55 protein-coding genes and 1 pseudogene (1 of these 56 running past the window's edge) are annotated in these 56,436 nt (G+C 71.7%); 14 read left to right on the top strand and 42 right to left on the bottom strand.

Features of this window, described 5'->3' with window-relative positions:
* Positions 1 to 440 precede the first annotated feature (440 nt).
* Positions 441 to 698 carry a Txe/YoeB family addiction module toxin gene (locus D6B71_RS02425; RefSeq protein WP_121251591.1) on the bottom strand — a complete coding sequence of 86 codons (258 nt, stop codon included), beginning with the start codon at positions 696 to 698 and terminating at the stop codon, positions 441 to 443.
* Entirely contained in the window at positions 695 to 940 is a 246-nt protein-coding gene (locus D6B71_RS02420; RefSeq protein ID WP_121251589.1) for a type II toxin-antitoxin system Phd/YefM family antitoxin, read from the bottom strand. Before D6B71_RS02420 ends, D6B71_RS02425 begins: the two co-directional genes overlap by 4 nt.
* A 366-nt stretch (positions 941 to 1,306) precedes the next feature.
* Between D6B71_RS02420 and D6B71_RS23880 the strand changes: the two are divergent.
* The 3 genes and pseudogenes from D6B71_RS23880 to D6B71_RS02410 form a co-directional block, all read left to right on the top strand.
* Positions 1,307 to 1,498 (top strand): annotated as a pseudogene (locus tag D6B71_RS23880) (histidine phosphatase family protein); the annotation flags it as partial.
* Positions 1,499 to 1,574: 76 nt separating this feature from the next.
* On the top strand, positions 1,575 to 1,931 hold the full coding sequence (locus D6B71_RS23290; protein WP_420846283.1) for a histidine phosphatase family protein: 357 nt from the start codon (positions 1,575 to 1,577) through the stop codon (positions 1,929 to 1,931).
* Positions 1,932 to 2,254: 323 nt separating this feature from the next.
* Entirely contained in the window at positions 2,255 to 2,725 is a 471-nt protein-coding gene (locus D6B71_RS02410; RefSeq protein ID WP_121251587.1) for a GNAT family N-acetyltransferase, read from the top strand.
* Positions 2,726 to 2,733: 8 nt separating this feature from the next.
* Here D6B71_RS02410 and D6B71_RS02405 read toward each other — a convergent pair whose 3' ends face one another.
* The 4 genes from D6B71_RS02405 to D6B71_RS02390 all read right to left on the bottom strand — a co-directional run bounded on the left by D6B71_RS02405 (position 2,734) and on the right by D6B71_RS02390 (position 6,193).
* The gene (locus tag D6B71_RS02405; protein ID WP_121251585.1) at positions 2,734 to 3,210 is read right to left on the bottom strand and encodes a TspO/MBR family protein; all 477 of its coding nucleotides are present in this window, start codon (positions 3,208 to 3,210) and stop codon (positions 2,734 to 2,736) included.
* Positions 3,211 to 3,244: 34 nt separating this feature from the next.
* Positions 3,245 to 3,913, bottom strand: coding sequence for a maleylpyruvate isomerase N-terminal domain-containing protein (locus tag D6B71_RS02400; protein ID WP_164519502.1), 669 nt, complete (start codon positions 3,911 to 3,913; stop codon positions 3,245 to 3,247).
* Between the two features lie 32 nt (positions 3,914 to 3,945).
* Positions 3,946 to 4,761, bottom strand: a complete 816-nt coding sequence (locus D6B71_RS02395; RefSeq protein ID WP_121251582.1) for an arginase family protein — start codon at positions 4,759 to 4,761, stop codon at positions 3,946 to 3,948.
* Between the two features lie 178 nt (positions 4,762 to 4,939).
* Positions 4,940 to 6,193, bottom strand: coding sequence for an IS256 family transposase (locus tag D6B71_RS02390; protein ID WP_121251580.1), 1,254 nt, complete (start codon positions 6,191 to 6,193; stop codon positions 4,940 to 4,942).
* Here D6B71_RS02390 and D6B71_RS02385 point away from each other — a divergent pair.
* Positions 6,179 to 7,156, top strand: coding sequence for an ArgP/LysG family DNA-binding transcriptional regulator (locus D6B71_RS02385; RefSeq protein ID WP_121251578.1), 978 nt, complete (start codon positions 6,179 to 6,181; stop codon positions 7,154 to 7,156). The two genes, D6B71_RS02390 and D6B71_RS02385, sit on opposite strands and share 15 nt — an antisense overlap.
* A 58-nt stretch (positions 7,157 to 7,214) precedes the next feature.
* Here the strand turns inward: D6B71_RS02385 and D6B71_RS02380 are convergent, their stop codons facing one another.
* From D6B71_RS02380 to D6B71_RS02370, 3 genes are read right to left on the bottom strand one after another with little or no spacing between them, the layout of a single operon-like run.
* The gene (locus D6B71_RS02380) at positions 7,215 to 9,572 is read right to left on the bottom strand and encodes an ATP-binding cassette domain-containing protein (protein ID WP_121251576.1); all 2,358 of its coding nucleotides are present in this window, start codon (positions 9,570 to 9,572) and stop codon (positions 7,215 to 7,217) included.
* Positions 9,573 to 9,617: 45 nt separating this feature from the next.
* Positions 9,618 to 10,031, bottom strand: coding sequence for a VOC family protein (locus tag D6B71_RS02375; RefSeq protein WP_121251574.1), 414 nt, complete (start codon positions 10,029 to 10,031; stop codon positions 9,618 to 9,620).
* 20 nt (positions 10,032 to 10,051) lie between these two features.
* On the bottom strand, positions 10,052 to 10,486 hold the full coding sequence (locus D6B71_RS02370) for a helix-turn-helix transcriptional regulator (protein ID WP_121251572.1): 435 nt from the start codon (positions 10,484 to 10,486) through the stop codon (positions 10,052 to 10,054).
* 810 nt (positions 10,487 to 11,296) lie between these two features.
* Here D6B71_RS02370 and D6B71_RS22565 point away from each other — a divergent pair.
* Entirely contained in the window at positions 11,297 to 11,449 is a 153-nt protein-coding gene (locus D6B71_RS22565; protein WP_164519500.1) for a hypothetical protein, read from the top strand.
* 7 nt (positions 11,450 to 11,456) lie between these two features.
* On the opposite strand, the gene D6B71_RS02365 is transcribed toward D6B71_RS22565, so the two are convergent.
* A complete protein-coding gene (locus tag D6B71_RS02365; RefSeq protein ID WP_121251570.1) occupies positions 11,457 to 13,175 on the bottom strand; it encodes an alkaline phosphatase D family protein in 1,719 nt (572 codons plus the stop codon).
* A gap of 10 nt (positions 13,176 to 13,185) precedes the next feature.
* The gene (locus tag D6B71_RS02360; RefSeq protein WP_121251568.1) at positions 13,186 to 14,211 is read right to left on the bottom strand and encodes a zinc-dependent alcohol dehydrogenase family protein; all 1,026 of its coding nucleotides are present in this window, start codon (positions 14,209 to 14,211) and stop codon (positions 13,186 to 13,188) included.
* Between the two features lie 143 nt (positions 14,212 to 14,354).
* On the opposite strand from D6B71_RS02360, the gene D6B71_RS02355 reads away from it, so the two are divergent.
* The 4 genes from D6B71_RS02355 to D6B71_RS02340 all read left to right on the top strand — a co-directional run bounded on the left by D6B71_RS02355 (position 14,355) and on the right by D6B71_RS02340 (position 18,718).
* Positions 14,355 to 15,881 carry a helix-turn-helix domain-containing protein gene (locus D6B71_RS02355; protein ID WP_121251907.1) on the top strand — a complete coding sequence of 509 codons (1,527 nt, stop codon included), beginning with the start codon at positions 14,355 to 14,357 and terminating at the stop codon, positions 15,879 to 15,881.
* Between the two features lie 49 nt (positions 15,882 to 15,930).
* Positions 15,931 to 16,767 carry a glycerophosphodiester phosphodiesterase family protein gene (locus D6B71_RS02350; protein ID WP_121251566.1) on the top strand — a complete coding sequence of 279 codons (837 nt, stop codon included), beginning with the start codon at positions 15,931 to 15,933 and terminating at the stop codon, positions 16,765 to 16,767.
* Positions 16,764 to 18,137, top strand: a complete 1,374-nt coding sequence (locus D6B71_RS02345; protein ID WP_206051506.1) for an MFS transporter — start codon at positions 16,764 to 16,766, stop codon at positions 18,135 to 18,137. The genes D6B71_RS02350 and D6B71_RS02345 overlap by 4 nt, the downstream gene beginning before the upstream one ends.
* A 194-nt stretch (positions 18,138 to 18,331) precedes the next feature.
* Complete coding sequence (locus tag D6B71_RS02340; RefSeq protein ID WP_121251562.1) at positions 18,332 to 18,718, top strand: RNA polymerase-binding protein RbpA; 387 nt, start codon at positions 18,332 to 18,334, stop codon at positions 18,716 to 18,718.
* Positions 18,719 to 18,725: 7 nt separating this feature from the next.
* Here D6B71_RS02340 and D6B71_RS02335 read toward each other — a convergent pair whose 3' ends face one another.
* From D6B71_RS02335 to kdd, 7 genes are all read right to left on the bottom strand, one after another.
* Complete coding sequence (locus tag D6B71_RS02335) at positions 18,726 to 19,190, bottom strand: FxsA family protein (protein WP_121251560.1); 465 nt, start codon at positions 19,188 to 19,190, stop codon at positions 18,726 to 18,728.
* Positions 19,190 to 19,915, bottom strand: coding sequence for a polyprenol monophosphomannose synthase (locus D6B71_RS02330; protein WP_121251905.1), 726 nt, complete (start codon positions 19,913 to 19,915; stop codon positions 19,190 to 19,192). Before D6B71_RS02330 ends, D6B71_RS02335 begins: the two co-directional genes overlap by 1 nt.
* Before the next feature lie 88 nt (positions 19,916 to 20,003).
* Positions 20,004 to 21,596, bottom strand: a complete 1,593-nt coding sequence (gene lnt, locus D6B71_RS02325) for an apolipoprotein N-acyltransferase (RefSeq protein WP_121251558.1) — start codon at positions 21,594 to 21,596, stop codon at positions 20,004 to 20,006.
* A gap of 441 nt (positions 21,597 to 22,037) precedes the next feature.
* Positions 22,038 to 22,454 (bottom strand): 3-aminobutyryl-CoA ammonia lyase, encoded by a 417-nt coding sequence (gene kal, locus D6B71_RS02320; protein ID WP_240641001.1) that lies wholly within the window; start codon positions 22,452 to 22,454, stop codon positions 22,038 to 22,040.
* Positions 22,451 to 23,227 carry a lysine 5,6-aminomutase subunit beta gene (kamE, locus tag D6B71_RS02315; protein WP_121251556.1) on the bottom strand — a complete coding sequence of 259 codons (777 nt, stop codon included), beginning with the start codon at positions 23,225 to 23,227 and terminating at the stop codon, positions 22,451 to 22,453. The genes kal and kamE overlap by 4 nt, the downstream gene beginning before the upstream one ends.
* A complete protein-coding gene (gene kamD / locus D6B71_RS02310) occupies positions 23,224 to 24,801 on the bottom strand; it encodes a lysine 5,6-aminomutase subunit alpha (protein ID WP_121251554.1) in 1,578 nt (525 codons plus the stop codon). Before kamD ends, kamE begins: the two co-directional genes overlap by 4 nt.
* Positions 24,798 to 25,871, bottom strand: a complete 1,074-nt coding sequence (kdd, locus tag D6B71_RS02305) for an L-erythro-3,5-diaminohexanoate dehydrogenase (RefSeq protein WP_121251901.1) — start codon at positions 25,869 to 25,871, stop codon at positions 24,798 to 24,800. The genes kamD and kdd overlap by 4 nt, the downstream gene beginning before the upstream one ends.
* Before the next feature lie 182 nt (positions 25,872 to 26,053).
* Between kdd and D6B71_RS02300 the strand changes: the two genes are divergently transcribed.
* Positions 26,054 to 27,439 (top strand): KamA family radical SAM protein, encoded by a 1,386-nt coding sequence (locus tag D6B71_RS02300; RefSeq protein WP_206051505.1) that lies wholly within the window; start codon positions 26,054 to 26,056, stop codon positions 27,437 to 27,439.
* 42 nt (positions 27,440 to 27,481) lie between these two features.
* Here D6B71_RS02300 and D6B71_RS02295 read toward each other — a convergent pair whose 3' ends face one another.
* A complete protein-coding gene (locus D6B71_RS02295) occupies positions 27,482 to 27,934 on the bottom strand; it encodes an Lrp/AsnC family transcriptional regulator (protein WP_240641000.1) in 453 nt (150 codons plus the stop codon).
* Positions 27,935 to 28,001: 67 nt separating this feature from the next.
* Here D6B71_RS02295 and D6B71_RS02290 point away from each other — a divergent pair, with 67 nt between their 5' ends.
* Both D6B71_RS02290 and D6B71_RS02285 read left to right on the top strand, forming a co-directional pair.
* Positions 28,002 to 28,904, top strand: coding sequence for a 5'-3' exonuclease (locus D6B71_RS02290; RefSeq protein ID WP_121251895.1), 903 nt, complete (start codon positions 28,002 to 28,004; stop codon positions 28,902 to 28,904).
* A gap of 36 nt (positions 28,905 to 28,940) precedes the next feature.
* Positions 28,941 to 29,603, top strand: a complete 663-nt coding sequence (locus D6B71_RS02285; protein WP_121251552.1) for an SDR family oxidoreductase — start codon at positions 28,941 to 28,943, stop codon at positions 29,601 to 29,603.
* A 29-nt stretch (positions 29,604 to 29,632) separates the two neighbouring features.
* Here D6B71_RS02285 and D6B71_RS02280 read toward each other — a convergent pair whose 3' ends face one another.
* The 13 genes from D6B71_RS02280 to dop form a co-directional block, all read right to left on the bottom strand.
* Positions 29,633 to 32,467, bottom strand: coding sequence for a DEAD/DEAH box helicase (locus D6B71_RS02280; protein WP_121251550.1), 2,835 nt, complete (start codon positions 32,465 to 32,467; stop codon positions 29,633 to 29,635).
* On the bottom strand, positions 32,464 to 33,345 hold the full coding sequence (locus D6B71_RS02275) for a YegS/Rv2252/BmrU family lipid kinase (RefSeq protein ID WP_121251548.1): 882 nt from the start codon (positions 33,343 to 33,345) through the stop codon (positions 32,464 to 32,466). The genes D6B71_RS02280 and D6B71_RS02275 overlap by 4 nt, the downstream gene beginning before the upstream one ends.
* Positions 33,346 to 33,370: 25 nt before the next feature.
* Positions 33,371 to 33,793: a hypothetical protein gene (locus D6B71_RS02270; protein ID WP_121251546.1), complete on the bottom strand. Its 423-nt coding sequence runs from the start codon at positions 33,791 to 33,793 to the stop codon at positions 33,371 to 33,373.
* Positions 33,790 to 34,620: a twin-arginine translocase subunit TatC gene (gene tatC, locus D6B71_RS02265; protein ID WP_121251544.1), complete on the bottom strand. Its 831-nt coding sequence runs from the start codon at positions 34,618 to 34,620 to the stop codon at positions 33,790 to 33,792. The genes D6B71_RS02270 and tatC overlap by 4 nt, the downstream gene beginning before the upstream one ends.
* 13 nt (positions 34,621 to 34,633) lie before the next feature.
* Positions 34,634 to 34,927: a twin-arginine translocase TatA/TatE family subunit gene (gene tatA / locus D6B71_RS23705; protein WP_121251542.1), complete on the bottom strand. Its 294-nt coding sequence runs from the start codon at positions 34,925 to 34,927 to the stop codon at positions 34,634 to 34,636.
* A gap of 62 nt (positions 34,928 to 34,989) precedes the next feature.
* Positions 34,990 to 36,012 carry a helix-turn-helix transcriptional regulator gene (locus D6B71_RS02255; protein ID WP_121251540.1) on the bottom strand — a complete coding sequence of 341 codons (1,023 nt, stop codon included), beginning with the start codon at positions 36,010 to 36,012 and terminating at the stop codon, positions 34,990 to 34,992.
* Positions 36,009 to 36,992, bottom strand: coding sequence for a helix-turn-helix transcriptional regulator (locus D6B71_RS02250; RefSeq protein WP_240640993.1), 984 nt, complete (start codon positions 36,990 to 36,992; stop codon positions 36,009 to 36,011). Before D6B71_RS02250 ends, D6B71_RS02255 begins: the two co-directional genes overlap by 4 nt.
* A gap of 143 nt (positions 36,993 to 37,135) precedes the next feature.
* Positions 37,136 to 38,248 (bottom strand): FKBP-type peptidyl-prolyl cis-trans isomerase, encoded by a 1,113-nt coding sequence (locus D6B71_RS23280; RefSeq protein ID WP_121251538.1) that lies wholly within the window; start codon positions 38,246 to 38,248, stop codon positions 37,136 to 37,138.
* A 111-nt stretch (positions 38,249 to 38,359) separates the two neighbouring features.
* Positions 38,360 to 39,721, bottom strand: coding sequence for a Pup--protein ligase (gene pafA, locus D6B71_RS02240; protein WP_121251536.1), 1,362 nt, complete (start codon positions 39,719 to 39,721; stop codon positions 38,360 to 38,362).
* Between the two features lie 70 nt (positions 39,722 to 39,791).
* Positions 39,792 to 40,631, bottom strand: coding sequence for a proteasome subunit alpha (gene prcA, locus D6B71_RS02235; protein ID WP_121251534.1), 840 nt, complete (start codon positions 40,629 to 40,631; stop codon positions 39,792 to 39,794).
* An 11-nt stretch (positions 40,632 to 40,642) separates the two neighbouring features.
* Positions 40,643 to 41,473 carry a proteasome subunit beta gene (gene prcB, locus D6B71_RS02230; protein WP_121251532.1) on the bottom strand — a complete coding sequence of 277 codons (831 nt, stop codon included), beginning with the start codon at positions 41,471 to 41,473 and terminating at the stop codon, positions 40,643 to 40,645.
* A 3-nt stretch (positions 41,474 to 41,476) separates the two neighbouring features.
* The gene (locus D6B71_RS02225; RefSeq protein WP_121251530.1) at positions 41,477 to 41,674 is read right to left on the bottom strand and encodes a ubiquitin-like protein Pup; all 198 of its coding nucleotides are present in this window, start codon (positions 41,672 to 41,674) and stop codon (positions 41,477 to 41,479) included.
* 20 nt (positions 41,675 to 41,694) lie between these two features.
* Positions 41,695 to 43,203 (bottom strand): depupylase/deamidase Dop, encoded by a 1,509-nt coding sequence (gene dop / locus D6B71_RS02220; RefSeq protein ID WP_121251528.1) that lies wholly within the window; start codon positions 43,201 to 43,203, stop codon positions 41,695 to 41,697.
* Between the two features lie 60 nt (positions 43,204 to 43,263).
* Here dop and D6B71_RS02215 point away from each other — a divergent pair, with 60 nt between their 5' ends.
* A complete protein-coding gene (locus D6B71_RS02215; protein WP_121251526.1) occupies positions 43,264 to 43,896 on the top strand; it encodes a class I SAM-dependent methyltransferase in 633 nt (210 codons plus the stop codon).
* A gap of 75 nt (positions 43,897 to 43,971) precedes the next feature.
* Here the strand turns inward: D6B71_RS02215 and arc are convergent, their stop codons facing one another.
* The 3 genes from arc to D6B71_RS02200 form a co-directional block, all read right to left on the bottom strand.
* Positions 43,972 to 45,726, bottom strand: coding sequence for a proteasome ATPase (arc, locus tag D6B71_RS02210; protein WP_121251525.1), 1,755 nt, complete (start codon positions 45,724 to 45,726; stop codon positions 43,972 to 43,974).
* 127 nt (positions 45,727 to 45,853) lie between these two features.
* Entirely contained in the window at positions 45,854 to 46,837 is a 984-nt protein-coding gene (locus tag D6B71_RS02205) for a tRNA (adenine-N1)-methyltransferase (protein WP_121251523.1), read from the bottom strand.
* A 67-nt stretch (positions 46,838 to 46,904) separates the two neighbouring features.
* On the bottom strand, positions 46,905 to 48,068 hold the full coding sequence (locus D6B71_RS02200; protein ID WP_240640979.1) for a site-2 protease family protein: 1,164 nt from the start codon (positions 48,066 to 48,068) through the stop codon (positions 46,905 to 46,907).
* Between the two features lie 101 nt (positions 48,069 to 48,169).
* On the opposite strand from D6B71_RS02200, the gene D6B71_RS02195 reads away from it, so the two are divergent.
* On the top strand, positions 48,170 to 49,060 hold the full coding sequence (locus tag D6B71_RS02195) for a RecB family exonuclease (protein WP_121251521.1): 891 nt from the start codon (positions 48,170 to 48,172) through the stop codon (positions 49,058 to 49,060).
* On the opposite strand, the gene D6B71_RS02190 is transcribed toward D6B71_RS02195, so the two are convergent.
* The 7 genes from D6B71_RS02190 to D6B71_RS02160 form a co-directional block, all read right to left on the bottom strand.
* Positions 49,057 to 50,151, bottom strand: a complete 1,095-nt coding sequence (locus D6B71_RS02190; RefSeq protein WP_121251519.1) for an oligopeptide/dipeptide ABC transporter ATP-binding protein — start codon at positions 50,149 to 50,151, stop codon at positions 49,057 to 49,059. The two genes, D6B71_RS02195 and D6B71_RS02190, sit on opposite strands and share 4 nt — an antisense overlap.
* On the bottom strand, positions 50,148 to 51,203 hold the full coding sequence (locus D6B71_RS02185) for an ABC transporter ATP-binding protein (protein ID WP_206051504.1): 1,056 nt from the start codon (positions 51,201 to 51,203) through the stop codon (positions 50,148 to 50,150). Before D6B71_RS02185 ends, D6B71_RS02190 begins: the two co-directional genes overlap by 4 nt.
* 5 nt (positions 51,204 to 51,208) lie before the next feature.
* Entirely contained in the window at positions 51,209 to 52,147 is a 939-nt protein-coding gene (locus D6B71_RS02180) for an ABC transporter permease (RefSeq protein WP_121251515.1), read from the bottom strand.
* Entirely contained in the window at positions 52,144 to 53,148 is a 1,005-nt protein-coding gene (locus D6B71_RS02175) for an ABC transporter permease (RefSeq protein ID WP_121251513.1), read from the bottom strand. The genes D6B71_RS02180 and D6B71_RS02175 overlap by 4 nt, the downstream gene beginning before the upstream one ends.
* 107 nt (positions 53,149 to 53,255) lie before the next feature.
* A complete protein-coding gene (locus D6B71_RS02170) occupies positions 53,256 to 54,908 on the bottom strand; it encodes an ABC transporter substrate-binding protein (RefSeq protein ID WP_121251511.1) in 1,653 nt (550 codons plus the stop codon).
* A gap of 168 nt (positions 54,909 to 55,076) precedes the next feature.
* On the bottom strand, positions 55,077 to 55,718 hold the full coding sequence (locus tag D6B71_RS02165) for a response regulator (RefSeq protein ID WP_121251509.1): 642 nt from the start codon (positions 55,716 to 55,718) through the stop codon (positions 55,077 to 55,079).
* Positions 55,715 to 56,436, bottom strand: the 3' portion of a protein-coding gene (locus D6B71_RS02160; protein WP_164519499.1) for a sensor histidine kinase. Its footprint extends 583 nt past the window's final position; the window shows 722 of its 1,305 coding nt (coding positions 584–1,305); its start codon lies off the right edge, out of view — the gene reads right to left on this strand; it ends in the stop codon at positions 55,715 to 55,717. Before D6B71_RS02160 ends, D6B71_RS02165 begins: the two co-directional genes overlap by 4 nt.

Raw genomic sequence — 56,436 nt, 5'->3', positions numbered from 1 at the left:
TCAACCTGCATCGAGATCCTCCCAAGAATCTGGTTTCATCCAGTGATTCCATGATGCATCCAATGAGACGTCCTCTGTGTTTGCGCAGGTCAACGGCGTGTTGCTGTGGCGGCGCAACGCGTGGCCGTTCCGCCGCAAACGCACGATTTGACGCCGTCGCGTCGACGTTCGGTGCTGCGTTTCCGCTGGTCAGAGCTGGGTTCGGTCCGGCCGGCGGGGCAGTGGGGTCAGCCGCCCGCGATTGATTCATCCGATGCAATACGCAGACTAACAGTTGACATAATGTCACTTATCGGCGATGGGGTACCGACCCATCACCTGCCCGCCCGGCCGCAGCGTGCCGAGCCGCCGCCATCCGGAGCGCAAGTACAAGCGCACTGCGGGGTCAGACCAGTCGATCGGCGGGGAGCACAGCCCTCTTGTCGAGCAGACCCGCTGCGTCACTTGTAATGGAATCGCGCCTGCAGGACGACGAGGTCCTCGCCGTCGACCAGGTACACCAGCCGGTGCTCCTCGGTGATCCGACGGGACCACGCACCGGCGAAGATGTGTCGCAACGGCTCTGGCTTGCCAATGCCGGTGGCCGGGTCCCTCAGCGCATCATCGATGAGCCGGTTGATTCGCTTGAGAACCTGCCGATCGGCTTGGAGCCAGTGCTTGTAGTCGTCCCAGCCGTGCGAGGTGAAGACGAGCCTCACTCCGCGAGCTCGTGCTCGTGCCGATCACCCGACCTGGCCTGTTGAAGACTCTCGAGAAGGCGCTTCGCATTGGCCGGTACCCGCAACAGATAGGCCGTCTCCTCCAAGGCAGCGAACTCCTCGGCCGAGATCAGCACGGCGTTGCCGCGGCGCGACGTGATCTCCACTGCGACGCGGTCGTTGTTGACCTTCTCGATCAGCGGAAAGAGCTGCTTGCGCGCCTCGCTTGCAGTGACTGACATGAGACCCCCTCCAGAGTGGTACCAGATGACGGTACCACTCGCCCACTCACTCGCGGTGCGCGTCGTAGGCGGCATACTGACGCGGCCGGCTTCCCGGACGCCCTGCGGGCGCCCTCGAGCAGATCGGCGTCCACCGTCGTGCTCAGGCGTATGCGACTCGTGCCACCAGCAGTCGGAGGTCTGCCTAGGAGCGAATCGTGCCGGGCTCTGGCTCGGGATAGAACGCCCACGACCCGTACATGAGGGCGCCGTTGACGACCGTCAGGATGACGCCGGTCAGCGCTGTGCCCGCCCGCAGGCCCCAGGTCTCCCGCGGCGCGGCGGGAGGATCTGGGCTGCTCCGTGGCCCCGACGGGCCGTGGTTGGATGCCGGGCATGTCGGTACGCCACCTCTACCTCACGCGGCACGCCGAGCCGGGCGACGATGGCAGGCTGACCGAACGGGGTGTCCGTCAGGCCGAGCTGCTGGGGCAGCGACTGTCGATGGTGCGCTTCGCATCGGTCCAGCACGGCCCGCTGCCGAGGACGACGCAGACGGCGGAGCACGTGGCCCGGCACCTCGACTACCCGGGGCCGGTCGCCGAGCTCGAGGCGGCCGGGAACTACGTCCCCTACCTGCCGCTCCCCCGACGAGATCGACCCGGCGTACCGCCCCCGCGCGCTGGCCTTCCTGGGTGGCGTCTCGTCGGAGGAGGCGGCTCGGGGGGCCCAGCTCGCGGGCGCGGCCGTCCGGATGCTCGCCGGACCGGGGCAGGGTGAGGAGGACAGCCACCACCTCGTGGTGACCCACGCCTTCACCATCGGATGGCTCGTCCGCCATGCGTACGCCGCCCCGTCGTGGCGCTGGCTGGGGATCGACCACGCCCACGCCGCACTGACGGTGCTGCGGCACTCCCCTGACCGGCCGCCTGCCGTGATGGTCTTCAACGACATGTCGCACCTGCCCGCCGAGCTTCGGTGGACCGGGTTCCCCGATGACCTGAAGGTCTGATCCGCTCCCCCGCCCGTGGACGATCGGGTTCAGCGGACCCGCCGGCCTCAGTCGCCGTGGGCGGCCGGCCACAGCTGCCACACGCCCGGCGCGCACCGACCGCGACCTGCCCACCGGCGTCCACCAGGGTCCGGGCGACGGCGGCCCCGATGCCCGCGCTGGCGCCGGTGATCACGGTCGTCGTGCCGTGGATGGATCGGGTGACGGGACGAGACATCGAAGGCCTCCTGGGTGGCAGTGGGTGATCCTCCCAGCAACCTAGTCCTGCTCCTCGGCGCGGCCCGTGCAGGTCCCTGAACAGGGCCCCGACTAGCCTCAGCCGGGTGAGCGACCGGATCGTGCGGAGAGCGACGACGACGGACGTGGACGCGCTGGTGTGGCTGCGCGCGGAGATGTTCGCCGCGATGGGCGTGCCCGAGAGCGAAGCGCCGTGGCGCAGCCACGCCCACCGGTGGTTCTCCGACCGGGTCGACGACGCCGACTACTGCCTCGTGGTGGTCGAGGTGGACGGCGAGATCGTGAGCTGTGCGGTGGGGGCCGTCCGCGACGCTGCCCCCTCGCCCGCCGTGCCGGACGGTCGCGACATCCTCGTGAGCAACGTCGCCACCGCACCCGCCCATCGTCGCCGCGGGCACGGCCGGGCGGCGTTCGACGAGGTCATGACTTGGGCTCACCGAACCGGCGTCGGGCGCGCCGAGCTGATGGCCACCGCGGTGGGGCGAGAAATGTACGTGCGGGCGGGGTTCGCCGACACGGCCTTCCCCGCCATGCGCGCCCCCCTGGGTGGGGGCTGAACGACTGCTCAGCCGTTGCGGCGCCGGATCGCCTCGCTGAGCACGGTCGCGAAGCCGCACCACAGGGCGTACGGCGCGAGCGCGAGGCCCAGCTTCGGGTCTGCCTGGCCGCTGCGACGGGCCAGGTCGGCGCTGCTGACCGCCAGCGCGCCGGCCACCGCGGTGGCGGCCGGCAACCGACGCGCGCTGAAGAACACCCAGGTCCAGGACGCGTTGAGCGCCAGATTCACGGCGAGCGCCCGCCGGTAGGCGCGGGCGGCCTCGGGGCTCTCCTGCTCGAGCCGGTCGATCGCGCTGGCCGACGCGACGGCGATGTCGGCGTACAACGCGGTCCAGACGACCGAGAACACCTCGGCCGGCGGCTGGAAGTCGGGCTTGTCGAGCTTGCGGTACCACCGGCTCCGAGTGTTCTGGCTGGCCAGGGAGCCGATCGCCGCGGTCGCGCCCGTGGCGGTGGAGGTGGACAGCAGGGTGCGCAGGCGCATGGCCTCGACGCTAGCGGGGCCGCCAAGCGGGTTGTCAGCCCAGCGCGGGAAGGCGGTCGGTCAGCACACCGAGCCCGGCCGGGACGGGGCACCGTCCGGTGCCGATCAGCACGGCCTCGACGTCCGGCCACTGTCCTGGCAGCGACTCACCCACGAGTGACTCGATGCTCGTCCTCGCGATGCGCAGAGCAGCGCCGGGGGCAGGCTCACCGCCGTCCAGGTCGAGGTCAAGGTGGTGCACGACGCCCTCGACGGCCCACACCGCCAGGAAGTCACCCGCGGCGAAGACATGGGTGTCCCACAGGTAGCGCCCCTCGGCACACCGCGAGACGCCGCGCAGCAGCGCGGCCCCGACGTCGCGGAGCTGGGCAGTCGCCGAGGACGGTCGGGCGAAAGCCGCCGTGCGGCGCCGCTGGGACATCAGCGCTGGGATCGGGTCGTTGCTGGCGTACTGCTCGGCGAACGCGGGCCAGTACGTCGCCGCGTCCACGGTCGGCTCGGACTCGATGGGCGACACCAGTCCGCCGAGCATCTCCTGCCAGCCGGCGATCACGTGCACCACCACGTCGAGAAGCGTCCACCCGTGGCAGCGCGACGGCGCAAGCAGGTCGTGCTCGCTCAGATCGTCGACCGCGCGCAAGAACGCCTCGATCGACTCCGCGCAGGCAGTCCGGCCGGTCTCCAGGTCGACGGTGAGGTCCATGGTGGCGACCATAGTGGTCCCCGCCGACGCCGTCATGGCGCCAGGAGTGGGCGGAGTGCGGCGACCAAGTCGGTGGCATCGTGCGTGCCGGGCCCCTCCCACTCGGCGATCTCGACACCGACCACCGGGCCGGCGGCTGCCAGCTCGGCGGTCACGTCGGCCAACTGCTCCAGTCCGAGCCCCGCGGGCTCGCGATAGTCGGTGCGGAACAGACCGGGCTCGAGCACATCGCAGTCGAGGTGGAAGACCACCGGCCGGCCGGCGACCAACTCCCCCACCCGCGCGCCGGTCACCTCCCCCGGCGGGACCACCGGGATGCCGTGCTCCTCGATGGCCCTCTGCTCGGGCCCGTCGATCGAGCGAGTGCCCACCAGCACGAGCCGGTCCGGGGTGAGCCCTGCACCGAAGCCGGAGTCCCACCAACCCAACGGCCCCGAGACCGCCATCCCGCCGAGGTAGTCGGTGGGGCTAGCACCCGGCACATTGAGGTCGGCGTGGGCGTCCAGCCACACGACGACGGCGTCCGGGTGCGCCTCCATCACCCTCGGCAGGGTGGCCAGGCTCACCGCACAGCGCCCGTGGACACAGACCGGGCGGTGCCCCGCGGCCAGCTGGGCGCCGACCGCTCCGGCGTACTCGGCCAGGTGCGGCCGCGCGGCAGCCAAGTGCTCGCCGCTGCTCAGCGTCCGGGCCTCGAAGCCGACGCCGAACAGTCGACCGGGGCGACCCGTCGCCTGGGTGACCGCCTCGAGCAGCGGCGGCACGGAGCGATTCGGACGGTCGTTGTGGTCGCCGGCGGGGCCCCGGTAGCCCAGGACCTGAGGCCTGCTGGTGGGTGAGGTCGTCATGCCACCGACGTTAGGCACCGCTGAGGTTCAGGTGAAGCGCGAAGAACGGTAGAGGGTTTAGGTTGCCTGAATGAGACCCTCGCTCCCCCAACTCCAGGCCCTGGTGGCGGTCGTCGACCAGCAGAGCTTCGGGTCAAGTCCCGGGTAGTGGTGTAGTGCTGCGTTCCTTCTCTTGGGTCTAGGCAGTGAGGGCGGGCAGTTGCTCAGCTCCGATCTCGGTGTCGGTGTCGGTGTCGGGGACGAGGTTGACGCGGCAGCGGGCGAGGAGGTCGAGTCCGAGGTAGCGGCGGCCTTCGGCCCATTCGTCGGTCTGCTCGGCCAGGACCGCTCCGACCAGGCGCACGATGGCGCCACGGGTGGGGAAAATCCCCACGGCGTCGGTGCGGCGCCGGATCTCGCGGTTGAGCCGCTCGGCGGGGTTGTTGGACCAGATCTGGGTCCACACGTCCTTGGGGAACTCGGTGAACGCGAGGATGTCGCCGCGGGCGGTGTCGAGGTGGTCATGGACCTCGGGCAGCTTGCCCTCGACGTAGTCCAGGAGCCGGTCGAACTGGGCGTGGACCGCGGGCCGGTCGGGCTGGTCGTAGACCGAGTGCAGCATCGCCTTCACCGCAGGCCACATCGCTTTCGGGGTCACCGACATCAGGTTCGCTGCGTAGTGGGTGCGGCACCGCTGCCACGACGCACCCGGGAGGTTCGCTGCAACCGCCTCGACCAGACCTTGGTGGGCATCGGAGGTGACCAGCCGGACCCCGGTCAGGCCGCGGGCGACCAGGTCAGCGAAGAACTCATTCCACGCCGCACCGGTCTCACTCGTGGCCACCCGCATGCCGAGGACCTCACGGTGACCGTCGCCGTTGACCCCAGTGGCCAGCAGCACGACGGCGTTGATCACCCGCCCGCCCTCGCGGACCTTCATCGTCAACGCGTCAGCAGAGACGAACGTGAACGGTCCCGCAGCGTCGAGGGGGCGGTGGCGGAACTCCTCGACGTGCTCATCCAGCTCGGCGGCCATCCGGGAGACCTGCGACTTCGACAGGGAGTCGATGCCCAGGGTCTTGACCAGCTTGTCCATCCGCCGGGTGCTGACGCCGGCGAGGTAGCAGTCGGCCACCACCGTGATCAGCGCGGACTCCGAGCGCTTGCGGCGCTCCAACAGCCACTCGGGGAAGTAGGTGCCCTTGCGCAGCTTCGGGATCGCCACGTCGATCGTGCCGACCCGCGTATCCAACGGGCGCCGACGGTAGCCATTGCGCTGCGCCGTGCGGCCCGGCGTGGACTGTCCGTACTCCGCGCCCACGACGGCGTCGGCATCCGCGGACAGCAGGGCGTTGATGATCGTCTGCAGCAACGAGCGCATCAGGTCGGGGCTGGCCTCGGCGAGGGCTTCGCCGAGCAGGCCGGCAGGGTCGACAATGTGTGGTGCGGTCATCGTGATGACTCCGTTCGAGGGTTCTGTCAGAAGGTTCACTCGAAGGATCACGCGGTGGCCGCATCTACGTCTTCCGTACACGCCGGTGACGATCTCGGCGACCGCGCTACACCACTATCGGGGACTCAACTGAGCTTCGACGCCGCCGCGCGGTCACTGCACGTCTCGGTGAGTGCGCTCAGCCAGCGTCTGACCGGGCTCGAGCGCTCGGTCGGACACCCCGTGGTGACGCGGGGACGGCCGGTCCGGGTCACCGAGCCCGGGCGAGCGGTGCTGAAGCTGGCCCGCGAGATCGACTGGCTGCTGACCGAGCACGAACGCTCGGCCGGGCGCCCGACGACGCTCACCCTCGCCGTCAACGCCGACTCGTTGTCGACCTGGTTCGCACCGATGCTGCGCTGGTTCGCGCGGGCCGAGGTGCTGATCGACCTGCGGATCGAGGACCAGGACCGCACCGCCCAGCTGCTGGAACGCGCCGAGGTGGTGGCGGCGGTGTCGACCCGGGCCGAACCGCCGACCGGCTGCCGGGCAGCGCCACTGGGCCGGATGCGCTACCTGCCCGCCTGCGCTCCCGAGCTGCTTCCCCCGGACGGGTTGCCCGCCGACGGACTCACCGAGTGGCTGGCCGACACCCCCACCCTGCGCTTCGACGCCGACGACGCCCTCCCCGACGCGTTCGCGCAGCTACAGGGTCTCTCCCCCGGCAGGCTCCGCGCCCACCTGGTGCCCTCCAACCGGGAGTACCTCGACGCCGTGCGGGCCGGGCTCGGCTGGAGCGTGCTGCCCGAGGCCCAGGTCGCCGACGACCTGGTCACCGGCCGGCTGGTGCGACTGCCCACCGAGGCCACCGTCGACGTCGCGCTCCACTGGCATCGCTGGCGGGTCGGCTCCGACCTGCTCGACGCCATGGACGACGAGGTACGCCGCTGCGCCGCCCGGGCGCTGCACGGCTATCCGGGGTGACCGCCGGCCGGGTCTCGGCAAGCTCGACCACTGAGTCGGCAGGCTCGACCACCGAGTGTCAGCGGCCGACGTAGTCGGCGAGGTGCTGACCGGTGAGCGTGGCCCGCGAGGCGACCAGGTCGGCAGGGGTGCCCTCGAAGACCACGCGACCGCCGTCGTGGCCGGCGCCGGGGCCGAGGTCGATGATCCAGTCGGCATGCGCCATCACCGCCTGGTGGTGCTCGATGACCAGCACCGAACGGCCACCGTCGACCAGCCGGTCCAGCAGCCCCAGGAGCTGCTCCACATCGGCCAGGTGCAGCCCGGTGGTCGGCTCGTCGAGCACGTAGACCTCCGCCTTCTCGGCCATCTGGGTGGCGAGCTTCAGCCGCTGCCGCTCACCGCCGGACAGCGTGGTCAGCGGCTGCCCGAGGGTCAGGTAGCCGAGTCCGACGTCGCTGAGGCGGTCCAGGATCTTGTGCGCGGCCGGCACGCGTGAGTCTCCGTCGGCGAAGAACTCCAGGGCCTCGGTCACCGGCATCGCCAACACCTGCGCGATGTCCCGGCACCCCAGCTTGTGCTCGAGCACCGCCGCCAGGAAGCGCCGTCCCTCGCACTCCTCGCACGGCGACTCCACGGTGGCCATCACCCCGAGCTCGGTGAAGATCACCCCGGCCCCGTTGCAGGTGGAGCAGGCACCCTCGGAGTTCGAGCTGAACAACGCCGGCTTCACGCCGTTCGCCTTGGCGAACGCCTTGCGGATCGGCTCGAGCAGACCGGTGTAGGTCGCGGGGTTGCTGCGCCGGGAGCCGCGGATCGCGCCCTGGTCGATCACGACCACCCCGTCGCGGCCGGCGACCGAGCCGTCGATGAGCGAGCTCTTGCCCGACCCGGCCACCCCGGTGACGACGCACAGCAGGCCGAGGGGGATGTCGACGTCGACGTCCTGGAGGTTGTGCGTGGCCGCCCCGCGCACCTCGAGCACACCCGCGGCCGCGCGCACCGACGGCTTCAGCACCGCACGGTCGTCGAGGTGCCGGCCGGTCACGGTGTCGCTCTTGCGCAGCCCCTCGACGTCGCCCTCGAAGCAGACCCGGCCGCCGGCGGAGCCGGCACCCGGGCCCAGGTCGACCACGTGGTCGGCGATGGCGATCGTCTCGGGCTTGTGCTCGACCACGAGCACGGTGTTGCCCTTGTCGCGCAGCCGCAGCAGCAGTCCGTTCATCCGGGCGATGTCGTGGGGGTGCAGGCCGATCGTCGGCTCGTCGAAGACGTAGGTGACGTCGGTGAGCGAGGAGCCCAGGTGGCGGATCATCTTCGCGCGCTGCGCCTCTCCCCCGGACAGCGTGCCCGAGGGCCGCTCCAGGGAGAGGTAGCCGAGCCCGATCTCGGTGAACGAGTCGAGCAGGTGCTGCAGCCCGGCCAGCAGCGGGGCCACCGACGGCTCGTCGAGCTCGCGCACCCAGGCGGCGAGGTCGCTGATCTGCATCGCGCACAGGTCGGCGATGCTCTGGCCGGCGATCTTCGACGCGCGCACCTCGGGCGTCAGCCGGGTCCCCTCGCAGTCGGGGCAGGTCTGGAAGGTGACCGCGCGCTCGACGAAGCGGCGTACGTGCGGCTGCATCGCCTCGGGGTCCTTCGAGAGCATGGACTTCTGGATCTTCGGGATGATGCCCTCGAAGGTGAGGTTGACCCCCTCCACCTTGATCTTGGTCGGCTCCGCGAAAAGCATCGTGTCGAGCTGCTTCTTGGTGAAGCTCTCGATGGGCTTGTCCATCGGCAGCCCCACGCCTTCGAACAGGGGTCCGTACCACCCGTCCATCGAGTAGCCGGGCACGGTCAGGGCGCCGTCGGCGAGCGACTTCGAGGCGTCGTACAGCGCGGTGCGGTCGATGTCGCTGACGTTGCCCATGCCTTCGCAGCGCGGGCACATGCCCCCCAGATAGACCGCTTCGCGCACCACCTTCTTCTCGACCCGGCCACCCTTCTCGGTCGTCATCACGCCGCCGGCCCTGCGGGTGGGCACGTTGAACGAGAACGCGGTGGGCGGACCGACGTGCGGCCGCCCGAGCCGGCTGTAGAGGATGCGCAGCATCGCGTTGGCGTCGGTGACCGTGCCGACCGTGGAGCGCGGGTTGGCGCCCATCCGCTCCTGGTCGACGATGATCGCGGTGGTCAGCCCGTCGAGCAGATCCACCTCGGGCCGGGCCAGCGTCGGCATGAAGCCCTGGACGAACGCGCTGTAGGTCTCGTTGATCAGCCGCTGCGACTCCGCGGCGATCGTCTCGAAGACCAGCGAGCTCTTGCCCGAGCCGGAGACGCCGGTGAACACGGTCAGCCGCCGCTTGGGCACCTCGACGCTGATGTCCTTGAGATTGTTGACCCGGGCGCCGACGACCCGGATCAGGTCGTGGCTGTCGGCTGCGTGAGCGGGCAAAGCTGGTCTCCTTCGGGTGGGGACGGGCGGGCCGGGACGCTCAGCTCAGGCGACCTCGTTGATGCGCAGCAGGTTGCCGGCCGGGTCGCGGAAGGCGCAGTCGCGCACGCCGTAGGGCTGGTCCATCGGCTCCTGGAGGACGTCGGCGCCGCTGTCGACCAGCTTCTTGAACAGCCCGTCGAGGTCGTCGGTCGCCAGGGTGAGCGCGGCGCCGTAGGAGCCCTTCGCGATCAGCTCGAGGATCGTGCGCCGTTCGTCGTCGCTCAGGCCGGGGTCGGCCGCCGGCGGAGTGAGCACCAGCGCGGGCGCCGCCTGGTCGGGCGGCCCCACCGTGATCCAGCGCATACCTTCGTAGCCGACGTCGTTGCGGACGTCGAAGCCCAGCGTGTCGCGGTAGAACGCCAGCGAGGCGTCGGGGTCGGTGTGCGGGAGGAAGGTGTAGTGGATGGTGATGTTCATGTGCGCGACGCTAGCGGCGCTCATCGGCCCAGTGCTTCTCGATTCCTGACCGGTCTGGTGACCTGCTTGGCCAGGCAGTGCGGGATGCCGGCGGCCTCGGCGCCGGCCGCTGCTCGGTAGGCGCTCGGCGACATCCCGACCAGCTCGCTGAACCGGGTGCTGAAGGTGCCCAGTGAGGAGCATCCGACGGCGAAGCACACCTCGGTCACGCTCAGGTCGCCCCGGCGCAGCAGCGTCTTGGCCCGCTCGATCCGGCGGGTCATCAGGTAGGAGTACGGCGACTCGCCGTAGGCCCGCTTGAACTCGCGGCTCAGGTGCCCGGCGGACAGGTGCACGCCTCGGGCGAGGGACTCGACGTCGAGGGGCTGGGCGTAGTCGCGGTCGATCCGGTCCCGCACGCGGCGCAGCAGGGCGAGATCACGGAGGCGTTGCGCGTCTGCGGGGATGCTGGCCACCCGCCCGATGCTGCCAGGTCGCGCCCTCCTTGCCTACGGTCCGCGCCCCGCCCGATCAGGGCGTACGCCGCTGTGGCCGCCAGGGCCAGCGCGGACAGGGCGTAGGCGTTGCCGGCCGACTGCTGCCAGGCCGTCCAGTGCAGCTCGCGCCCCTCTGTCTCGGGCGGCCACCAGATCGAGCGGCTCGCGAAGACGGCGGTCCAGGACCCGGCCAACCACCAGCGGGCGCGGCTCTCCCGCGCGAGCAGCAGCAGAGTGACAGGGGGACGAAGAGCACGGCCGCGAACGGCGGGTAGGTGAACGGGAGCCCGGAGGCCGGGTCCTCGGTGTCGTAGAGGCTGTTGCCGTGCAGGATGCTGGTGGCCCCGAACCGGTAGACACCCAGGTCGATGAAGCCACCGCTCAGGGCCGCGGCGAGTGCCGTGCCGATCCCCACCACCACCGCCACGGCTGCCACGGCTGCCACCTGGGGGTTCGAGTACGCCGGCATCCGCCCTCCTGTCGGTCTCGTCGGCTCTGACCCGGACGGCTGGCCGGACTCGGCACGGTAGACAGCCGGCACGGCTCGGCGGTGAACGCCCGGTCAACGCCCGTCGGCGAGCGGACGCCCCGGCGTGCTCGCGAGCGCACGCCTGATCAGCTGCGGGCCGTGTGCGAGTCCCGGGCTGCCGGGCTGACGGGAGCACCTGCGCTCCTCCTCCGTCAGGGCCGACTCCATGGCCTGTTCTGACTACGTCTGCTCACGCCACGGCGGTTCTGCCCGATCAGGAGGCAAGGGACTCCTAACGTCAGGATCTCCAGGAGGAGACCATGTGGGACACCGTCCAGAGCAGCGACCACCCGTTGAGCCACGACATGCCGTGCCCGCGGTGCGGCCACGCCCGTCACACGTTCCTGGCCTGCTCCGACCGCTGTGACTGCCAGCCGGTCGACGTGCCGGACCGGGTGCTCGTCCGCCGCTGAGCCCCGCTCACCCGTCGGCCTTCCCCTGCTCGACGCTGGCGACCCGGCGCAACCGGGGACGGTCGTCGCGACCGTCGACCACCTCGCCGGTGGACCACCACAGGCGCAGGCGCTCCCCGTGGATCTCGAGCACCGCGAGGTTGTTGTCGTACCAGGGCCCCTTCGTGAGCCTCCAGTGAAGGGGTGAGGCCGGCACCCGCCCCCGAAGCAGCCTGCCGGTCGGCCTGGCCGTGCCGTGCGAGGCCAGCGCGGTCGCCGCCCGCATCACTCCCGGCAGCGGGTTGCGGATCGGCGAGCAGACGGCCTGCAGGATGGGTGCGGTGCGCGATCGCAGCGCCGGGTCCGCAGGCCAGGCCTCGGCGACGTAGCTGTGGTGGACGTCGCCGGACAGGAACGTCACCGACGACGGCGCCCGGCCGCGGGCGCCGGAGGCGGTCTCCACGACCATTCGCCCGACGCGCACGAACCCCTCGCCGAAGGCCGCCCAGTGCTCGAGGTCGACGGCCTGCCGGAGCCACTCCCCCAGCTTCGCGGGCAGCCGTCCGAAGCTCCCCTCGGCCAGCGCCTCGCTGAACGCCTCGGCGTGGTGCAGGGCCGGGGCCAGCAGGAACGGCAACGAGGTGCCGATCAGCAGGTGATCGACGTCGCCGCGCAGCTGCTCGTCGAGCCAGTCCATCTCGGCCTGGTCGAGCATCGAGCGGTGCTCGGGGTCCAGCACCCGGCCGGCGCGGGAGTCCACCACGACCAGCCGGGCCTGGGTGTCGAACTCGCGGGCGAAGCTCCACCGGTAGCAGGCGGGGTCCTGGTCCGCGCGCTCGGCGAGATCGTCGAGCGCGGTGCTCAGGTCGAGCTCACCGGGCCCGCGGTGGCTCTTGACCCGCTGCCAGAGCGGGTCGGCGGCTCGCTCGGCGGGGCCCAGATTGCCCAGGTGCTGGTAGATCCAGTAGGACGCCAGACCACCCACGATGCGGTCATGCCACCAGGTGGTCGACTCCATCTTGCGACGCCAGTCCAGGCTGGTGTTCCAGTCGTCGCGGACGTCGTGGTCGTCGAAGATCATCGCGCTCGGCAGCGTGGAGAGCAGCCACCGGTTGGCGTCCTCGGTCCACGCCAGGCGGTAGAGGTGGGCGTACTCCTCGAAGTCCTTCAGCTCGTACCACGGCGCCTGCTCCGGGTCGCGGCGCTGCTCGATGAAGGCCCGCATCTCCTCGCTGGTCTCGTCGGCGTAGACCTGGTCGCCGAGGAAGAGGACCAGGTCGGGCCACCGGTCGTCGGGCTGGCTGTGACTCTCGTCGGTGGTGATCCCGGCCATCCGCAGCGCGTAGGCACGCAGCGCGTCGACGCCGTGCTGGTCGTTGCCGGCCGCGTCGTGGGAGACGCTGACCCGGCAGGACCCGAACGCCATGCGCAGCGGCTTGCCGGGCTCGAGCGTCGCGATCAGGGACGGGCCGTACGGCGTGCCCTCGGGCGGCCACACCTGCTCGCCGTCGACGTCGACGGCGTAGGCGCTCTTGCTGCCCGGAGCCAGCCCGTCGAGCTCGACCAGGGCGTAGTGGTGGCCGTGGGCGGCGAAGGTCCGTGCCTCGGCCACGTGGGCGGCCCGGTCGAGAGCCTCCGGCGCACCCGCCCGGACCCGGACGGTGGCGGCGCCGTCGGTCTCCACCCAGATCGCGGCGGACGTGGCGTCGACGTAGCGCAGCAGCGGGCCCAGCCGCAGCCGGTTCATCGGCGGCCGCTCACGGCTCCACCAGCACCTTGATCGCGCGGCGCTCGTCCATCATCCGGTAGCCCTCGGCCACCTCGTCGAGCGGCACCGTCGCGTCGAAGACCAGGCCGGGCTCGATGCGGCCCTCGCGGACCAGGTCGAGCAGCTCGGGCAGGTAGCGCCGCACCGGGGCCATCCCACCCGCCAGCCCGACGTTCTTGCTGAACATCGTGCGGACCGGCAGCTCCACCCCGTGCGGGACGCCGACGAAGCCGACCGTCGATCCGGGACGGGCGACAGCGAAGGCGGTCTTCATGGCGGCGTCGGTGCCCACGCACTCCAGCACGGCGTCGGCGCCGATGCCGTCGGTGATCTCCTTGACCGCCGCACCGCCCTCGCGGCCGCGCTCGGCGACCACGTGGGTCGCACCGAACCTGCGGGCGAGCTGCTGGCGCGGCTCGTGGCGCGACATCGCGATCACCTTCTCGGCGCCCATGGTGGCCGCGGCGAGGACGCCGCACAGACCCACCGCGCCGTCGCCGATCACCACGGCCGTGCCGCCGGGGCGGACCCCCGCAGAGACGGCGGCGTGCCACCCGGTGGGCATCACGTCGGAGAGCGTCAGCAGCGACGGCACCAGCGCGGGGTCGGGGGTCGCGCCGACGTCGGGGACGGCGACCAGAGAGCCGTCGGCCTGGGTGACCCGGGCGAACTCGGCCTGCCCGCTCACGGTCATGCCGAGGTTCACGCACCCCGACTGGGCGCCGGCAAGGCAGTGCGGGCAGGTGTTGTCGCAGTGGTCGAACGGCACGATCACGAAGTCGCCCGGCCGGAACGAGCGGACGTCGGTGCCGACCTCCTCGACCACGCCGATGCACTCGTGGCCGATGGTCTGTCCGGGCGTGATGTCGTTCTCGCCGCGGTAGGGCCACAGGTCGGAGCCGCAGATGCAGCCCGCGGTGACCCGCACGATCGCGTCGGTGGGCAGCTCGAGGACGGGATCGGGGACCTCGGAGACCCGGATGTCGCCGGGGGCGTGGATGGTGGTGGCGCGCATACCTCGCATCTTTCCACCGTCGCCGTGCGTCCAACCCCCGGGCGGCCGCCTCTCCCCTGGGCCAGCCTCACCGACCGCCGCGCGCAGGACTCGCCAGCTCGCGATTTGAACCTCTATCTCACATGTGAGTTACCGTGAACGACATGAGTGCCGACTATCTCGCCCGCATCGGCAACCTGATCCGGGACGCCCGCAAGCACCGTGGTCTGACCCAGCACCAGCTGGCCGAGCTGCTGGCCACCAGTCAGTCCGCGATCAACCGCATCGAGAAGGGGCACCAGAACCTCTCCTTGGAGATGATCGCCCGCATCGGCGCGGCCCTCGACTCCGAGATCGTCGCGCTCGGCGCCGGCCCCACCCACCTGCGGGTCACCGGCCCGACCACGCTCTCGGGCAGCATCGACGTCAAGACCTCGAAGAACGCCGGGGTGGCGCTGCTGTGCGCCTCGCTGCTCAACCGCGGCCGCACCACCCTGCGCCGGGTGGCCCGGATCGAGGAGGTGAACCGACTGCTGGAGGTGCTCGGCAGTCTCGGGGTGCAGACCCGGTGGCTCAACGACGACAACGACCTCGAGATCGTGCCGCCCAAGCACCTCGACCTCGACGACATCGACGTCGCCGCCGCGCGGCGTACCCGCTCGGTGATCATGTTCCTCGGCCCCCTGCTGCATCGGGCCGACGACTTCGCGCTGCCCTACGCCGGCGGCTGCAACCTCGGCACCCGCACCGTCGAGCCGCACATGGCCGCGCTGCGCCCGTTCGGCCTCGAGGTGAAGGCCACCGAGGGCTCCTACAACGCGCAGGTCAACCGCGCGATCGAGCCCACCCGCCCGATCGTCCTCACCGAGCGCGGCGACACCGTCACCGAGAACGCGCTGATGGCGGCCGCACTGCACCCGGGCACCACCGTGATCCGCAACGCCTCGTCGAACTACATGGTCCAGGACCTCTGCTTCTTCCTGCAGCGTCTCGGCGTCGCGGTCGACGGCGTCGGCACCACGACGCTGACCGTCACCGGGGTCACCGAGATCGACGTGGACGTCGACTACGCGCCGTCCGAGGACCCCATCGAGGCCATGTCGCTGCTGGCCGCGGCCATCGTGACCCGGTCCTCGATCACGATCCGGCGGGTGCCGATCGAGTTCCTCGAGATCGAGCTGGCCACGCTCGAGGAGATGGGCTTCCGCTACGACCGGTCCGAGGAGTACGTCGCGCGCAACGGCCACACCCGGCTGGTCGACATCACCACCCAGCCCAGCGAGCTGCACGCGCCGCTGGACAAGATCCACCCGATGCCGTTCCCGGGGCTCAACATCGACAACCTGCCGTTCTTCGCGGTGATCGCGGCCGTGGCCGAGGGCCAGACGCTGCTGCACGACTGGGTCTACGAGAACCGCGCGATCTACCTCACCGAGCTCAACAAGCTCGGCGGTCAGGTCAAGCTGCTCGACCCGCACCGGGTGATGATCGAGGGGCCGACCCACTTCTCGGGCGCCGAGGTGGTCTGCCCACCGGCCCTGCGGCCGGCCGTGGTGATCCTGCTCGCGATGCTCGCCTCCAAGGGAACCTCGGTGCTGCGTTCGACCTACGTCATCCACCGCGGCTACGAGGACCTCGCGGAGCGGCTGAACACGCTGGGCGCGAGCATCGAGACCTTCCGCGATATCTGATCCGGAGGCGGCGGGCATCCGCGACCGGGCAGCCGGGATACTGAGGCGCGTGACTGCCCCGCCCACCGGCCACCCCTATCTGGACGAGGTCCGATCCCAGCCGGGGTCGGTGCTCGCGTTCGCCCATCGAGGAGGGGCCTACCACCCCGATCTCGAGGGTCTCGAGAACACGCTCGCCGCGTTCGAGCACGCCGTCGGCCTGGGCTACGACTATCTCGAGACCGACGTGCACGTCACCCGCGACGGGGTGCTGCTCGCCTTCCACGACGCGGTCCTGGACCGGGTCACCGATCGTCAGGGGGCCCTGGACGAGCTCACCCACCGCGAGGTGCGCTCGGCCCTGGTCGGTGGGCGCGAGGAGGTGCCCACCCTGGCGAGCCTGCTCGACCGGTTCCCGCAGGCCCGGTTCAACATCGATCTCAAGTCCGACGGCGCGGTGACGGCGCTGGCCGATCTGCTGGCCGCGCGCGAGGCCTGGGGTCGGGTCCTGGTCGGGTCGTTCTCCGTCCGCCGGCTGCGCCGGTTCCGGGCGCTGACCCAGGGTCGGGTGCCGACCGCGGCCCACCCGGGAGAGGTGCTGGCCTACCGGCTGCTGCCCAGCGGCCGACTGGCGGCAGCGGTGACCCGCGGGCGTCCGGCAGCCCTCCAGGTGCCGCACCGTCGCCGTGGCTTCACGATCCTGACCCGGGGGCTGCTGCGTCGCGCACACGCCGGCGGGCTGCACGTGCACGTGTGGACCGTCGACGACCCCGACGAGATGCGCACCCTGCTCGACCTGGGTGTGGACGGCGTCTTCACCGACCGCACCGACGTGCTGAAGGCGGTGCTCGAGGAGCGCGGCCAGTGGCGAGGACCCGGCCGGCTCCGGGAACGGAGCGACCGGTGAGCCCGTCCGGCGCGGCGCCGGCCCCGCCCCTCGCCCGCCCGGCGCTCGGGCGCTGGCCCGTCCTCGCGTGGGGGCTGTGGGACTGGGGGTCGGCGGCGTTCAACGCCGTCATCACCACGTTCGTGTTCAGCGTCTATCTCACCTCCGACGACTTCGGGCCCGGGGCTGCGGCGAAGCTGGGCTGGGCGCTGGCCGCCGCCGGCGTGCTCGTGGCCGTCTTCGCGCCGATCACCGGTCAACGGGCGGACCGCTCCGGGCGCCGCACCTGGTGGCTGGCGGTCAACACCGGCCTGGTCATCGCCGCCTCCGCGGGGATGTTCTTCGTCCAGCCCTCGCCCGACTACCTCTGGCTCGGCCTGCTCCTGCTCGCCGCGGGCAACGTGTTCTTCGAGTTCGCCTCGGTCAACTACAACGCGATGCTCCCGGAGATCTCGACGCCGGCCACCGTCGGCCGCGTGTCCGGCCTCGGGTGGGGCCTGGGCTACCTCGGCGGGATCGTGCTGCTGCTCATCGTCTTCTTCGGGCTGATCGACCCCGAGGTGGGCCTGTTCGGGGTCACCGGCGAGAACGGGCTCGACGTGCGGGTCACGATGCTGTTCTGTGCCGGGTGGACGCTGCTGTTCTCGCTGCCGGTGCTGCTCACGCTGCGCGACGACCCCGCCCGGCGCGGCCCGCGGGGTCCCCGCGTCGGCATCGGGGCGTCGTACCGGATGCTGTTCGCCAGCATCGCGCACCTGTGGCGCACCGATCGCGACACCGTCTACTTCCTGGGCGCCTCGGCGGTGTTCCGCGACGGGCTGGCCGGTGTCTTCACGTTCGGGGCGGTGATCGCCGCGAACGTCTTCGGGTTCACCGACGGCGGCGTGATCGTGTTCGGCATCGCAGCCAACGTGGTCGCCGGCATCGCGACCATCGCATTCGGCGTCCTCGACGACCGGATCGGTCCCAAGCGGGTGATCGTGCTCTCGCTGACGTCGATGGTCGCGGCCGGACTCGTGGTCTTCGCGCTGCACGACCAGGGCCGGACCGCGTTCTGGGTGGCGGGGCTGGTGCTCTGCGTCTTCGTCGGACCCGCCCAGTCGGCCTCGCGCACCTTCCTGGCGAGGCTGATCCCCGAGGGCGAGGAGGGCCAGGTGTTCGGGCTCTACGCGACCACCGGCCGGGCGGTGAGCTTCCTGGCGCCGGCCTCGTTCGCGACCGCGATCTGGGTGGGTGCGCAGGTGACCGGCGTCAGCAGCGACGACGCCGAGCACTTCGGCGTCCTGGGCATCGTCCTGGTGCTCGCCGTGGGGCTGGCGCTGCTGGTGCCGGTGCGGGCACGCACCCGGGCAGACTCCGCCCTCGTGCAGCACTCGGCCACCGGACCGTGAGCCGCGTGCCGCGGCGGCCGGCGTCCCGCCCGAGGGACCGGGCGGTGACCCTGACGACGTGAGTTCGGTCGCAGCGATCCGCACATGGAATCTTGCGGGGCTGGCTACCGTTGAGCAGATGAGGCGTTCGATCCCCACCGGAGGATCACCGTCTCGGTCATGACCATTGGGGGAACGAAGACTGGAGGTGCCTCATGGCGGAGCGCACATTGCGTGGAGCGCGACTCGGAGGCCAGAGTTTCGAGGACGAGCGCGGCATCGAGTTCGCGGCTCGTCAGCAGGTCGGTTATCGGTGTCCGCAAGATCACGAGTTCGAGATCACGATGTCGGTCGAGGCCGACGTGCCGGCGGTGTGGGAGTGCCCGCGTTGCGGGGGCGTGGGGCTGAGCATCTCGGGCATCCAGCCTGAGGAGAAGGCCGAGAAGCCCGCTCGCACGCACTGGGACATGCTCTTGGAACGGCGGTCGGAGAAGGAGCTCGAGGACATCCTCAAGGAGCGCCTCGAACTGCTGCGCGGAGGCGAGATCGGCCCCGCGCACCTGCACCGCGCGAACCAGAAGAAGCGCAAGACCTCGGCCTGAGCCCCGGCTACTCGTCGACCACCTCGCCCCGGATCACCGGCCCGTCGGGCCCCGGTCCGGGGCGTCGTGCGTTCGGGGCCCCGGCGCCGAGCAGCCGCCGCGTCAGCACCCCGGTGAGCAGTCGCCGCGCCACCGGCCTGGTGAACGGCAGGATCAGGGCGATCCCGTAGACATCGGTGACGAAGCCCGGGCTGAGCATCAGGGTGCCGCCCATGAGGATCAGCGCACCGTCGGCCAGCTCACGTGCCGGCATCCGCCCGGTGGAGAGCGAATCTCGCAGTGCCCGCCATGCTCGACCGCCCTCCCGCCGGATCAGCCAGCCGCCCAGGATGCTGTCGGCGACCAGGAGCGCGATCGTCCACCACGCGCCGATCACCTGCCCGACCTGGATCAGCACGTAGATCTCGGCCAGCGGCATCACCACCAGCACCAGGAAGAGCAGCCAGCTGATCGACCGGCGGCGCGCGGCCATCAGCGCCGCCCGCGCAGGGCTCGCCGCACCTGGGTGCGCCGCTCGCTCACGCCCCAGCGGGTGATCAGCTTCAGCGACTCGGTGGCGACCGCGCCGCTCATCTTGGAGTCACCACGCTCGCGCTCGACGAACTCGATCGGCACCTCGCGCACCGTCAGGCCGGCCCGGAGGGTGCGGGTGACCAGATCGGTCTGGAAGACGTAGCCGACCGAGCGCACCTGGTCGAGCTCGATCTTCTCCAGGGTCGCCCGGCGGAACAACCGGAACCCGGCAGTGGCGTCGCGCACGCCGATCCCGAGCAGCAGCCGGACGTAGAGGTTGCCGCCCCGGGAGAGCAGCTGCCGTGAGAGTGGCCAGTTGACCACCGAGCCGCCGGAGACGTAGCGCGACCCGATCACCAGGTCGGCGTCGCGGACGGCCTCGAGCAACCGGTGCAGCTGCTCGGGCTGGTGGGACCCGTCGGCGTCCATCTCGCCGATCACGTCGTAGCCGTGCTCGAGGGCCCAGCCGAAACCGTGGAGGTACGCCGCGCCGAGGCCGGCCTTGGTGGTGCGGTGCAGCACGTGCACCCGAGGGTCGTCGGCGGCCAGCGAGTCGGCGATGGCGCCGGTGCCGTCGGGAGACCCGTCGTCGACGACGAGCACGTCGACCTCGGGCTGGGCCCGGTGCAGCCGGCCGACGATCCAGGCGAGGTTGTCGGCCTCGTTGTAGGTCGGGACCACCATCACGATGCGTCCCAGCCCGTCGGTGTCGGCGGCCGGGCTCCCGTCGGTGTTCGCTCCGGGTCCCACAGCAGGGTTCACGCCGGCTGCCTCACTCGCTCGTCTCCGTGGCGGGGACGGTCAGCGCCGGGCTGCGACCCGGCGCGGCGTCCTCCCCAGCACCCTGCTGCCGCCGGCTCCGACGATACGGGACCAGCCCCATCAGCAGACCCACCGCGGTGAGCACGACGCACGCGCGTCCGGTCCACGGCCCGAGTCGCACGGCCGGGGTGACCGCGTCGACGAGCGGCACCCGCTCGAGCAGCACCTCGCGGGTGCGCGGCGCCGCGCTGGAGACCACCTCGCCGTCGGGACTGATCACGCCGGAGACGCCGTTGGTCGCGGCCACGACCACCCAGCGCCCGGTCTCCAAGGCGCGCAGGCGGGTGATCGCGAACTGCTGGTCGATCTGGTCGGTGTGGATGAAGGTCGCGTTGCTGGTCTGCACGGTGAGCAGCTCCGCGCCCCGCGAGACCTGGTCGTGGATGCCGTCGTCGTAGGCGATGTCGAAGCAGATGGCGTTGGCGACCGGGACGCCGGCCACCTGGAGCGGCTCCTCGCGGGTGCCGCTGAGCATGTCTCGGGGGATCTGGTCCAGACGCCCGATGCTGCCCTCGAACAGGCTTCGGAACGGGATGTACTCACCGAAGGCCACCGGGTGGCGCTTGGTGTAGCGATCCCCGGCTCCGGTGACGGGATCCCAGACGATGCCCTGGTTGAGCACGTGGTCCTCGCCGGCGTCGACGATCGCCCCCACCAGCACCGGCACCCCGATGGCGGTCACCGCCGACTCGATACCGCTGTTGGTGGCGGTGTCGCGGAACGGGTCGACCGCAGTGGAGTTCTCCGGCCAGAGCACGAAGTCGGGCCGAGGCAGGTCGGTCCGCCCGGCGTCGGCGGTCTCTCCCCCGCCGGGCACCCCGACCCGTTCGGCGAGGTCGACGGTCGCCTCGATGTGGTTCGCGGTGACCTGCCGGTGGTCGGCCAGGATGTCGTCGCCGTTGCCGGGCACGTCGCCCTGGACCGCCGCGACCGTGACCTCCCCCTCCGAGTCGGGTTGGTACGGCGCCAGGGCCGGCAGCGCGCCGATCGCGAGCACCGCGGCCAGCGCCCCGCCGGCGGCGAACCACTGACGGCGGTCACGGGCCGTGGCCAGCCACGCCAGTAGCGCGCCGGTCAGCGCGAGCAGCAGGCTGACGCCGCTCATCCCGGCGTACGGCAGAGCCTCGGCGACGGGTGTGTCGGCCACGCCGTAGGCCAGCCGGCCCCAGGGCAACCCCCCGAACGGCCAGCCACTGCGCCAGACCTCCACCGCCACCCAGGCCGCGGACACCCACAGCGGCCACCAGCGGCGCTGCTGCAGCACGGCGGTCACCGACCCGAGCAGCGCGAAGAACAGCGACTCCGCGGCCGTGAGCGCGAGCCAGGCATCGGTCCCGACGGCGCGCAGCCACCACAGGTGGGTGAAGAGGAAGACCACGCCGAAGGCGAGCCCCGGCACCCAGCCGCTCCGGGCGCGCAGTCCGCGGGTGGTGAGCACGAAGCCGGCCACCGCGACCGGGATCAGGAAGGCGGCTGCCACCGGCTCGAAGGCCAGGGCCAGGGCCAGGCCCGCCAGGGCGGCGAGCAGGGTCCGCGTGAGCACGCGTCAACGGTACCTGGACGGTGCCCGGTGGCGATGGCTGCAGGGAACGGAAGGACCTCGGGCGCCTTCGGTCCGCTCCGAACACCGACCGGCTGCCGGGATCGGGACGTTGTCTAGGGGGTCCGAGGCCCTTCCGCGACCGCCGTCGCAGCGGTGGACCGACCTCCGCAGACCAGGTCGGACAGGTGTTTGGCACCCCACCCTCAGACCCGGCCACTCGGACGTCGGTTCACCAACCACGATCTGCGTTGGCAGTCGCCACAGGTTTGCCGGGCGGCCACCTCGGTGTCAACCGGGCGTTGACCTGGGACTTTAGGCAAAGTCGCAGGTCAGCGCCGCCCCTGGTTTGCTCAAAGTTCCCTCCGATTTCTCGGCGCCGACGGCGTGTCGCGGCATAGGTTCTGTGATGGTCTGGCCCACACGGGGCCGGCGCGGCTCGAGTCAGCCTGGGACCACCACGGTTCCGGTCGCCGAAGTGGCCAGCAGGGGCTCCGCGAGCACCTGGGCGGCGCCCGGTCGCTCGGCGGTGGCGGCACCGCGGGCGACCACGTGGACCGCGAACTCCATGACCCGCGACCGCCGGCCGACCCGGACCAGCTCGCAGCTGATCTCCAGCACGTCGCCGGCCCGGACCGGGGCCCGGAACTGCACGTCGGAGTAGGACGCGAACAGCCCCTCGTCACCGTCGGTGCGGATACACATCTCGGTGGCGACGTCGCCGAACAGGCCGAGGCTGTAGGCCCCGTCGACCAGGTTGCCGGCGTAGTGGGCGTGCGAGTAGGGCACGTAGCGGCGATGCACCACCCGGGCACCCGCCAGCGCTCCTGCACCCCCGGTTGACTCGACGACCTCGCTCACGCGCTCCTCCTCGCCTCGACCTGCTTGCGGACGCTGTCGACCAGATAGCTGGCCACCTCCCCCGGCGTGGTGCCCCGGCCGAAGATCCGGTCGACACCGAGCTCGGCGACCAGGGACTCGTCGAAGCGCGGCCCGCCCACGACCAGCAGCGGCCTGCGGTCCGAGGGGTAGGCCTCCCGGAACGCGGCAGCCATCTCACGGGTGTTCAGCAGATGGGCGTCGCGCTGGGTGACCACCTGGGAGACCAGCACCGCGTCCGCCTTCTCCGCCCGAGCCCGCTCGACCAGCTGTGGGACCGAGACCTGGGCGCCGAGGTTCACCACCTTGAGCTCGCGGTAGTACTCGAGCCCCTTCTCGCCGGCGAAGCCCTTGATGTTCAAGATCGCGTCGATGCCCACCGTGTGGGCGTCGGTGCCGATGCAGCCACCGACCACGACCAGACGCCGGCGCAACAGCCGGCGCACCGCGGTGTTCACCTCGGGCGGGGTCAACAGCGGGTAGTCCCGCTCGACCACCCGGACCTTGCTCGTGTCGACGAGGTGGTGGACCCGGCCGTAGACGACGAAGAAGGTGAAGTCGGGGCCCATCGGCTTGGCGTGCACCACCAACGCCGGCTCCAGCCCCATCTTCGCCGCGAGCTGGGCGGCCGCGCCCTCCGCGGTCTTCGAATGTGGCAGCGGCAGCGTGAAGCTGACCTGCACCATCCCGTCACCGGTGGTGTCGCCGTACGGCCGGACCAACCGACCGTCGGCGGAATCGGGCGTCGCGCTCACTTCTCCTCCAGCAGCTCGGTGGCGGGGTTGTAGTAGGCGGCCGACTTGCGGGCGACGCCGTCGAGTCCGCGGCCTCCGTCGGAGGGGCGGCGCATCAGCCCGAAGGTGCCGTCGGCGATCGCGTCGAGCAGGCCGTGCTCGTGGTCGATGATCCGTTCCAGCAGCTCGAGCGTCTCCCCCAGCACCTGGCGGGCCCGGGTGGCGATCAGGCCGTCGGGCGCAGGGTGGAAGTCCTCGTGCAGGCTGCCCGCCGACTCGAGCACGTAGCGCACGTTCTGCAGCGCCAGGTCGCGGTCGGAGAGCCAAGGCGTCACCACGGCCTCGGTCATCATGCCGACCAGCAGGATCCCCTGTCCGGTGAGCGCGCCCGCGAGGTTGAAGAACCCGTCGAGCAGGTAGCCGCGGAAGATGTCGCCGGTCATGTGCCGGGTGGGCGGCATCCACTTCAGCGGGGCCTCGGGGAACAGCTCGCGGGCGAGCAGTGCGTGGGCCAGCTCGAGGCGGAACGAGTCGGGCACGTCGGGGTCGATCTCGAAGGCATGACCGAGGCCCAGCTGCCAGTCCTCGAGGCCGGCCTCCTTGGCGAAGTACTCGTTGAGGAGCTGGCTGGTGGTGACCGTGTGCGCGGCCTCGACCGCATCGGCGGTGGTGAGGTAGTTGTCCTCGCCGGTGTTGATGATGATGCCCGCGCGAGCGTGCACCTGCCGGCTGAAGCGCTGGTCGACGAAGGTGCGGACCGGGTTGATGTCGCGGAAGAGGATGCCGTACATCGAGTCGTTGAGCATCATGTCGAGGCGCTCGAGCCCGGCCAACGCGGCGATCTCGGGCATGCAGAGGCCACTGGCGTAGTTGGTCAGGCGCACGTAGCGGCCCAGCTCCTTGCTGGACTCGTCGAGCGCCGCCCGCATCAGCCGGAAGTTCTCCTGGGTGGCGTAGGTGCCGGCGAAGCCCTCGCGGGTCGCGCCCTCGGGGACGTAGTCGAGCAGGCTCTGCCCGGTGGAGCGGATCACCGCGATCACGTCGGCGCCCTCGCGGGCGGCCTGTTGGGCCTGCGGGATGTCCTCGTAGATGTCGCCGGTGGCGACGATCAGATAGATCCACGGGGTGCGGGGCGCGTCGCCGAAGCGCTTGATCAGCCGGTCCCGCTCGCGACGGCGGGAGTCGATGCGCCGGATGCCCTGCCCGACCTGCTTGCGCGACGCGCTGCGCGCCCGGGTGGCGTCGCGGCCCTCCGGGAGCCGGAAACGCACCGAGCCGGCGGATGCCCTCTGCGCGAGCGTCGCGAGGTCCTCGGCCTCGCCGCGCAGCAGCGCGTCCCACACCGGCAACGCGACGCCGTGCTCGAGGCCCCCGTCGGCGGCGAGGTCGGCGCGGACCACGTCGAGCAGGCGATTGACCCACGGTGTGCCCTCCTGGTCCGCCCCGCCGAGGCCGCCGAGGCGCAGGGTCGCCCGCTCCACGGCGACCGTGGTGTGCTGCTGGGCCATCTCGACGATCGGCTGCCCGGCCTTGCGGGCGAGGCTGCGCGCACGGCGTACCGTGGCCGGGTCGAGGTCGAGCTTGCCCCGGCTCACGCCGACACCTCGAGCCGCCGCTCGAAGAGCCCGCGGACACCGGCGTGCTCGCGGATCAGGTCGAGGGCGTACGCCGCGTGGCCGGGGAGGTAGCCGTTCCCGACCAGCATCGTCACGTCGGCGGCCAGCCCCTCGGCGCCCAGGGCGGCGGCCGAGAACGAGGTGGCCATCGAGAAGAAGACCACGGTGCCCCGATCGGCGGTGGCCAGGACGGCCCCGCCCTCGCAGCCGGGCACGTCGACACAGACGACCGTGACGTCGGCCGGACCTCCGGCCGCGGCCACCGCGTCACGCAGGGCGATCGGGTCGCGGGCGTCGGCGATGACCACCTCGTCGGCGAGCCCGGCCTGCGTCAGCAGCCCGGCCTCGCCCTGGTGCGGCACCACCCCGATGGTGCGGCCGGCGCCGGCCCGGCGGGCCGCGGCCAGGCTGAGCGACCCGGACTTGCCGGCGCCGCCGATCACGGTCACCGTCGGTGCGCGGCCGTCGCGGGCGGCGTGCTCCGCCACGACGCGGGCGGTCAGGGCGGGTGCCCCGCAGACGTCCATGACCGACAGGCTCAGCTCGGCGGGCAGGTCGTCGGGCAGCACCGCAGCGATCGAGCGGCCGAACAGCACGGCGTACCCGTCGCAGGGCACCTGCTCGCCCCGGCCGTCCCACCGGGCCAGGGCGTCCTCGATGACCAGCGGAGTGAGGGTGAGCGAGACCAGCGTGGCCACCCGGTCGCCCACGCGCAGGCCGAGCGGCGAGTCGGGCCCGACCTCCTCGACGGTGCCGACCAGCATGCCGCCGGATCCGGTGACCGGGTTCTGCATCTTGCCGCGTGCGGCGACGATGTCAAGCACCGCCTGGCGGACCGCGTCGCCGTCGACCGCGCCGTCGACGGTGTGGGTGCGCTCGAGCTGCCGGTAGGACGCGGCATCGAGGTTGAGCCGCTCGACGCGCACGCGCACCTCGTCGGGCCAGAGCTCGGCGCGGGTGTCGAGGCGGTGCGCGGCCTGGGGCAGCACGCCAGCCGGGTCGAGCACCCGGTGGAGCCCGGTCGGATCGCCACGGCGAAGGTCGGTCATGGTCATCTGTCCTTCTTGACACGTGTCAGGCCGCAAATATTGCGGCGCGTCTGTGGACGCCCCGCACTTTCTCCTCGTACTCTCGCAGGTGGGGGCAGCCGGCACAACCGACTCGCCGCCAGGCACCGACCGCCGACCGACCGCTGATCGCCGCCGCCAGGCCGCCGACGAGGGAGCACGTCTTGAGCATCGACACCATCCGCCACGAGCGGTCCGAGCAGCCCTACGCCTATCGGCGTGCCGAGCTGGTCGAGCCCGACTGGCGGCGCTTCCCCGGCTGGGCCGGGGTGACCGAGGACGAATGGCGCACGGCGCAGTGGCAGCGCTCCCACTGTGTGAAGAACGTGCGCCAGTTGCGCGAGCTGCTGGGCGACCTGGTCGACGACCGCTTCTACGCCGACCTCGAGCGCGACCAGGCCGAGCGCGCGACCATGTCGATGCTGGTCCCGCCGCAGATGATGAACACGATGATGCCCGCGGCGGTGCCGGCCGGGCCGGGCTCGCTGACCGAGGCGTTCTACGCCGACCCGGTGCGCCACTACATGATCCCGGTGTTCTCCGACCGGCGCACCGACTGGCCCTCCCACCCCTATGCGACCCGCGACTCGCTGCACGAGCAGGACATGTGGGTCGCCGAGGGGCTGACCCACCGCTACCCCACCAAGGTGCTGGCCGAACTGCTCCCGACCTGCCCGCAGTACTGCGGCCACTGCACCCGGATGGACCTGGTGGGCAACTCCACCCCGGTCATCGACAAGCACAAGTTCCTCATCAAGCCGGTGGACCGCCTCGAGGCGATGATGTCCTACCTGCGCACCACGCCGGCGGTGCGCGACGTCGTCGTCTCCGGCGGCGACGTGGCCAACATGCCGTGGCCCCGGCTCGAGGCGTTCTTGGACTCGCTGCTGGAGATCGAGAACATCCGCGACATCCGGCTGGCCACCAAGGCGCTGGTCGGGCTCCCCCAGCACTGGCTCGGCGACGAGGTCCGCGCCGGCATGGCCCGCGTGGCGGGCGTGGCCCGGGCGCGCGGGGTGTCGCTGGCCATCCACACCCACGCCAACCACGCCAACTCGATCACCCCGCTGGTCGCCGAGGCGTCGGCGGCGATGCTGGAGGCCGGCGTGCGCGACGTCCGCAACCAGGGCGTGCTGCTGAACGGGGTCAACGCCGACCCGCACGAGCTGCTCGACCTGTCGTTCCGGCTGCTCGACGGGGCGCAGATCATGCCCTACTACTTCTACATGTGCGACATGATCCCGTTCTCGGAGCACTGGCGGGTCTCGGTCGCCGACGCCCAGCGGCTGCAGCACCACATCATGGGCTACCTGCCCGGCTTCGCCACCCCGCGGATCGTCTGCGACGTCCCGTTCGTCGGCAAGCGCTGGGTGCACCAGGTCTCGTCCTACGACACCGAGCGCGGCATCTCCTACTGGACCAAGAACTACCGCACCTCGATCGAGTCCACCGACCCCGACGCGCTGTCGCGCACCTACGAGTACTACGACCCGATCCACACCCTCCCCGAGGCCGGCCGGGCCTGGTGGGAGCAGCACGGGGGCCGCTGAGCCTCGCTGGGATCACCGGATCTCCGGTGATCCGACGCCGGCTCAGGTGACCGGACGGTTCTCGTAGAACGTCGACAACACGATCGTGGTGCGGGTCGAGACGTTCGCCGCCGCCCGGATCCGGGCGAGCAGGTGCTCGAGGTCGTGCGGGGTGGCGGTCCGGATCTTGAGGATGTAGGACTCCTCCCCCGCCACCGACCAGCACGACTCGATCTCGGTGATGTCGCGCAGCCGGTCGGGGCAGTCGTCGGGTTGCGAGGGGTCGATCGGGCGGATCGAGATGAACGCAGTGAGCGCCAAGCCGATTCCGTCGTAGTTCACGGTCGCGCCGTAGCCGAGGATCAGGCCGCGCTGCTCGAGCCGCTTGACCCGCTGGTGCACAGCCGAGGTCGACAGACCGGTGGCCTTGCCGAGGTCGGTGTAGGACATCCGCCCGTCGACGGAGAGCAGCTCGAGGATGCGGCGGTCGGTGCCTTCCAGGTCGGACGGGGTCACGGGCCCCAGGCTAGGGCACACCCGTGGCAGGATGCCGCGCGTGACCAGACCGCAGACCGGCCGCCTGATGCTGCTCGACACCGCCTCGATGTACTTCCGGGCGTTCTTCGGGGTCCCGGAGATCAAGGCCGAGGACGGCACCAACGTCAACGCGGTCCGCGGTCTGCTCGACTTCATCGCCCGGCTGGTCGGCGACTACCACCCGACCGACCTGGTGTGCTGCTGGGACGACGACTGGCGTCCGCAGTGGCGGGTCGACCTGCTCCCGTCGTACAAGGCGCATCGCGTGGTCGCGGAGGTGTCGACCGGGCCGGACGTCGAGGAGGTGCCGGACCCTCTCGAGCTGCAGATCCCGATCATCCGCGAGATCCTGACCGCGTTCGGCATCACCGTCGTCGGGGCTCCCGGCTACGAGGCCGACGACGTGATCGGCACGCTCGCCACCGGGGCCGGCATGCCGGTCGACGTCGTCACCGGCGACCGCGACCTGTTCCAGCTCGTCGACGACGAGGCCGAGGTGCGGGTCCTCTACATCGCCCGCGGCGTGGGCCGGCACGAGCGGGTCGACAACGCCTGGGTGCGCGCGAAGTACGGCATCGACGCACGCCAGTACGCCGACTTCGCGACGTTGCGCGGCGACGCGTCGGACGGGCTGCCCGGCGTCGCCGGCGTCGGTGAGAAGACCGCCGCCACCCTGCTCGAGCGGTACCGCGACATGGCCGGCATCCTCGCGGCAGCCCACGATCCCGACTCGGGGATGGGGCCCGGCCCCCGGGGCAAGATCAAGGCGGCCGCCGACTATCTGTCGGTGGCCCCCAAGGTGGTCGCGGTCGCGCGCGACATCGACCTCGGCGCACCGGCCACCGCGCTGCCGCGGACCCCGGCCGACCCGGACCAGGTTCTCGTGCTCGCGCAGCGGTGGAACCTCGAGGGGCCGGCCCAGCGGTTGGTGACGGCCCTGCAGGGCTGAACGACCCTCCCACCACCCCGCCCGTAGGTTGGCGCCATGAGCCGAATCGCCGTCGTCGGAGGCCACGGACAGGTGGCCCGTCTCCTGCACCCGATCCTGGTGCGTGCCCAGCACACGCCGGTCGCGCTGGTCCGCAGGGAGGAGTACCGCGCAGACCTGGAGAGCATGGGCGCCGAGGTCCGCCTGCTCGATATCGAGAAGGACGACGTCGACGCGTTCGCCGCGGCGTTCCAGGGCTGCCGGGCGGTGGTGTTCGCCGCCGGCGGCGGGCCCGACGGCAACATCGAACGCAAGCGCACCGTCGACCTCGAGGGGTCGCTGAAGTCGATCGAGGCCGCCCGACAGGCCGGTATCGACCGGTTCGTCCAGGTCTCCGCGATCGGGGTCGACGAGCCGCTGCCCGACGACACGGCCGACGTGTGGCGCGCCTATGTCGAGGCCAAGCGAGATGCCGACGCCGCCCTGCGCGACAGCGGCCTGCAGTGGACGATCCTCCGCCCCGGCGCGCTCACCGACGACCCCGCCACCGGCACGGTCACCGTGGCTGAGCGGGTCGACCGGGGCGAGATCCCCCGTGCCGACGTCGCGGCCGTGCTGGCGGCCGTGCTGGACCTGGAGGGCGCCATCGGCAAGCAATGGGAGCTGGTCGGCGGCGACACCGCGATCGTCGAGGCGGTCCAGACCGCAGCGGAGGGCTGAGCCGGGATTCACCGGCCGGAGGCCCGGGATCAGTCCGCGAGCGCCGAGTAGGCCACGACCCCGCGCTTGAGCCGCCGGATCGTCTCCCGGGCTGTCTGGCGCAGCGGAGCGTCGCCCGCTGCGTCGGCGACCTGCCCGGCCAGGTCGAGCAGCTGCTTCATCCAGCGCACGAAGTCACCGGCGGCCAGCTCGGTGGCGAGCAGCACGTCGTCGAGCTCGTCGCCCTCGGCCCACCGGTAGGCGACCCAGGCGAAGCCCAGGTCGGGGGCGCGCAGGAAGTCGAGCCGGTGGTCCTTCTCCAGGGTGTCGAGCTGGCCCCACAGCCGCACGGTCCGGCCGATCGCCTCCTGGATCGCACCGCCGGGGAGCCGCGGCGACGACGCGTCGTCGGGGCGCCGGGCCTCGAAGACCAGCACCGAGAGGGCGGCAGCCAGGCCGGAGGCGTCCAGGTCGTCCCAGATGCCCTGGCGCAGGCACTCGGCCGCCACCAGGTCCATCTCGGAGTAGAGCCGCATCAGGTGCGCACCGCGCGGGGTGACCTCGTCGCCGTCGAGGTAGTCGAGCGCGGTCAGCACCTCGCAGACCCGGTCGAACTGGCGGGCGACGGTGTTGGTGCGCTGCTCGACCCGGCGGCGCAGGGTGCGGGCGTCGCGATCGAGCTTGAACCAGCGCTCGGCCCACCGGGCGTGGTCCTCCCGCTCGGGGCAGGCGTGACAGGGGTGCTCCTTGAGCTCGCCGCGCAGCCGGGCGATCTCGAGGTCGGCCGCAGACCGGGCGGAGCCGCCGTGCCGGTCGTCGCCGCGTCCACGGCCCGGCACCGGGAGCGCCTGGGTGCGGGCCCGCAGGTTCATCGCGAGGTCGCGTCGCATCTGCGGGTTGCGCCCGTTGAAGCTGCGGGGAACCCGCATCCGGGTGAGCGCCTCGACCGGGTTGGGGAAGTCGATGAGCGCCAGCCGTCGAGCCTGTCGTTCGACGGTGACGACGTAGGGGCGCGGCTCCTCGGTGGCGTCGCCGGGGTCGACGACCACGGCGTAGCCGGCGAACTTGCCGGCCGGCACATGGATGACGTCGCCGGGCTTGAGCCGCCGCAACGAGGCGACCACCTCGTCGCGCCGGTCGGCCCGCCGGGCCCGGCTGGCGTTCTTCTCCTCCTCGCCGATCCGGCGGCGCAGCTCGGCGTACTCCATGAAGTCGCCGAGGTGGCAGGCCGCCGCCTCGCGGTAGCCCTCGAGCGCGTCCTCGCTCTTGCGCAGCTGCCGGGCCAGCCCGACGACGGCCCGGTCGGCCTGGAACTGGGCGAAGGACTGCTCCAGGAGCTCGCGACCGCGACCGCGGCCGAAGTGGTGCACCAGGTTGACGGCCATGTTGTACGACGGGCGGAACGACGAGCGCAGCGGGTAGGTGCGGGTGGAGGCCAGGCCGGCCACCTCGCGGGGGTTCATGCCCGGTTGCCACAGCACGACGCCGTGGCCCTCGATGTCGAGGCCGCGGCGCCCGGCACGGCCGGTGAGCTGGGTGTACTCCCCCGGGGTGATGTCGGCGTGGGTCTCGCCGTTCCACTTCGACAGCTTCTCGATCACCACGGTGCGGGCCGGCATGTTGATGCCGAGCGCGAGGGTCTCGGTGGCGAAGACCACCTTGCACAGGCCGCGTACGAACAGCTGCTCCACGCACTCCTTGAACGCCGGCAGCATGCCGGCGTGGTGGGCGGCGACGCCGCGCATCAGCCCGTCGAGGAAGTCGTGGTAGCCGAGCACGTGGAGGTCCTCGAGCGGCAGGTGCCGGGTGGCGGCCTCGACGTACTCGCGGATCGCCTCGCGCTCCTCGGCGGTGGTGAGGCGGGTGCCGGCGTCGAGGCACTGCCGCACGGCGGCGTCGCAGCCGACCCGGCTGAAGATGAACACGATCGCCGGCAGCATGCGTTCGTGGTCGAGCCGCTCGATGACGTCGGCCCGGCTGGGGATCCAGACCCGCCGGCCGTTGCCGACGTTGCGGGGGTTCTTCGACGACCCGGGGTTGCCCTTGCGGGGGGATCGCCGGTCGCGCATCAGCCGACTGCTGGCCCAGTCGTCGCGGGCGATCTTCACGAGCTCGTCGTTGACCGGTGCCCCCTCCTTGACGAAGCCGGCGGCCGCGTCGACGTCGGAGGAGGCGAACAGGTCGAGCATCCGGCGGCCCACCATCACGTGCTGGTAGAGCGGCACCGGGCGCCGCTCCTCGACGATGGTGGCGGTCTCGCCGCGCACGGTCTGGAGCCACTCGCCGAACTCCTCGGCGTTGGAGACCGTCGCGGACAGCGAGATCAGCGACACCGACTCGGGCAGGTGGATGATCACCTCCTCCCAGACCGCGCCGCGGGAGCGGTCGGCGAGGTAGTGCACCTCGTCCATGACGACGAACCCGAGGCCGAGCAGGGTGTGGGAGCCGGCGTAGAGCATGTTGCGCAGCACCTCGGTCGTCATCACCACGATCGGCGCCTCGCCGTTGACGACGTTGTCGCCGGTGAGCAGGCCGACGTTCTCGGGGCCGTAGCGCGCGACGAGGTCGTGGAACTTCTGGTTCGACAGCGCCTTGATCGGGGTGGTGTAGAAGGCCTTGCGGCGGGTCGCGAGGGCCAGGTGGACGGCGAACTCGCCGACGATGGTCTTGCCGGAGCCGGTGGGCGCCGCCACCAGCACCCCGCGCCCCTCCTCGATCTCGCGGCAGGCCCGCAGCTGGAACTCGTCGAGCTCGAAGTCGTAGAGCGCGGTGAAGTCCTTGAGCACCGGGTGCGAGCGGTGCGCACGGTACGACGCGTAGCGCGCGGCCGGGGACGGCTCGGCCTCGGCGGGCCCGGAGCCTCCGGACTCGGGTGTGCCGGTCATGCCAGCGCCCTGAGGGCCCCGGGCACGCACTCGACGGTCAGCGGCAGCGCACCGAACCGCTCGCCGTCGGCGTAGGCCACGATGCCGTGGGCGGCGATGGTGACCGTGCGGGCGCGGTGGTGGACGTACTGCGGCAGAGCGGTGTGGGTGCCGCGGAAGAGCTTCGGGTAGGCCCGGACCAGGGCCGGTTTGCTCAGCGGCGTGATGATCACGACGTCCAGCATGCCGTCGTCGGCCAAGGCCCCCTCGGCGATGCGCAGGCCGCCTCCGAAGGAGGGGCCGTTGCCGACCGCGACCAGCATCGCGTCGGTGTGGTGGACCAGCCCGTCGATCTCGAGGGTGTAGGCGATCGGCTCGAAGACCCGCAGCTCGGCGAGGGTCGCCAGGTTGTAGCGCATCTGGCCCCGTGGCCAGGTCATCCGGTTGGCCCGCTCGTTCACGACCGCGTCGAACCCGGCCGCCATCACCGTGAGGAAGTACTTCCCGCCGCTGCGCGCGAGGTCGAGGGTGTGGGTGCGGCCGGCGATCACCCGGTCCGCCGCGGCCGCGAAGTCGCGGCCCGGCAGGTCGAGCAGCCGGCCCACGTCGTTGCCGGTGCCGGCGGGGATCACACCCAGCGCGGTGTCGGTGCCGGCGAGCGCCTGGACCGCGAGATGGGCCATGCCGTCGCCGCCGCAGACCACCAGGGACTCGACCCCGTCGGCGACGGCGGCGTGGGCGAGGTCCAGCGCCTCGTCGGCGTCGCGGCCGACCAGGTCCCGCACGGAGAGCCCCGCGTCGCGGAACCGGCCGATCACCGCCGCGCGGGCCCGGGCGCCGCGACCCTGGCCGGCCGTAGGGTTGGTCAGGAGCGCGATCTCGCGACGACTGCTGGGCACGGTCTCGACCCTAGTGCCCCGGGCGCTAGCGCCCGCGGGTTCCGCTCTCACGGCCGATCCGCAACCGAGCGGCGTACCGCTCGGGCGAGCCGCCGACCGCGCGGGCCAACCGGCTCAGGGCGTCGAGCAGGTCGTCGGCGGTGAACGTGGTGCCGGGCACGGCGAGCGTGAGCCGCCCCTCGCGCTCGACCAGCAGCACCTGCCCGTGCTGCCAGGCCTGGTGCGCGCGGGCCCGGGCGGTGTCGTCGGCGACCGGCACAGGATAGGCGTCGTCGACGGCCAGCAGGTCGCACGCCAGCTCGGCCCCGTCGACCCCCGTCAGCCGGCCCGCGACCAGGTGGGCGCTGCGCAGGCCGGAGTCGGCGACCCAGGTCACCTCGTCGGTGCCCAGCCAGTCGGGCAGCTCGAACGGGTCCGCGTCGCTGAGCGGGACGGGGACCGCGCTCACAGCGGCGAGGCCTCGTCGTCGGCCCACTGGTCGGCCCGCCGTCCACGTGAGCGGTCGACCAGGCGGGCGACGGCCTCGGCGACGAGGAACAGCACCATCATCGGCAGCGCCAGCATCAGCATGGAGAACGGATCGGTCGACGGGGTGGCGACGGCGGCGAAGACGAAGGTGCCGAGCACGATCCACGGTCGATAGCGGCCGATCGCGGCACCGCTGACCACGCCCGCCAGGTTGAGCATGATCACGAACAGCGGGATCTCGAAGGCCACGCCGAAGACCAGCATCATCCGGGTGAAGAAGCTGAAGTAGTCGCCGAACTCGACCAGGTTCTGCATGCCGGCCGGGGTGAAGCCGATCAGCACCTCGAGACCCTTGGGCAGCACGTAGTAGGCGGTGGCGACCCCGGCGATGAAGATCGGTCCGGCGATGCCGGCGAAGACGCGGGTCCACTTCTTCTCGTGGGCGTGCAGGCCGGGAACGATGAACGCCCACAGCTGGTAGAGCCAGAACGGGCTCGACACCACGACCGCGGCGACGCCGCACAGTTTCAACTGCAGCAGCAGCGGGCCGCCGGCGCTGGCGATGTAGGCGGTGGTGTCGGTGTCCTCCAGCGCCTGCTGGGCGTCGTTGTAGGGCCCGAGCACCAGGTCGAGCAGCTCGTCATAGAAGAACAGCGCCACCGAGAAGGCGAGCACCAGGAACAGCGCGGACTTCAGCAGCCGCGCACGCAGCTCGCGGAGGTGGTCGGAGAGGGCCATCCGGCCGTCGGCGCCGACGGGGTGGCGCGGTCGGCCGCTGAACAGCTCGAACACGCCGGTGAAGGACAACGGCGGCCCCCGGTCAGGTCGTGGTGTCGCCGTGGCGCCGGCGCTCCGCGTCCAGCGCCGCCTGCCGCTCGGCCTCCACGTCGACCTGCCGGGCCTCGATCTGTCGCTGCTCGGGGGTCTTGCGGGAGTCGTCGGCCGGCTCGTCGTCGTCCATCAGGCCCTTGGTCTCGGCCTTGAAGATGCGCAGCGCCCGGCCGCTGCCCCGGGCCAGCTCGGGCAGCTTGGAGGCACCGAACAGCAGGATGATCACGGCCAGGATGATGAGCAGCTCGGTGGTGCCGAGACCTGCGATGGCGAGCGGGAGCATGGGGTCCTCAAGGTGCGTCGACGTGGGCGTCCGGACGGACGCCCCGATGGGCGTCGCCCATGCTACGCCGGTCCGTCGTACAGGCGGACCGCGTCGGCGACCGTGGCGGTCAACGAGGAGGTGAACTCCTGGGGAACGACGACGCTGGCGTGCGGGGCCAGGCGGAGCAGCAGCCGGGTCAGCCAGCGCTGGTCGGCGACGAGGAGGTCGACCTCGAGCCGCCCGTCGGCGAGCTCGCGCACCTCCTCCACCGGGTAGTACTCCACCACCCAGCGCGCGGGCGGCTCGAGCAGGAGCGTGGTGCGGGTGACGTCGGGGGCGGAGGCGAACATGCCCGCCGAGAGGTCGCGCGGCGGCTCGGGGTCGGTGGCCACCGGGCTGTCGAGCACCTCGGCCTCGAGGATCCGGTCGAGCCGGAACAGGCGCGGCGCCTCGGCGGCGTGGCACCAGGCGTCGAGGTAGTCGAAGCCGTGGGCGGAGACCACCCCGCGCGGGTCGACGGTGCGGGTGGACTCCTCGTCACGGGAGGGCACGTGGTAGCGGATGCGCAGCTGCCGGCGCCGCCCGGCGGCGTCGCGCAGCCGGGTCGCGAGCTCGGCGGTCCGGGCACGGGCGGCGAGGTCGTCGGGGTCGCCGGGGTCGATCAGCGGCACCTCGGTGCCCTCGGCGGCGGCCGCCTCGAGCTTGGCCAGCGCCCGGTCGACGACCTCGCGGGTCTCGGCGGACGCCCCGCCGCGCAGCGCCCGGAGCGCGACGATGATCGCGCTCGCCTCGGTGGGGGTCAGCCGCAGCGGTCGGGCCAGGTAGTCGGCGTTGGACACCCGGATCACGCCGTCGGCCGCGGGGCCCTCGAGCGCGTCGAGGTCGACGTCGATCAGGTCGTCGGGGTAGCCGCCGGGGAGCCCGCACATCAGGAGCACCTTGAGGTCGGAGAGCAGCTGCTCCGGGGTGGTGCCCAGGGTGCCGGCGGCCTCCTCGAGTCGCACCTGACCGTGCGTGTGCAGGTAGGGCACCAGGGTGAGCAGCCGGGCGACCTGGTCGCGGGCCCCGGCCGCGCCGGGCCGACCGGAGGAGCGGGCGCTCACGACGCCTGCCCCAGCCGCGAGAGCAGGGAGCGGAGGCGGGTGGCGACCTCGTCGCGCAGCGCGCTCGGCTCCTCGACGTACACGTCGGCACCGTAGCCGAGCAGCTCCTCGGCCATCGCGAGCCCGCCGCGGCTCAGCACCAGTCGATCCCACCCGGTGCGCTCGTCGGGTCCCGCCACGTCGCCCTCGACCCGGTCGGCGTTGCGGCGCAGCGTGTGGCCGGCGCCGTGCCGGACCAGGACGACGGCCGGCTCGGCGGCGGGCGCCGGGGCCAGCCGACGCGCGACGGCCCGGACGTCGGTGCCGGGCGGCACCTCGTAGGAGCCCGGCTTGCCCTTCTTGCGCGCGCGGCCCTGCACCCGGGAGAGCCGGAAGACCCGTTCGCCGCCGCGGTCGGTGTCGTAGCCGACGACGTACCAGCGGCCCGAGTAGCGGACCACGCCCCAGGGCTGCAGGTGGCGGGTGCTGGGTTCGGGCTGCCCGGTGCGCACGTAGTCGAACTCCACCGGGGTGCGCTCCTGGGTGGCCTCCCAGAACACGTCGAACGACGGCTCGTCGGCGCTCAGCCGGGGCTCGACGATGTCGAGGGCGGAGGTGTCGACCGGGACGCCGAGCGCGGCGAGCTTGCGCACCGCCTCGGTGGTGGCCTCGGCGAGCCGCGCGTGCTGCCACACCTTGGTGGCGACGCCGATCACCGAGGCCTCGTCGGCGGTGAGCTCGATCTCGGGCAGGGCGAGCTCGTCGGGACGGATCCGGTAGCCGGGCTCGTCCTCGAAGAACTTGTCGATGTGACCGACCTCGATCGGGACCCCGAGGCTGCGCAGCTCCTCCTTGTCGCGCTCGAACATCTTCTCGAACGCCTCGTGGGAGGAGCCGGGATAGATGATCGAGCGGATCCGGTCCTTGCCGACGAAGTGGCGCTGGACCAGCAGCATGATGAGCAGGTTCAGCAGGCGTTCGCTCTTGTTCGCCGCGGCCACGTCGCCTCCGTCCCGGAATGGGTGGGCCCGCCGTCCACGTCGCAGACAGCGAAGGGCCCCCGGCGCCGAGCGGCGCCGGGGGCCATTCTTGCCGACCGGGGGTCGGCGTGGCTGCTCGCCACGCAGCGGAGCGGGCTGGAGCCTCAGGCCGCGGCGAGGATGTCGACGACGAAGTAGAGGGTGTCGGTGCCCTTGATGCCGGCGCCCTCGTTGCCGTTCTCGCCGTAGCCCTCGGCCGGCGGGATGGCCAGGATCAGCCGGCTGCCGACGTTGGCGCCGACCAGCGTCTTGTCCCAGCCGGTGATGACCTGACCGACGCCGATGCCGAACGAGGCCGGGGCACCGCGGCTGTAGCTCTCGTCGAAGGGCTGCTCGCCGCCGTAGACCTGGCCGAGGTAGTTGACCGTGATGGTCTGGCCGGCCTGGACCTTGGGACCCTCACCCTGGATCAGCACGCCGGAGCGCAGCTTGCCGTCGGGCTCGGGGGTGCCCTCGAAGTCGAGTCCGGTGATCGCGTCGCCCTCGGTGACCAGCCCGGGGGCCCAGGAGGGTGCCTCCTGCTCCTCGCCCTCGGGGCCGGTCAGCACCTCCTGGATCTCGACGATGTCGGCGACCAGGAGCACGGTGTCCTCGTTGCCGATGCCGAGCTGGGGGTTGCCGCCCTCACCGAACGCGTCGGTGGCGGTCGCTGCGACCACGACCCGCGACCCGACGGTCTGGTCCTCGAAGGCGGCCTTGAAGAACGGGCTCAGCTCGTCGCTGATCGTGATCGTCTCGGGCGTCGCGGGGATGTCCTCGAACGTCGACTCCTCCGAGGGCTCCGGCTTGTCGCCCTTGCCGCCCTCGGGCTCCTCGCTCTCGGCGTCCTCGCTGGGCTCGGCCGCCGCGGCGTCCTCCTCCTGCTGCTCGGCGGTGGCGCCGAAGGTCGAGTAGACCTCCTCCTGGGTGTAGCCGTTGCCGACCCAGAAGTTCGCGCTCACCTGGTCGCCGGTCTCGACCGTGTCGCCGTCGCCTTCGATGAGCACCTCGGACTCGATCTCGTCGACCTCGAGGTTGCCGTCCCACTCGACCTCGGGAGCCTGACCGAACTCTCCGGTGATCGAGATCGCGGAGAGGGCACCGCCGCCGGAGGTGCTCTCACCGGCGGTGTCGTCCTCGCCGTTCTCCTCGCCGCAGGCGACCAGCGTGGTCAGCAGCAGGGCGGGCAGCAGGATCGAGGCGGCTCGACCAGAGGGTCGGCGCAGTCGTCGCAGCACAGGGTTCACCTTCGCGGGGCTCGGTAGCAGGTCGGGGCCGGTCCGCACCGGCCCTGGCGAACCATACAAGTGGAGCCTGAGAGGAGCCTTGCCCTGCCCATCCGGCGTGCGTCACATGCCTTCGATCAGCCGCTGCACCCGCTCGTCGTAGGCCCGGAACGGGTCTTTGCACAAGACGGTGCGCTGGGCCTGGTCGTTGAGCTTGAGGTGCACCCAGTCGACGGTGAAGTCGCGCCGCCGCTCCTGGGCCCGCCGGATGAACTCGCCGCGCAGCCGGGCCCGCGTGGACTGCGGCGGCACCGACTTGGCCTCGAAGACCTTCAGGTCGCTGGTCACCCGGGCGACCGCGCCCCGCTTCTCGAGCAGGTAGTAGAGGCCGCGTCCACGGTGGATGTCGTGGTAGGCCAGGTCGAGCTGGGCGATCCGGGGGTGCCCCAGCGGCAGCCCGTGCTTGGCGCGGTAGCGCTCCAGCAGCTTCCACTTGATGACCCAGTCGATCTCCCGCTCGACCAGGCTGAGGTCGTCGGACTCGATCGCCTTCAGCCCGCGCTCCCAGAGGTCCAGCGCCTGCTCGATCACCGGCGTGCTGATGCCGCGGCGGTCGACGAAGTCGCGGGCCTTGGAGAGGTACTCGCCCTGGATGTCGAGCGCGCTGGCCTCGCGTCCGTTGGCGAGCCGGACCTTGCGGCGGCCGGTGACGTCGTGGGAGATCTCCCGGATCGCCCGGATCGGGTTCTCCATCGTGAGGTCGCGCATCACCACGCCCTCCTCGATCATCCGCAGCACCAGGTCGCAGCTGGCCACCTTGAGCATCGTGGTGGTCTCGCTCATGTTGGAGTCACCCACGATCACGTGCAGCCGGCGGTACTTCTCGGCGTCGGCGTGGGGCTCGTCGCGGGTGTTGATGATCGGCCGGGAGCGGGTGGTCGCGCTGGAGACGCCCTCCCAGATGTGCTCGGCGCGCTGGCTGACGGCGTACGACGCGCCGCGCGGCGTCTGGGTGATCTTGCCGGCGCCCACGACGATCTGGCGGGTCACCAGGAACGGGATCAGCACGTCGGCCAGCCGGGAGAACTCCCCGCTACGGCTGACCAGGTAGTTCTCGTGGCAGCCGTAGGAGTTGCCGGCCGAGTCGGTGTTGTTCTTGAACAGGTAGATCTCGCCGGCGATGCCCTCGTCGTGGAGCCGCTGCTCGGCGTCGAGCAGCAGCCCCTCGAGGATCCGCTCCCCCGCCTTGTCGTGGGTGACCAGCTCGACGATGTCGTCGCACTCGGGGGTGGCGTACTCGGGGTGGCTGCCGACGTCGAGGTAGAGCCGGGCGCCGTTGCGCAGGAACACGTTGCTGGAGCGGCCCCAGCTGACCACCTTACGGAACAGGTAGCGGGCGACCTCGTCGGGACTGAGCCGGCGCTGGCCCTTGAACGTGCACGTGACGCCGTACTCGTTCTCGATGCCGAAGATCCGCCGGTCCACGGGGTCAGCCTAGGTGGTGACCGGTCACCCGTGTGGACGATGTCGATTGAGCGGGCGCGAGTCGACCCGATCAGGTCAGCGGGTCACCGGGGTCGCTGGGCGGGTCGGTCGGCGGCGGTGCCACCGGTGGCTCCGCGGTCGTGGGAGCCGGCTGATCGTCGCCGTCGGGGCGATGCCCGGCCACGGTGGACTGGGGGGACGCCGCCGGCGTTCCGCGGCCGCCGAGCAGCGGCTCGAGCCGCGCCGGCACCAACCGGTTGAACTTGCGCGGCTGGGTGCGGGTGCGGTCGAGCACCGCCACCTCGAGATCGCGGACCGAGATCACCCGGTCCTCCCCCTCGCTGTGGCCGAGCGCGGCCACGGCCATCCGCAGCGCCTCCTCCAGGGCCATGCCCTCGGTGAACCGGCTCTCCAGGTAGGACGCGACGGCCTCCGCGGCGCCGCCCATCACGGCGTAGCCGTGCTCGTCGGCGACCTGGCCGTCGTAGGTCAGCCGGTAGATCTGGTCCGCGGCCGGGCTGTCGCCGATCTCGGCGACGAAGAGCTCGACCTCGTAGGGCTTCTCGCCGCCGCTGGAGAAGATCGTGCCGAGCGTCTGGGCGTAGGCGTTCGCCAGGCCGCGGCCGGTCACGTCGCGGCGGTCGTAGCTGTAGCCGCGCATGTCGGCCAGCCGGACCCCGGCGATCCGCAGGTTCTCGAACTCGTTGTAGCGGCCCACGGCCGCGAACGCGATGCGGTCGTAGATCTCGGAGACCTTGTGCAGCGCCTGGGACGGGTTCTCGGAGACGAACAGGATCCCGTCGGCGTACTGCACCGCCACGACGGACCGCCCCCGGGCGATGCCCTTGCGGGCGTAGTCGGCCCGGTCCTTCATCAGCTGCTCGGGTGAGACGTAGAACGGCATGCTCATGGCTCGCCCTCTCAGATCAGGCCGGCGGCGGGGCCGTCGGGACGGGTCATCCGGCCGGCGATCACGCGGTCGGCGATGTCGGCCACCTCGTCGTCGGGGAGGCGGCGCCCGCCCTCGGCGGTGATCACCTGCACGACCGGGAAGATCCGGCGGGTCAGGTCGGGGCCGCCGGTGGCGGAGTCGTCGTCCGCGGCGTCGTAGAGCGCCTGCACGACGGCGGTGACGCACTGAGCGGGTTCGAGATCCTCGCGGTAGAGCTTCTTCAGCGAGCCGCGGGCGAACAGCGAGCCGGAGCCGACCGAGTGGAACGCGGTCTCCTCGTAGCGGCCACCGGTGACGTCGTAGCTGAAGATCCGGCCCCGACCGGACACCAGGTCGAAGCCGGCGAACAGCGGGACGACCGCGAGGCCCTGCATCGCCATGCCGAGGTTGCTCCGGATCAGGGCGGCGAGGCGATTGGCCTTGCCGTCCAGCGAGAGCGTCGTGCCCTCGATCTTCTCGTAGTGCTCGAGCTCCACCTGGAACAGGCGCACCATCTCGACCGCGAGCCCGGCGGAGCCGGCGATGCCGACCGCGGAGAACTCGTCGGCCGGGAACACCTTCTCGATGTCGCGCTGGGCGATGATGTTGCCCATCGTCGCGCGCCGGTCGCCGGCCATCACCACTCCGCCGGGGAAGGTGGCGGCCACGATCGTGGTGCCGTGGGGCGCGAGGTCACCGGCCTGGCCCGGCGGCACCGGGCGGCGGCCCGGCAGCAGGTCGGGGGCCTGGCTGGCCAGGAAGTCGGTGAACGACGAGGAGCCCGGCTGCAGGTACGCAGCGGGCAGACGGGGGTCGGGCACCGGCTACTCCCCGCCCTTCTGGATGAACGACTTCACGAAGTCCTCGGCGTTGGTCTCGAGCACGTCGTCGATCTCGTCGAGGATCGCGTCGACGTCATCGTCCAGGGCCTCCTTGCGCTCCGCGACATCGGTCTCGGGCGCGACCTCGGTCGTCTCCTCGGACTCCGACGACTTGCGCGGTTGCTTCTGCTCCTGTGCCATGTCTGGACCCTATCCGAGGGTCACGAGGTCAACGCGGCGAACAGCTCCTCAGCGGTCTCGCAGCGCTCCAGGAGATCACCCACGTGCGCCTCGGTGCCGCGCAGCGGGTCGACGGTCGGCACCCGCTGGAGCGACTCCCGCCCGGGCAGGTCGAAGATCACCGAGTCCCACGACGCGGCCGCGACGTGAGCGGCGTACTTCTCCAGGCAGCGGCCCCGGAAGAACGCGCGGGTGTCGTGCGGGGGGTCGTGCATCGCGGCGTCCACGGCGTCCTGGGCGAGCAGCCGCTCCATCCGGCCCAGTTTCACCAGGCGGTGGTAGAGGCCCTTCTCCGGCCGGATGTCGGAGTACTGGACGTCGATCAGCTGGAGCTTGGCATCCGACCAGTCCAGGCCGTCGCGGGAGCGGTACTGCTCGAGCAGCTGCAGCTTCGCCACCCAGTCGAGCTCGCGGGCGCACAGCATCGGGTCGCGTTCGAGACGGTCCAGCACCGACTCCCAGCGGGCGAGCACGTCGAGCGTCTGCGGGTCGGCGTCGGCGCCGAAGCGGTCCTCGACGAACTTGCGGGCCAGGTCGAGGTACTCGCGTTGCAGCTGGATTGCGGTGAGCCGGCGACCGTCGGCCAACGTGACGGTCTGCCGCAGCGACGGGTCGTGCGAGACCGCACGCAACGACGCCACCGGCGTGTCGAGCCGGAAGTCGTCGTCGATGAACCGCTCCTCGATCATCGCCAAGACCAGCGCGGTGGTGCCGACCTTGAGGTAGGTGGACACCTCGGACAGGTTCGCGTCGCCGATGATCACGTGCAGCCGGCGGTACTTCTCGGGGTCGGCGTGCGGCTCGTCGCGGGTGTTGATGATCGGCCGCTTCAGGGTCGTCTCCAGACCGACCTCGACCTCGAAGTAGTCCGCGCGCTGGCTGATCTGGAAGCCGTCCTCGCGTCCGTCCTGCCCGATGCCGACCCGGCCGGCGCCGGTGACCACCTGGCGGGTCACGAAGAACGGGGTCAGGTGCCGCACGATGTCGCCGAACGGCGTGGCCCGGCGCATCAGGTAGTTCTCGTGCGCCCCGTAGGAGGCGCCCTTGTTGTCGGTGTTGTTCTTGTAGAGCACGATCTGCGGGTTGCCCGGCAGCTGGGAGGCGCGGCGCGCGGCGTCGAGCATCACCTGCTCGCCTGCCTTGTCCCAGCGCACCAGATCCAGCGGCGTGGTCACCTCGGGCGTGGAGAACTCCGGGTGCGCGTGGTCGACGTAGAGCCGCGCGCCGTTGGTGAGGATGACGTTGGCCAGCCCGAGGTCCTCGTCGGTCAGCTGGGTCGGGTCGGCCACCTGGCGAGACATGTCGAAGCCGCGGGCGTCGCGCAGCGGCGACTCCTCCTCGAAGTCCCACCGGGCCCTCCGGGCGATGACCGTGGCCGACGCGTAGGCGTTGACGACCTGCGAGGAGGCGACCATCGGGTTCGCCGTGGGCTGCCCCAGCACCGAGATGCCGTACTCGACCTCGGCCCCCATGATCCGGCGCGCGCTCATGCCACGAGCCTACGGGTCCGGCCCCGGCGAGGGTTCGGCCACCCGCAGTAGTCTTCGCGCATGGCCGTGCGCGGGTGGTGGGACGAGCAGGTGCTGCCGCACCTGACCGACCTCACCCTGGCCTCGGCGCCGGTCCGCCGCCTGCGCGCCCAGGTGACCCGGGGGCTGCACGGCGAGGTGATCGAGGTCGGGTTCGGCAGCGGAGCCAACCTGTCCCATCTGCCGCCCGAGGTCTCCTCGGTCCACGCGGTGGAGCCGTCCGCCACCGCGTGGCGCCGCTCCGCAGAGCGGCGCGAGTCCGCCCCGGTCCCCGTCGCCCGGCTGGGACTCGACGGCCAGCGGCTCCCCGCGGCAGACGCGTCCTACGACTCCGCCCTCTCCACCTTCACGCTGTGCACCATCCCCGACCCGGTCGCGGCCCTGCGCGAGCTGCGGCGGGTGCTGCGCCCAGGCGCGGCCCTGCACTTCCTCGAGCACGGACGGGCGCCCGACGCCGGGGTACTGCGCTGGCAGCGCCGACTGGAGCCGCTGCAACGCCGAGTCGCCGGCGGCTGCCACCTCAGCCGGGACGTGCCGGCCCTGCTCGAGGACGCCGGCTTCGAGATGGAAGGCATCGAGTCCGGCTACGCGCTGGGTGGAGGGCCGATGCGGCCCTGGGGCTACCTCTACCGCGGGACGGCCCGCAGCCGGTAGGCGAGCGCGACGGGCCGGGGCGCGACCGGCCGGCGCCGTCGCACCCCGGGCTCGCCGGGAGCGCTCCGAGAACTCCTAGAGGTATTGGCCGGTGTTCGACACGGTGTCGATCGACCGCCCGGGCTCGGTGCCCTGCTTGCCGGTGATCAGCGTGCGGATGAACACGATCCGCTCGCCCTTCTTGCCGGAGATGCGGGCCCAGTCGTCGGGGTTGGTGGTGTTGGGGAGGTCCTCGTTCTCCTTGAACTCGTCGACGCAGGCCTGCAGCAGGTGCGCGACGCGGAGCCCCTTCTGCTCGTGGTCGAGGAAGTCCTTGATCGCCATCTTCTTGGCTCGGTCCACGATGTTCTGGATCATCGCGCCGGAGTTGAAGTCCTTGAAGTAGAGGACCTCCTTGTCGCCGTTGGCGTAGGTGACCTCGAGGAAGCGGTTCTCCTCGGTCTCGTTGTACATCCGCTCGACGGTGGCGCGGATCATCCCCGCGACGCAGGCCTCGCGGTCGCCGCCGAACTCGGCGAGGTCGTCGCCGTGCAGCGGCAGCGTGGGGAGGAGGTACTTGCTGAAGATGTCTCGCGCGGCCTCGGCGTCGGGCCGCTCGATCTTGATCTTCACGTCGAGCCGGCCCGGTCGCAGGATCGCGGGGTCAATCATGTCCTCGCGGTTGGAGGCACCGATGACCAGCACGTTCTCGAGCAACTCGACGCCGTCGATCTCGCTGAGCAACTGCGGGACGATGGTGTTCTCGACGTCGGAGGAGACGCCCGAGCCGCGGGTGCGGAACAGGGAGTCCATCTCGTCGAAGAACACGATGACCGGCGTGCCGCCGCTCGCCTTCTCACGGGCCCGCTGGAAGACCAGGCGGATGTGCCGCTCGGTCTCGCCGACGTACTTGTTGAGCAGCTCGGGGCCCTTGATGTTGAGGAAGTAGGACTTGCCCTCCTGCCCGGTCTTCGCCGCGACCTTCTTGGCCAGCGAGTTCGCCACGGCCTTCGCGATCAGCGTCTTGCCGCAGCCGGGGGGCCCGTAGAGCAGCACGCCCTTCGGCGGCTTGAGCTGGTGCTCGTCGAAGAGCTCGGGGTAGAGGTAGGGCAGCTCGACGGCGTCGCGGATCTGCTCGATCTGGTTGCCGAGCCCGCCGATCGACTCGTAGGCGATGTCGGGGACCTCTTCGAGGACGAGCTCCTCGACCTCCGACTTCGGGACCTTCTCGTATACGTAGCCGGAGCGCGACTCGAGCAGCAGCGAGTCGCCGGCCCGCAGCGTCTCGCCGAGCAGCGGCTCGGCGAGCCGCACCACCCGCTCCTCGTCGGCGTTGGCGATGACCAGCGCCCGCTCGCGGTCGGCCATCAGCTCCTTGAACATGACCACCTCGCCGAGCTCCTCGAACTCGAGCGCCGCGACCACGTTGAGGGCCTCGTTGAGCATGACCTCCTGGCCGCGCCGCAGCGAGTCGAGGTCGACCGACGGGCTGACGGTGACCCGGAGCTTGCGGCCGCCGGTGAACACGTCGACGGTGTCGTCGTCGTTGCGGGTGAGGAAGGTGCCGAAGCCCGCCGGCGGCTGGGCGAGCCGGTCGACCTCCTCCTTCAGCTTCATGATCTGGTCGCGGGCCTCGCGCAGCGTCTGGGCCAGGCGCTCGTTCTGCGACGTGACCGCGGCCAGGGACCGTTGGGCGTCGGCGAGGCGCAGCTCGAGCCCGCGCGAGTGGGACGGTCCGTCACTGAGCCGCCGGCGCAGGTCGGCGACCTCTGCCTCGAGGAACCTCACCTGGTCCGCGAGCTCTTCGGCCTGGCGCCCCTGGGAACCGGGGGCGTTCTCCGCTGTCGACATCCGCGTCACCTCCTGTTCTGGTGACACTACCCGCGCCGTCGGCCAAGGGAAGGGGAGGAAACGCTCTCTTGGTCACGATTGGGTCGCGGCCCGGTGGCGGAGCCGGTACGCCGAACCGCGGGGGCGGCTACTCGCCGGCCTCGGCCGGCGCGTCGAGCGGCGCGTCGGCGGGGCGCGGCCCGGTGTAGTCGGCGCCGTAGGCACCCGGCGCCGGGCGCCGCCGCTTCAGCGGCGGCCGCTGTCCGGGGGCCATCCGTCGGGCCGTGACCAGGAAGGCCGTGTGCCCGATCATCTTGTGTCCCGGCCGCACCGCGAGGCCCTCCACGTGCCAGTCGCGCACCAGCGACTCCCAGGCAGCCGGCTCGGTGAAGCCACCGTGCACCCGCACCGTCTCCACGAACCGCGACAACTGGGTGGTCGTCGCGACGTAGGCGCACACGATGCCGCCCGGCAGCAGCGCCTCGGCAGCAGCGTCGAGGCACTCCCAGGGAGCCAGCATGTCGAGGATGATCCGGTCGCACCGCTCCCCCGACGCCGGCAGGGCCTCGGCGAGATCGCCGAGGGTGAGCTGCCAGGCGGGGTGGTCGCCGCCGAAGAACTGCGTGACGTTGCGCCGGGCGACCTCGGCGAACTCCTCGCGCCGCTCGAAGGACAGCACCCGGCCGTGCGGACCGACCGCCCGCAGCAGCGAGCAGGTGAGCGCGCCGGAGCCGACGCCGGCCTCGACGACGGTCGCGCCCGGGAAGACGTCGGCCAGCGCCACGATCTGCGCGGCGTCCTTGGGGTAGACCACCGCCGCGCCGCGCGGCATCGAGACCACGAACTCCGAGAGCAGCGGCCGGAAGACGAGGTACTCCCCGCCCGCGGACGAGGTGACGGTGAACCCCTCCTCGCGTCCGATCAGCTCGTCGTGGTCGAGGTGCCCGCGGTTGGAGAAGAAGCGCTTGCCCGCCTCGAGGCAGATGTTGTGCCGGCGGCCCTTCGCGTCGATCAGCCGCACCCACTCGCCGGCGCGCAGCGGGCCACGGTGCACCCCGGACCAGGCGTCGGGTGCGACGTCCGGCACCGCCTCGGCGGCGGTCGGAGTCGACGGGTCCAGGTCGTCGGCCATGGGAGGAACCCTAGAAGACACCGTCGGACGGCCGCGGCTCGGGCCCGGCCGCCTCGCGGTCGAAGGGTCAGGCCTGGTCGCGGAAGGCCTGGTCCACGTCGGCGGTGGACAGCACCCCGAACACCGATCCGTCGGGTTCGAGGAGGAGGTACTCCGCGGCGGGGTGGCGACTGATCGCCACCACGAGGTCCTCGCCGGCGAGGTCCGCCGGCAGGCTGAGCCCCGGCTCGAGCGTGCGGGCGACGCTGGAGGTGGCCATCCACGGCCGGCGCTCCTCCGGGGTGGCCAGCAGCGCGGCCTCGTTGACCAGCCCCGTCGGCCGGCCGTCGGCGGAGACGGTGAGGATGCTGCCCGCGGCGGCGTCCTGGGCGCGGCGTACCGCCTCGGCGAGCGGCAGCTCCTCGGGCACCTCCAGGGTCCGCCGGGCCAGGGTGCGGGCGGCCAGCCTCGGCAGCCGCCGTCGGAACCGCGCCGCGGCCATCGCCGCGGTCGCCCCGGTCCACAAGAACACCGCCACCACGAAGACGAGCACGAAGTCGAGCAGGTCGGGCTCGGTGTCGGTCAGCTCGGCCATCACGATCGGCCAGGCGAGCACGAGACCGGCGGCGACGCGACCGACCCACCCCGCGACGATGGTGCCGCGGTGCGGGTCGCCGGTGACCCCCCAGACCAGCGCCTTGAGCACGCGGCCCCCGTCGAGCGGCAGGCCCGGCACCAGGTTGAGCACGCCCACCAGCAGGTTCGCCCCCATCAGGATGGCCAGGGCCAGGTCGATCAGGCCGTCCGGCACCAGCAGCCACAGGCCCAGGCTCACGATGCCGACGGCGATCGAGGTGAGCGGGCCGACGACGGCGATCCAGAACTCCTGGCGCGGACGGCGGGCCTCGCCCTCGATCGAGGTCATCCCGCCCAGGAAGTGCAGCGTGATCGAGGTGACCGGGTAGCCGTAGCGGCGCGCCATCAGGGCGTGCGACGCCTCGTGCAGCAGCACCGAGAGATACAGGACGACGGCGAACGCGAGACCGGCGAGGTACTTCCAGCCGCCGAGTCCGGGCTGCACGTTCTCGACCACCGGAGCCAGCAGCACCGCGATCAGGCCGGCCACCAGGAACCACGACGACGAGACCAGGACGTCGCTGCCGGCGATCGTGCCCACCTTGATCGTGCCCGGTGGGCGCGGGCGGGGGCCTGGACGGGGCCCGGGGGCGCCGGCTGGGTCGTGGTCGGACACGACCGTGAGGCTATCCGAGGGATGGCCGCTGCCGGCTGCCGAGCAGTGCCGGGAGGCCGGGCGGGCTCGCGTTGTCGGTGCCCTGACCTAGGGTTCGGGTCATGACGGCGCAGCAGGCAGACCCGACCCCGGGCGCCGAGCCGACCACGGTCACCGCGGTGGACGGCGTGGAGGTGCCGGCCTCGCTCTCCCCCAGCCGCGCCGCCGACTTCCTGCGCTGCCCGCTGCTCTACCGCTTCCGCACGATCGACCGTCTCCCGGAGCCCCCCTCGCCGGACGCCGCCCGCGGCACGTTGGTGCACAAGGTGCTCGAGCAGCTCTTCGACGTGCCCGCTGACGAGCGCACGCCCCCGCGCGCCGAGCAGTTGCTGGCACCGGCGTGGGACGAGCTGGTCGCAGCCGAGCCCGAGCTGGCCGAGATGTTCGGTGGCGAGGGCCCCGAGGTGGGCGCCTGGATGGCGTCGTGCCGCGACGTGCTCGAGCGCTACTTCTCACTGGAGGACCCGCGCCGGCTGGAGCCTGCCGAGCGCGAGCTCTACGTCGAGACCGTCCTCGGCTCCCGGCTCCTGCTGCGCGGCATCGTCGACCGTCTCGACGTCGCCCCCGACGGCGCGCTGCGGGTCGTCGACTACAAGACCGGGCGCTCGCCCGGGGTCGGGTTCGAGGCCGCTGCCCTTTTCCAGATGCGCTTCTACGCGTTGGTCCTGTGGCGCACCCGCGGGGTGGTGCCGGCGATGCTCCAACTGGTCTATCTCGGCAACGGCGAGATCCTGCGCTACCAGCCCGACGAGGCCGACCTGTTGGCCACCGAGCGCAAGGTCGAGGCGATCTGGCGGGCGATCGAGGAGGCCACCCGCAGCGGCGACTGGCAGCCGCGGCCGAGCGCGCTGTGCGCCTGGTGCGCCCACCAGGCGATCTGCCCGGCGTACGGCGGCACACCACCGCCGCTGCCTGAGCCGGCGGCCAGCGACGACGCAGCTCAGGACTCCTAGGAGGCCACCACCTCGTCGGGGGTGACCTCGTGCGCCCGGATCGTGCCGGCCTCGATCTGCTCGGTCCAGTGGCAGGCCACCTGGTGGCCGGTCTCGACCACCCGCAGCTCCGGCCGTTCGGTGTCGCAACGAGTGGGCTGGCGGAACGGGCAGCGGGTGTGGAACCGGCAGCCACTCGGCGGGTCGGCCGGCGACGGCAGGTCGCCCTGGAGCAGGATCCGCTCCCGGGTGGCCTCCACGACCGGGTCCGGCACCGGGATCGCCGAGAGCAGCGCCTTCGTGTAGGGGTGGCGCGGCTGGGCGTAGACCTGGTCGGAGCCGGCCCGCTCCACGATGCCGCCGAGATACATCACCGCCACCTCCTCGGCCATGTGCCGCACCACCGCCAGGTCGTGGGCGATGACGACATAGGTCAGCCCGAGCTGCTGCTGCAGCTCCTCGAGCAGGTTGATCACCTGGGCCTGGATCGAGACGTCCAGCGCCGAGACCGGCTCGTCGGCGACGATCAGCCGCGGGCGCAGCGCGATCGCCCGGGCGATCCCGATCCGCTGCCGCTGGCCACCGGAGAACTCGTGCGGGTACTTGTGGGCCGCCGACGACGGCAGGCCCACCCGGTCCAGCAGCTCGCGGACCGTGCCGCCCTTGTCGTAGGCGAGGCCGTGCGCCCGGAGCGGCTCGGTGAGCAGCGACTCGACGTTCTGCCTCGGGTTGAGGCTGGCCATCGGGTCCTGGAAGACCATCTGGAGATCCTGTCGCGCCCGCCGGAGACGCTCGCCGGACAGCGTGGCCAGGTCGGTGCCGTCGAAGAGCACCTGGCCCTCGGTGACCGGGGCCAGCCGCAGGATCGCCCGGCCCAGGCTGGACTTGCCGCACCCGGACTCCCCCACCACGCCGAGCGTGGTGCCGGCCGCGACGTCGAGGTCGACGCCGTCGACGGCCTTCACGTGGCCGACGGTGCGGTTGAGCACCAGCCCGCCGGTGATCGGGAAGTGCACCTTCAGCCCGCGCACCGACAGCAGCGGCTCGGGGACGGCATCCGGCTCCGGGGCGCCGGCGGCGGCAGGGCCGGTCGAGGCGGTCGGGGTGCTCACGGCTGGACCTCCATCTGGGGAGCAGGGCCGGGTCCGACCGGGTTGAAGCACCGCAGCAGCCGCCCTCCGGGGGCGGTGTCGGGCTCGAGGGCCGGCGGTTGCTCGGTGCACCGGTCGACCCGGTTGGCGCACCGCGGCGCGAAGGCGCACCCCTGCGGCCAGGGCAGGGTCTGCGTCGGGGAGCCCGGGATCGGCCGCAGCGGTTGCCCGCGGGGGGCGTCGAGCCGCGGGATGCTGTCCAGCAGGCCCCGGGTGTAGGGGTGCCGGGGAGCGGAGAACAGGTCGTGCCGGTCGGCCGCCTCGACGATCCGGCCGGCGTACATCACGTTCACCTGGTCGCACAGCCCCGCGACCACGCCGAGGTCGTGGGTGATCATCAGCAGCGCGGCGCCGGTGTCGGCGACCAGCTCCTTGACCACCTCGAGCACCTGGGCCTGCACGGTGACGTCGAGCGCCGTCGTCGGCTCGTCGGCGATCAGCAGCCGTGGGCCGCAGGCGAGCGCCGTCGCGATCAGCACCCGCTGCCGCATGCCGCCGGAGAGCTCGTGGGGGTAGGAGCGCAGCCGGCTGCCCGGTGCGGGGATGCCGACCTTGCGCAACAGCTCCTCGGCCCGGTCGTAGGCCTCGCGCTTGTCGGCGTCGGTGTGGCGGCGGATCACCTCGGTGAGCTGGACCCCGATGGTGACGACGGGGTTGAGCGAGGTCATCGGGTCCTGGAAGACCATCGCGATCTCGCGGCCGCGCAGGTGCGCGAGCTGTTCGCGGCCCAGGTCGGTCAGGTCGCGCCCGCCGTAGCGGACCGCCCCGCTGACCTGCACGCCGCGCCGGGGCAGCAGCCCGATGATCGCCAGCGAGGTGACCGACTTGCCGCTGCCGGACTCGCCGACGAGGCCGACGTGCTCGCCGGGTCGGATGTCGAACGAGACCTGGTCGACCGCCCGCACCGGGCGGCGGCCGCGGCCGGTGAAGGTGACGCTGAGGTCGCGCACCGACAGCAGCGGCTCGGTGGGCGACCCGGGCAGGGGCGCGCGGTCGTGGACGGGGACGGTCACGTCCCTCACCTCCGGGTGCGTGGGTCGAGGGCTTCGCGCAGGGCCTCGCCGATGAGCGTGAACCCGAGCGCGGTGACCGCGATGGCGGTGCCGGGGAGCAGGGCCAGCCGGGGGGCCGCGTCGAAGCGGTCCTGGGCGGCCACCAGCATCCGTCCCCACTCGGCGACCGCCGGGTCGGCGGTGCCGAGCCCGAGGAACGACAGCGCGGCCACCTCGATGATCGCGGTGGCGAGGTTCAAGGTGGCCTGCACGATGGTGGGTCCGACGGAGTTGGGCAGGATGTGGCTGACCACGATGCGGCGCTTGCGGATGCCCAGGGCGCCCGCGGCGACGACGTACTCCGCACGGCCCTGGCCGAGCATGGACCCGCGCAGCAGGCGCGCGAAGATCGGCACCTGGGCGGCGCCGATGGCGATGATCACCGCGTAGGCGTTCTGGCCGAGGATGGCCGCGATGCTGACCGCCAGCAGCAGGCTGGGCACCGAGAGCATGATGTCGACCAGCCGCATCACCGCGGTGTCGATCCAGCGGCCGACCCGCCCGCCGAGCGCACCGAAGCCACCCGCGAGCGCGCCGAGGGCTGCGCCGACGGTGAGCCCGACGGCGGTCGAGAGCACGCCGTAGATCAACGACTGCCGGGCGCCGAAGACCATCTGGGTCCACATGTCCGAGCCGAACCGGTCCAGACCCAGCAGGTGGTCGTCGCTGGGGCCGGGCACCGAGCTGGTGCTCACCTCGCCGGCCCACTGGGTCGAGCCCGGTTCGTACGGCGTGAGCAGTGGCGCGATCGCGGCCACCACCACGAACGCCAGGACGATGGCGGCGCCCAGCAGCGCGACCGGGCTGCGCAGCAGCCGGTGCGCGGCGCCACGCCACAGGCTCACGCCGGGGGCGCCGTCGGCCTCGACGACCAGCGCCAGAGGAGTGTTGGAAGGGGTGCTCACGGCGTCCTCACCCTCGGGTCGATGAGCCCGTAGCTCAAGTCGACCAGCAGGTTGATCAGCGAGTAGATGACGGCGATGAACAGGATGTAGCCCTGCAGCACCGGGTAGTCGCGTTGGCTGATGGCGGTGAAGAGGTACTGGCCGACCCCGTTGATGCCGAAGACCGTCTCGGTCAGCACCGCCCCGGAGAACAGCAGCCCCGCCTGGAGGCCGATCGTCGTGGCCACCGGCAGCATCGCGTTGCGGAGCACGTGACGTCGGGAGATGGTGCGGGCGGCCAGGCCCTTCGCCTCCGCGGTGCGCACGTAGTCCTCGTGCAGCACCTCGGCGACCGAGGCCCGGGTGATCCGCACGATGATGGCCAGCGGGATGGTGCCCAGCGCGAGGGCCGGCAGCACCAGGTGCACCGCGGCGTCCCAGGCCGCGTCGTACTCCCCGGTCAGCACCCCGTCGAGGATGTAGAAGTTCGTGATGTGGGTGGCGTCGATCCGGGCGTCCTGGCGGCCCACAGTCGGCAGCCAGTGGAGGGTGTCGGCGAAGACCAGCTTGAGCAGGATCGCCAGGAAGAACACCGGCGTCACCACGCCCAGCAGCGACCCGGAGACCGCCAGGGTGTCCAGCCAGCGGCCCTGGTGCCGGGCGGCCAGGTAGCCCAGCGGCACGCCGAGGAGGACCGCGAACAGCAGGGCGGACAGGCCCAGCTCGACGGTGGCCGGGAACCGGTCGGCGAAGCTCGACACGACGGGTTGGCCGGTCTTGATGGAGTTGCCGAAGTCGCCTTGGAGCAGCGCCCCGAGGTAGGTCACGTACTGCTCCCACAGGGGCCGGTCGAATCCGTAGGCCTCGGTCACCCGGGCCAGGCCCTCGGGGGTCGCCCGTTCGCCGAGGAGGGCCCGGGCCGGGTCGCCCGGGAGCGCCCTGACCCACATGAACAGCAGCAGGCTCAGCCCGAGGAGCACAGGCACCATCAGTCCGACCCGGCGGAGCGCGAAGCGCAACATCAGCCAGTGATCCTTCTCTGAGGGTCTTCGAGCCGGTCGTCAGCGCGACGACAGGCGGGGACACACGGCCGGGCCGGGGCTGTCTCGCCCCGGCCCGGCACGCGTCCTCAGTCGATCGAGACCGTGTTCCAGACCTCGTTCTGCACCGGGCTCGCCTCATAGCCCGACACGTCGGGGCTCAGACCCAGCGACGGCACCGGGCTGGCGATCGGCACCCCCGGGAGGAAGTCCATCACCATCTTGTTGATCTCTTCGTACGCCGGGGTCTGCTCCTCCACGGTCGGCAGGCCGCGCGCCTCCCGCAGGGCGTCGAAGAGCTCCGGGTTGTCGAAGCCCCACTCGGAGGACTCCCCGCCGAAGAAGACGCCGAGGAAGTTGTCGGTGTCGTTGTAGTCACCGGTCCAGCCGAGCAGGTGGATGCCGTGGTCGGACGTGCCCTGGATCTTCTCCAGGTAGTCGGGGTCCCAGACGTCGGCGGTCGGCTTGATCTTCAACCCGACCTCGGCCAGTTGGCTGCGGATGACGTTGAACGTGTCCTCCGGCTGCGGCATGTAGGGGCGGCTGACGCCGGTCGGGTAGTTGAACTCGATGGTCGCCCCCTCGGCACCCGCCTGCTCGAGCAGGTCGCGGGCGCGGTCGGGGTCGTAGTCGTAGGTCGCGACGTCCTCGGTGTAGCCGTTGACGGTCGGCGGGATGAACTCCAGCGCCGGCTGCGTCCCCTCCGGCATGGAGGCGCTGATGACCGCCTCCTTGTCGATGGCGTGGGCGATGGCCTGACGCACCTTGAGGTCGTCCAGCGGCGCCTGCTTCTGGTTCATGCCGAGGTAGAGGATGTTGAAGGGCTCGCGGTTCTGGATCTGGAACCCCTCGCTCTCGAGCGGACCGACGTCGGCAGGGCCGACCAGGTCGAACGCGTCGATCTCGCCGTTGCGCAGCGCGTCGGCGCGGGCCTTGGAGTCGTCGATCGGCACGATCACCGCGGTGTCGATGATCGCCTTCTCGCCCCAGTAGTCGTCGTAGCGCTTGAGGGTCAGCCGGTCGCCGCGCTCCCACGAGTCGAACACGAACGGGCCGGTGCCGACCGGGTGCGCGGTCGAGTAGTCGGTCGTGCGCGGGTTGTTGGCGCCGTCGTCCTGCCACTTCTCCAGCGCGGTCGGGCTCTGCATGCTGAACGCCGGCATCGACATCGCGGAGATGAACCCGGCGAAGGGGGCCTTGAGCTTGATCGTCGCGGTCAGCTCGTCGTCGGCGGTGCAGGAGTCGAACACCGCGGCGTCCTTGCGGTCGCCGGTGGCGAACCCGCGGAACAGGGTGCCGTAGTAGTAGGTGTACTCGTCGTTCTGCGCCGACTCCGGCATGTTGTACCAGCGGTCGAAGTTGTAGCAGACCGCCTCCGCGTCGAACGGGGTGTCGTCTTGGAAGGTGACGCCCTCGCGGAGGTTGAAGGTGTAGGAGAGGCCGTCGTCGGCGACCTCCCAGGTCTCGGCGAGGCCGGGGGCCGGGTCGGCGCTGTCCTCCTCGGTGGACACCAGGCCCTCGAAGATCTGGCGGGCAACCCGGAAGCTCTCGCCGTCGGAGGCGAAGAACGGGTCGAGCGAGACCGGCTCGGCGGAGCCTGCGAACACGAACGTGCCGCCACCCCCCGACCCGTCGGACTCGTCGTCGGAGTCGTCTCGCTGGCTCTCCGCGCAGGAGCTGAGGGCGAGGGCGGTCGCGGCCAGGAGTGCAGCCGAGCTTCTGAATCGTCGCGATCTCTTCATCGCTGGGGTCACCTCGTGTGATCAAGGCCCCGGGGTTTCCGAGACAAGTGTCCGGAACCTACTCCGAGCCGCGCCCCGCCCGCCACCTTCGACACGCGACCCACGCACGACCCGGCGCACCGTTGTCGTGGTGTGACGCGATCGTGACCGAGAAGAGACCTCGGCCGGTCAGAGTCCGTGGCGCTCTGCCCAGAGGGCCGCCTGGGTGCGGTCGGCCACCCCGATCCTGGCGAAGGCCGAGGTCAGGTGCGCCTTGACCGTCCGCTCGCTGATGTCGAGGCGACGGGCGATCTGCTTGTTGGCGAGTCCGGAGCGCACCAGCGCCAGCACCTCGGACTCGCGGGCGGTGAGCTGGACGTCGCGTCCGCCGGAACGGGCGCCGAGCAGGCTGCGTGCCGCTCGCGGGTGGATCGGCGACTCCCCACGGCTCACGGCCCGGATGCCGGAGAGCACGTCGTCGGGGTCGGCGTCCTTCAGCAGGTAGCCGACCGCTCCGGCGTCGAGCGCGCCGACGATGCGCTCGGTGTCGGAGAACGAGGTCAGCACGAGCACATCCGAGCCGAGCCGCTGCTCGACGATCATCCGGGTGGCGCTCACCCCGTCGACCCCGGGCATCTGCAGGTCCATCAGCACCACGTGCGGGGCGGTCTCGCGGACGACCTCCACCGCCCGGGCCCCGTTGTCGGCCTCCCCGACGACCTCGATGTCGGGAGTGCCCGCGAGCAACTGTCTCAGCCCGGCACGGATCACCGCGTGGTCGTCGACGATGACGACCCGGATCGTCTCGGGAGCCCGCTCGGCCTCGGTCACTGCAGGTCCACCTCCACACGTACCGCGGTCCCGTCGCCGGGCGCGGACTCGACCTCAAGGCGGCCACCCACGTCGGCGACCAGGGTCCGCATCCCCCGCAGACCGTAGCGCTCGGCCGGTGGCGGCTCCGCCGGGTCGAAGCCGACTCCGTCGTCGACGACCTCCAGGCACAGCGTGCCGTCGTTCACCCGCACGGTGACCGCCAGCGTCGACGCCTGGGCGTGCCGCAGCGCGTTGCGCACCGCCTCCTGGGCGACCCGCCACACCAGGGCGACGGCGGCGTCGTCCGCGGCCTCGACTCCGGCGACGCTCACCGAGGCCTGGACCCCCTCTCGCTCGGCGGGGGCGATCAGGTCGGCGAGCGCCGACCCGAGGCCGTTGGCGTGCAGGTCGGGCGGGTGGATCTCGGCCAGCAGCGACCGCAGCGCGCTCAGCGAGCCGCGCAGCGACTCGCTCGCCGAGTCGAGCATGGTCCGCGCGTCGGGCGAGGTCTGCGGTGACCGGGCCAGCGCGGTGACGGAGTACGCCGTGCCGGCGAGGTCCTGCACCACGCCGTCGTGCAGGTCGCGCGCGATCCGCCGTCGCTCAGCGTCGGAGGCGTCGATCGCCGAGCGCAGCAGTCGCTCGCGCTCCTCACCCGCCTTGGTGAGCCGGCGGGTGAGGATGTGCAGCAGTGGCGTGACGAGGAGCAGCAGCAGGAAGGGTCCGCCGAGGACGA

The organism is Nocardioides ferulae (assembly GCF_003660455.1).
GTDB lineage: Bacteria > Actinomycetota > Actinomycetes > Propionibacteriales > Nocardioidaceae > Nocardioides > Nocardioides ferulae.
The sequence above is the reverse complement of the archived record's forward strand: the minus strand, read 5'-3'. Positions and strand labels throughout refer to the sequence as shown.

Excerpts from the sequence above, each read along its gene's own strand:
- D6B71_RS02420 (WP_121251589.1), bottom strand. The coding sequence starts at position 940 with ATGTCAGTCACTGCAAGCGAGGCGCGCAAGCAGCTCTTTCCGCTGATC.
- D6B71_RS02405 (WP_121251585.1), bottom strand. The coding sequence starts at position 3,210 with ATGCGCCTGCGCACCCTGCTGTCCACCTCCACCGCCACGGGCGCGACC.
- D6B71_RS02400 (WP_164519502.1), bottom strand. The coding sequence starts at position 3,913 with ATGGACCTCACCGTCGACCTGGAGACCGGCCGGACTGCCTGCGCGGAG.
- D6B71_RS02395 (WP_121251582.1), bottom strand. The coding sequence starts at position 4,761 with ATGACGACCTCACCCACCAGCAGGCCTCAGGTCCTGGGCTACCGGGGC.
- D6B71_RS02390 (WP_121251580.1), bottom strand. The coding sequence starts at position 6,193 with ATGACCGCACCACACATTGTCGACCCTGCCGGCCTGCTCGGCGAAGCC.
- D6B71_RS02375 (WP_121251574.1), bottom strand. The coding sequence starts at position 10,031 with ATGAACATCACCATCCACTACACCTTCCTCCCGCACACCGACCCCGAC.
- D6B71_RS22565 (WP_164519500.1), top strand. The coding sequence starts at position 11,297 with ATGTGGGACACCGTCCAGAGCAGCGACCACCCGTTGAGCCACGACATG.
- D6B71_RS02365 (WP_121251570.1), bottom strand. The coding sequence starts at position 13,175 with ATGAACCGGCTGCGGCTGGGCCCGCTGCTGCGCTACGTCGACGCCACG.
- D6B71_RS02360 (WP_121251568.1), bottom strand. The coding sequence starts at position 14,211 with ATGCGCGCCACCACCATCCACGCCCCCGGCGACATCCGGGTCTCCGAG.
- D6B71_RS02355 (WP_121251907.1), top strand. The coding sequence starts at position 14,355 with ATGAGTGCCGACTATCTCGCCCGCATCGGCAACCTGATCCGGGACGCC.
- D6B71_RS02340 (WP_121251562.1), top strand. The coding sequence starts at position 18,332 with ATGGCGGAGCGCACATTGCGTGGAGCGCGACTCGGAGGCCAGAGTTTC.
- D6B71_RS02335 (WP_121251560.1), bottom strand. The coding sequence starts at position 19,190 with ATGGCCGCGCGCCGCCGGTCGATCAGCTGGCTGCTCTTCCTGGTGCTG.
- D6B71_RS02330 (WP_121251905.1), bottom strand. The coding sequence starts at position 19,915 with ATGGTGGTCCCGACCTACAACGAGGCCGACAACCTCGCCTGGATCGTC.
- kdd (WP_121251901.1), bottom strand. The coding sequence starts at position 25,871 with ATGACCGACCTTCGCCGTGGCGATCCGACCGGGCTCCACCGGGTGCTC.
- D6B71_RS02290 (WP_121251895.1), top strand. The coding sequence starts at position 28,002 with ATGCTGCTCGACACCGCCTCGATGTACTTCCGGGCGTTCTTCGGGGTC.
- D6B71_RS02285 (WP_121251552.1), top strand. The coding sequence starts at position 28,941 with ATGAGCCGAATCGCCGTCGTCGGAGGCCACGGACAGGTGGCCCGTCTC.
- D6B71_RS02280 (WP_121251550.1), bottom strand. The coding sequence starts at position 32,467 with ATGACCGGCACACCCGAGTCCGGAGGCTCCGGGCCCGCCGAGGCCGAG.
- tatA (WP_121251542.1), bottom strand. The coding sequence starts at position 34,927 with ATGCTCCCGCTCGCCATCGCAGGTCTCGGCACCACCGAGCTGCTCATC.
- prcA (WP_121251534.1), bottom strand. The coding sequence starts at position 40,631 with ATGAGCATGCCGTTCTACGTCTCACCCGAGCAGCTGATGAAGGACCGG.
- D6B71_RS02225 (WP_121251530.1), bottom strand. The coding sequence starts at position 41,674 with ATGGCACAGGAGCAGAAGCAACCGCGCAAGTCGTCGGAGTCCGAGGAG.
- dop (WP_121251528.1), bottom strand. The coding sequence starts at position 43,203 with ATGAGCGCGCGCCGGATCATGGGGGCCGAGGTCGAGTACGGCATCTCG.
- D6B71_RS02215 (WP_121251526.1), top strand. The coding sequence starts at position 43,264 with ATGGCCGTGCGCGGGTGGTGGGACGAGCAGGTGCTGCCGCACCTGACC.
- arc (WP_121251525.1), bottom strand. The coding sequence starts at position 45,726 with ATGTCGACAGCGGAGAACGCCCCCGGTTCCCAGGGGCGCCAGGCCGAA.
- D6B71_RS02205 (WP_121251523.1), bottom strand. The coding sequence starts at position 46,837 with ATGGCCGACGACCTGGACCCGTCGACTCCGACCGCCGCCGAGGCGGTG.
- D6B71_RS02195 (WP_121251521.1), top strand. The coding sequence starts at position 48,170 with ATGACGGCGCAGCAGGCAGACCCGACCCCGGGCGCCGAGCCGACCACG.
- D6B71_RS02175 (WP_121251513.1), bottom strand. The coding sequence starts at position 53,148 with ATGTTGCGCTTCGCGCTCCGCCGGGTCGGACTGATGGTGCCTGTGCTC.
- D6B71_RS02170 (WP_121251511.1), bottom strand. The coding sequence starts at position 54,908 with ATGAAGAGATCGCGACGATTCAGAAGCTCGGCTGCACTCCTGGCCGCG.